This is a genomic window from Streptomyces sp. NBC_01237 (genome assembly GCF_035917275.1).
GTDB lineage: Bacteria > Actinomycetota > Actinomycetes > Streptomycetales > Streptomycetaceae > Streptomyces.
Genome location: NZ_CP108508.1, coordinates 2,642,623 through 2,700,293, shown reverse-complemented (window position 1 = coordinate 2,700,293; position 57,671 = coordinate 2,642,623). Strand labels below are relative to the sequence as shown.

At 70.7% G+C, this 57,671-nt stretch carries 52 protein-coding genes and 3 tRNA genes (2 of these 55 only partly in view); 35 read left to right on the top strand and 20 right to left on the bottom strand.

Going from position 1 to position 57,671, the window contains the following annotated elements; genetic code table 11:
* A protein-coding gene (era, locus tag OG251_RS12010; RefSeq protein WP_198953375.1) for a GTPase Era crosses the window boundary here: on the top strand, positions 1-91 show its 3' end. 884 nt of this gene lie to the left of the window's left edge; the window shows 91 of its 975 coding nt (coding positions 885-975); its start codon lies off the left edge, out of view; the stop codon is at positions 89-91.
* 98 nt (positions 92-189) lie between these two features.
* On the opposite strand, the gene OG251_RS12005 is transcribed toward era, so the two are convergent.
* Positions 190-456 (bottom strand): protealysin inhibitor emfourin, encoded by a 267-nt coding sequence (locus OG251_RS12005; RefSeq protein WP_326677153.1) that lies wholly within the window; start codon positions 454-456, stop codon positions 190-192.
* Between the two features lie 91 nt (positions 457-547).
* Complete coding sequence (locus tag OG251_RS12000) at positions 548-1,624, bottom strand: M4 family metallopeptidase (RefSeq protein ID WP_326677152.1); 1,077 nt, start codon at positions 1,622-1,624, stop codon at positions 548-550.
* A 294-nt stretch (positions 1,625-1,918) separates the two neighbouring features.
* Here OG251_RS12000 and leuA point away from each other — a divergent pair, with 294 nt between their 5' ends.
* From leuA to OG251_RS11980, 4 genes are all read left to right on the top strand, one after another.
* Entirely contained in the window at positions 1,919-3,709 is a 1,791-nt protein-coding gene (leuA, locus tag OG251_RS11995) for a 2-isopropylmalate synthase (RefSeq protein ID WP_326677151.1), read from the top strand.
* Between the two features lie 204 nt (positions 3,710-3,913).
* Positions 3,914-4,618 (top strand): tellurite resistance TerB family protein, encoded by a 705-nt coding sequence (locus OG251_RS11990; protein ID WP_326677150.1) that lies wholly within the window; start codon positions 3,914-3,916, stop codon positions 4,616-4,618.
* Between the two features lie 43 nt (positions 4,619-4,661).
* Positions 4,662-5,408 carry a DNA repair protein RecO gene (gene recO / locus OG251_RS11985; protein ID WP_073724542.1) on the top strand — a complete coding sequence of 249 codons (747 nt, stop codon included), beginning with the start codon at positions 4,662-4,664 and terminating at the stop codon, positions 5,406-5,408.
* A 21-nt stretch (positions 5,409-5,429) separates the two neighbouring features.
* A complete protein-coding gene (locus tag OG251_RS11980; protein WP_326677149.1) occupies positions 5,430-6,248 on the top strand; it encodes an isoprenyl transferase in 819 nt (272 codons plus the stop codon).
* Positions 6,249-6,312: 64 nt separating this feature from the next.
* On the opposite strand, the gene OG251_RS11975 is transcribed toward OG251_RS11980, so the two are convergent.
* From OG251_RS11975 to OG251_RS11960, 4 genes are all read right to left on the bottom strand, one after another.
* On the bottom strand, positions 6,313-6,747 hold the full coding sequence (locus OG251_RS11975) for a Fur family transcriptional regulator (protein WP_326677148.1): 435 nt from the start codon (positions 6,745-6,747) through the stop codon (positions 6,313-6,315).
* Positions 6,748-6,812: 65 nt separating this feature from the next.
* A complete protein-coding gene (locus OG251_RS11970) occupies positions 6,813-7,712 on the bottom strand; it encodes a metal ABC transporter permease (protein WP_326681233.1) in 900 nt (299 codons plus the stop codon).
* Positions 7,712-8,494 carry a metal ABC transporter ATP-binding protein gene (locus OG251_RS11965; protein WP_326677147.1) on the bottom strand — a complete coding sequence of 261 codons (783 nt, stop codon included), beginning with the start codon at positions 8,492-8,494 and terminating at the stop codon, positions 7,712-7,714. The genes OG251_RS11970 and OG251_RS11965 overlap by 1 nt, the downstream gene beginning before the upstream one ends.
* A gap of 44 nt (positions 8,495-8,538) precedes the next feature.
* Positions 8,539-9,501 (bottom strand): metal ABC transporter substrate-binding protein, encoded by a 963-nt coding sequence (locus OG251_RS11960; RefSeq protein ID WP_326677146.1) that lies wholly within the window; start codon positions 9,499-9,501, stop codon positions 8,539-8,541.
* A gap of 219 nt (positions 9,502-9,720) precedes the next feature.
* Here OG251_RS11960 and OG251_RS11955 point away from each other — a divergent pair, with 219 nt between their 5' ends.
* The 3 genes from OG251_RS11955 (at position 9,721) to OG251_RS11945 (ending at position 11,813) form a co-directional block, all read left to right on the top strand.
* Positions 9,721-11,103 carry a glycine--tRNA ligase gene (locus tag OG251_RS11955; RefSeq protein WP_073724554.1) on the top strand — a complete coding sequence of 461 codons (1,383 nt, stop codon included), beginning with the start codon at positions 9,721-9,723 and terminating at the stop codon, positions 11,101-11,103.
* Between the two features lie 98 nt (positions 11,104-11,201).
* Positions 11,202-11,405 (top strand): hypothetical protein, encoded by a 204-nt coding sequence (locus OG251_RS11950; RefSeq protein ID WP_326677145.1) that lies wholly within the window; start codon positions 11,202-11,204, stop codon positions 11,403-11,405.
* Positions 11,406-11,576: 171 nt separating this feature from the next.
* Entirely contained in the window at positions 11,577-11,813 is a 237-nt protein-coding gene (locus OG251_RS11945) for a DUF6243 family protein (RefSeq protein ID WP_326677144.1), read from the top strand.
* A gap of 74 nt (positions 11,814-11,887) precedes the next feature.
* Here the strand turns inward: OG251_RS11945 and OG251_RS11940 are convergent, their stop codons facing one another.
* Complete coding sequence (locus tag OG251_RS11940; RefSeq protein WP_442818325.1) at positions 11,888-13,393, bottom strand: MFS transporter; 1,506 nt, start codon at positions 13,391-13,393, stop codon at positions 11,888-11,890.
* Between the two features lie 101 nt (positions 13,394-13,494).
* Between OG251_RS11940 and OG251_RS11935 the strand changes: the two genes are divergently transcribed.
* From OG251_RS11935 to OG251_RS11915, 5 genes are all read left to right on the top strand, one after another.
* Positions 13,495-14,373 carry an MmyB family transcriptional regulator gene (locus OG251_RS11935; protein WP_326677143.1) on the top strand — a complete coding sequence of 293 codons (879 nt, stop codon included), beginning with the start codon at positions 13,495-13,497 and terminating at the stop codon, positions 14,371-14,373.
* Complete coding sequence (gene dusB, locus OG251_RS11930; protein ID WP_326677142.1) at positions 14,370-15,518, top strand: tRNA dihydrouridine synthase DusB; 1,149 nt, start codon at positions 14,370-14,372, stop codon at positions 15,516-15,518. Before OG251_RS11935 ends, dusB begins: the two co-directional genes overlap by 4 nt.
* A gap of 590 nt (positions 15,519-16,108) precedes the next feature.
* The gene (gene ppdK / locus OG251_RS11925; protein ID WP_326677141.1) at positions 16,109-18,820 is read left to right on the top strand and encodes a pyruvate, phosphate dikinase; all 2,712 of its coding nucleotides are present in this window, start codon (positions 16,109-16,111) and stop codon (positions 18,818-18,820) included.
* A gap of 695 nt (positions 18,821-19,515) precedes the next feature.
* On the top strand, positions 19,516-20,547 hold the full coding sequence (locus tag OG251_RS11920; protein ID WP_326677140.1) for an ArsR/SmtB family transcription factor: 1,032 nt from the start codon (positions 19,516-19,518) through the stop codon (positions 20,545-20,547).
* A gap of 170 nt (positions 20,548-20,717) precedes the next feature.
* Positions 20,718-21,128: a VOC family protein gene (locus tag OG251_RS11915; RefSeq protein ID WP_326677139.1), complete on the top strand. Its 411-nt coding sequence runs from the start codon at positions 20,718-20,720 to the stop codon at positions 21,126-21,128.
* A 120-nt stretch (positions 21,129-21,248) separates the two neighbouring features.
* Here OG251_RS11915 and OG251_RS11910 read toward each other — a convergent pair whose 3' ends face one another.
* Positions 21,249-22,412, bottom strand: a complete 1,164-nt coding sequence (locus OG251_RS11910; protein WP_326677138.1) for an alkaline phosphatase PhoX — start codon at positions 22,410-22,412, stop codon at positions 21,249-21,251.
* Positions 22,413-22,702: 290 nt separating this feature from the next.
* On the opposite strand from OG251_RS11910, the gene OG251_RS11905 reads away from it, so the two are divergent.
* A complete protein-coding gene (locus OG251_RS11905; RefSeq protein ID WP_326677137.1) occupies positions 22,703-23,494 on the top strand; it encodes a sulfite exporter TauE/SafE family protein in 792 nt (263 codons plus the stop codon).
* A 120-nt stretch (positions 23,495-23,614) separates the two neighbouring features.
* Here the strand turns inward: OG251_RS11905 and OG251_RS11900 are convergent, their stop codons facing one another.
* The 4 genes from OG251_RS11900 to OG251_RS11885 all read right to left on the bottom strand — a co-directional run bounded on the left by OG251_RS11900 (position 23,615) and on the right by OG251_RS11885 (position 26,751).
* A complete protein-coding gene (locus OG251_RS11900) occupies positions 23,615-24,247 on the bottom strand; it encodes a class F sortase (protein ID WP_326677136.1) in 633 nt (210 codons plus the stop codon).
* A gap of 116 nt (positions 24,248-24,363) precedes the next feature.
* Positions 24,364-24,951, bottom strand: a complete 588-nt coding sequence (locus OG251_RS11895; RefSeq protein WP_326677135.1) for a hypothetical protein — start codon at positions 24,949-24,951, stop codon at positions 24,364-24,366.
* Between the two features lie 417 nt (positions 24,952-25,368).
* Entirely contained in the window at positions 25,369-25,830 is a 462-nt protein-coding gene (locus tag OG251_RS11890; protein ID WP_326677134.1) for a DUF5990 family protein, read from the bottom strand.
* A gap of 126 nt (positions 25,831-25,956) precedes the next feature.
* The gene (locus tag OG251_RS11885; protein ID WP_326677133.1) at positions 25,957-26,751 is read right to left on the bottom strand and encodes an aminotransferase class IV family protein; all 795 of its coding nucleotides are present in this window, start codon (positions 26,749-26,751) and stop codon (positions 25,957-25,959) included.
* Positions 26,752-26,829: 78 nt separating this feature from the next.
* Between OG251_RS11885 and OG251_RS11880 the strand changes: the two genes are divergently transcribed.
* From OG251_RS11880 to OG251_RS11870, 3 genes are all read left to right on the top strand, one after another.
* Positions 26,830-27,444, top strand: a complete 615-nt coding sequence (locus tag OG251_RS11880; RefSeq protein ID WP_326677132.1) for an NADPH-dependent FMN reductase — start codon at positions 26,830-26,832, stop codon at positions 27,442-27,444.
* 71 nt (positions 27,445-27,515) lie between these two features.
* A complete protein-coding gene (cutA, locus tag OG251_RS11875; RefSeq protein ID WP_073724584.1) occupies positions 27,516-27,854 on the top strand; it encodes a divalent-cation tolerance protein CutA in 339 nt (112 codons plus the stop codon).
* Positions 27,851-28,390: a gamma-glutamylcyclotransferase family protein gene (locus tag OG251_RS11870; RefSeq protein WP_442818324.1), complete on the top strand. Its 540-nt coding sequence runs from the start codon at positions 27,851-27,853 to the stop codon at positions 28,388-28,390. Before cutA ends, OG251_RS11870 begins: the two co-directional genes overlap by 4 nt.
* 351 nt (positions 28,391-28,741) lie before the next feature.
* Here OG251_RS11870 and OG251_RS11865 read toward each other — a convergent pair whose 3' ends face one another.
* The gene (locus OG251_RS11865; RefSeq protein ID WP_442818323.1) at positions 28,742-29,512 is read right to left on the bottom strand and encodes a SanA/YdcF family protein; all 771 of its coding nucleotides are present in this window, start codon (positions 29,510-29,512) and stop codon (positions 28,742-28,744) included.
* Positions 29,513-29,771: 259 nt separating this feature from the next.
* Here OG251_RS11865 and OG251_RS11860 point away from each other — a divergent pair, with 259 nt between their 5' ends.
* The 4 genes from OG251_RS11860 (at position 29,772) to OG251_RS11845 (ending at position 36,130) form a co-directional block, all read left to right on the top strand.
* Positions 29,772-31,109, top strand: coding sequence for a deoxyguanosinetriphosphate triphosphohydrolase (locus OG251_RS11860; protein WP_326677130.1), 1,338 nt, complete (start codon positions 29,772-29,774; stop codon positions 31,107-31,109).
* A 218-nt stretch (positions 31,110-31,327) separates the two neighbouring features.
* Positions 31,328-32,587: an NAD(P)/FAD-dependent oxidoreductase gene (locus OG251_RS11855; RefSeq protein WP_326677129.1), complete on the top strand. Its 1,260-nt coding sequence runs from the start codon at positions 31,328-31,330 to the stop codon at positions 32,585-32,587.
* A gap of 179 nt (positions 32,588-32,766) precedes the next feature.
* Entirely contained in the window at positions 32,767-34,686 is a 1,920-nt protein-coding gene (gene dnaG / locus OG251_RS11850; protein WP_326677128.1) for a DNA primase, read from the top strand.
* A gap of 355 nt (positions 34,687-35,041) precedes the next feature.
* Positions 35,042-36,130, top strand: a complete 1,089-nt coding sequence (locus tag OG251_RS11845; RefSeq protein ID WP_326681230.1) for an RNA polymerase sigma factor — start codon at positions 35,042-35,044, stop codon at positions 36,128-36,130.
* A 124-nt stretch (positions 36,131-36,254) separates the two neighbouring features.
* Here the strand turns inward: OG251_RS11845 and OG251_RS11840 are convergent, their stop codons facing one another.
* From OG251_RS11840 to OG251_RS11825, 4 genes are all read right to left on the bottom strand, one after another.
* A complete protein-coding gene (locus OG251_RS11840; RefSeq protein ID WP_326677127.1) occupies positions 36,255-38,180 on the bottom strand; it encodes an ABC transporter ATP-binding protein in 1,926 nt (641 codons plus the stop codon).
* On the bottom strand, positions 38,180-39,913 hold the full coding sequence (locus OG251_RS11835; protein WP_326677126.1) for an ABC transporter ATP-binding protein: 1,734 nt from the start codon (positions 39,911-39,913) through the stop codon (positions 38,180-38,182). The genes OG251_RS11840 and OG251_RS11835 overlap by 1 nt, the downstream gene beginning before the upstream one ends.
* Positions 39,914-40,113: 200 nt before the next feature.
* Entirely contained in the window at positions 40,114-41,631 is a 1,518-nt protein-coding gene (locus OG251_RS11830; RefSeq protein WP_326677125.1) for an FGGY family carbohydrate kinase, read from the bottom strand.
* Positions 41,632-41,704: 73 nt separating this feature from the next.
* Positions 41,705-42,010, bottom strand: coding sequence for a YtxH domain-containing protein (locus OG251_RS11825; protein WP_326681229.1), 306 nt, complete (start codon positions 42,008-42,010; stop codon positions 41,705-41,707).
* Between the two features lie 181 nt (positions 42,011-42,191).
* On the opposite strand from OG251_RS11825, the gene OG251_RS11820 reads away from it, so the two are divergent.
* The 14 genes from OG251_RS11820 (at position 42,192) to OG251_RS11755 (ending at position 54,197) form a co-directional block, all read left to right on the top strand.
* A tRNA-Asn gene (locus OG251_RS11820) sits at positions 42,192-42,264 on the top strand.
* A 5-nt stretch (positions 42,265-42,269) separates the two neighbouring features.
* Positions 42,270-42,342: transfer RNA gene (locus tag OG251_RS11815), tRNA-Asn, on the top strand.
* A 222-nt stretch (positions 42,343-42,564) separates the two neighbouring features.
* Positions 42,565-42,638, top strand: a tRNA-Ile gene (locus OG251_RS11810).
* A 336-nt stretch (positions 42,639-42,974) separates the two neighbouring features.
* The gene (locus OG251_RS11805; RefSeq protein WP_326677124.1) at positions 42,975-43,262 is read left to right on the top strand and encodes a hypothetical protein; all 288 of its coding nucleotides are present in this window, start codon (positions 42,975-42,977) and stop codon (positions 43,260-43,262) included.
* Between the two features lie 136 nt (positions 43,263-43,398).
* Entirely contained in the window at positions 43,399-44,184 is a 786-nt protein-coding gene (locus tag OG251_RS11800) for a DUF6202 family protein (RefSeq protein WP_326677123.1), read from the top strand.
* A 25-nt stretch (positions 44,185-44,209) separates the two neighbouring features.
* A complete protein-coding gene (locus OG251_RS11795; RefSeq protein ID WP_326677122.1) occupies positions 44,210-45,310 on the top strand; it encodes a DUF6421 family protein in 1,101 nt (366 codons plus the stop codon).
* Positions 45,307-46,146, top strand: coding sequence for a PhzF family phenazine biosynthesis protein (locus tag OG251_RS11790; protein ID WP_326677121.1), 840 nt, complete (start codon positions 45,307-45,309; stop codon positions 46,144-46,146). Before OG251_RS11795 ends, OG251_RS11790 begins: the two co-directional genes overlap by 4 nt.
* A 1-nt stretch (position 46,147) precedes the next feature.
* Positions 46,148-47,149, top strand: a complete 1,002-nt coding sequence (locus OG251_RS11785; RefSeq protein WP_326677120.1) for a proline racemase family protein — start codon at positions 46,148-46,150, stop codon at positions 47,147-47,149.
* 51 nt (positions 47,150-47,200) lie between these two features.
* On the top strand, positions 47,201-48,070 hold the full coding sequence (locus OG251_RS11780) for an aspartyl/asparaginyl beta-hydroxylase domain-containing protein (protein WP_326677119.1): 870 nt from the start codon (positions 47,201-47,203) through the stop codon (positions 48,068-48,070).
* Entirely contained in the window at positions 48,067-48,330 is a 264-nt protein-coding gene (locus tag OG251_RS11775) for a phosphopantetheine-binding protein (RefSeq protein ID WP_326677118.1), read from the top strand. Before OG251_RS11780 ends, OG251_RS11775 begins: the two co-directional genes overlap by 4 nt.
* Positions 48,331-48,335: 5 nt before the next feature.
* Positions 48,336-50,138, top strand: a complete 1,803-nt coding sequence (locus tag OG251_RS11770) for a hypothetical protein (protein ID WP_326677117.1) — start codon at positions 48,336-48,338, stop codon at positions 50,136-50,138.
* The gene (locus OG251_RS11765) at positions 50,139-51,671 is read left to right on the top strand and encodes an AMP-binding protein (RefSeq protein ID WP_326677116.1); all 1,533 of its coding nucleotides are present in this window, start codon (positions 50,139-50,141) and stop codon (positions 51,669-51,671) included. It begins immediately after the preceding gene.
* On the top strand, positions 51,664-52,989 hold the full coding sequence (locus tag OG251_RS11760) for an ATP-grasp domain-containing protein (protein ID WP_326677115.1): 1,326 nt from the start codon (positions 51,664-51,666) through the stop codon (positions 52,987-52,989). The genes OG251_RS11765 and OG251_RS11760 overlap by 8 nt, the downstream gene beginning before the upstream one ends.
* A complete protein-coding gene (locus OG251_RS11755; RefSeq protein ID WP_326681228.1) occupies positions 52,989-54,197 on the top strand; it encodes an MFS transporter in 1,209 nt (402 codons plus the stop codon). The genes OG251_RS11760 and OG251_RS11755 overlap by 1 nt, the downstream gene beginning before the upstream one ends.
* A 116-nt stretch (positions 54,198-54,313) precedes the next feature.
* Here the strand turns inward: OG251_RS11755 and OG251_RS11750 are convergent, their stop codons facing one another.
* The 3 genes from OG251_RS11750 to OG251_RS11740 all read right to left on the bottom strand — a co-directional run.
* Positions 54,314-55,351, bottom strand: a complete 1,038-nt coding sequence (locus OG251_RS11750) for an ABC transporter permease (RefSeq protein WP_326677114.1) — start codon at positions 55,349-55,351, stop codon at positions 54,314-54,316.
* A complete protein-coding gene (locus OG251_RS11745; RefSeq protein ID WP_326677113.1) occupies positions 55,348-56,940 on the bottom strand; it encodes a sugar ABC transporter ATP-binding protein in 1,593 nt (530 codons plus the stop codon). The genes OG251_RS11750 and OG251_RS11745 overlap by 4 nt, the downstream gene beginning before the upstream one ends.
* 92 nt (positions 56,941-57,032) lie before the next feature.
* Positions 57,033-57,671, bottom strand: the 3' portion of a protein-coding gene (locus tag OG251_RS11740; protein WP_326677112.1) for a substrate-binding domain-containing protein. 402 nt of this gene lie beyond the right edge of the window; 639 of the gene's 1,041 nt are visible here — the last part of the coding sequence; the start codon falls outside the window, past its right edge; the stop codon is at positions 57,033-57,035.

The window sequence follows — 57,671 nt, the reverse complement described above, 5'->3', positions numbered from 1 at the left end:
GCTCGGTACGCCGGTCTTCCTGGACCTGCATGTGAAGGTGGCCAAGGACTGGCAGCGCGATCCGAAGCAGCTGCGGAAGCTCGGCTTCTGACCGCTGCGGGAACGGCGCGCCTCCGGCCGTTCCCGCATGTCCTCACCGGGCCCGTCCCACACGACGACAGGCCCGGTCTCCCGCGACGGGCGCCGATCTCACGCACCCTCCTTGAGGATGCGTGAGATCAGCGTGCGCTGCGCCCCGGTCAGATCGGGGTCAGCGCAGTACACGGTCCGGTCGCCGATCGTGAGGCGGTACCGGAACCCGTCCGGCACCCCGGTCGGCGGGCTGTCCCGGCCGGCCGCGAGTGCCTCCTTGGCCAGGGTCTCCCACTCGGCCGTGTCCGGCCGCCCCGAGGTGTCCACCTCGCGGTGGCGTGCGATGCCCGCGAAACCGCCGGTCCGACTCACCTGAATACGCATGGGTCCTGTCTAGCCGGGGCGGGGGAGGGACTCAAGCGATCGAGTCCGCACGGGGGCGGGACATCGGCCGGGGAGTCCCCGTGTGCGGGACTCAAGCGGTCGGTACGCCCACCTCCGACCATGCCTTCAGGACCGCCTCGCGCTCGTCACCCTCCCCGAAGCGTTCGCGTGCGGCGGCCACGGTCAGCCGGGCGAACTCGGCGAAGTCCGCGTTCGCCGTCAGCTCACCGCCGGTCAGCACGTCGAACCAGATCTGGCCCGCCCGCTCCCAGGCGCTGCCGCCGAGCGCGGTGGCCAGCAGGTAGAAGGCGCGGTTGGGGATGCCGGAGTTGAGGTGCACCCCGCCGTTGTCCTCGTCCGTCTCGATGTAGTCGTCCATCGACGCGGGCTGCGGGTCCTTGCCGAGCACATCGTCGTCGTACGCCGTGCCCGGAGCCTTCATCGAGCGCAGCGCCACCCCGCTGACCCGGGGCGCGAGGAGACCCTCGCCGATCAGCCAGTCGGCCTGCTCGGCGGTCTGGCCCAGGGAGTACTGCTTGACCAGCGAGCCGAAGACGTCGGAGACCGACTCGTTGAGCGCGCCGGCCTGGCCCTCGTACGTCAGATTGGCCGTGTACTGGGTCAGCCCGTGGGCCAGCTCGTGGGCGATGACGTCCACGGCGACGGTGAAGTCCAGGAAGATCTCCCCGTCACCGTCCCCGAAGACCATCTGCTCGCCGTCGAAGAACGCGTTGTTGTACTTCTCGTCGTAGTGCACGGAGCCGATCAGCGGCAGGCCCTTGCCGTCGATCGAGCTGCGCCCGTAGGCCGTGAGCAGCAGTTCGAACGTGGCGCCGAGGCCCGCGTACGCGCGGTTGACGCTGGCGTCCGCGGTGGGCTCCTCGCCCTCGGCGCGGACCCGGTGGCCCGGCAGGTCCGTGCGGTGGCGGCAGTCGTACAGGGTGCGGTGCGGCTTGGTGGGCACGGCGCCCGCGGTGGGCGGGGCGGCGGGGGAGCCGGCCAGGGCGGTCATCCGGCGCCTGGTGCGCCGGTTGCCGTCGGCGGCCAGGGTGCGGCGCGCCGGTTCGGCGAGGAGCGGGTCGTCGGACTGCGACAGCTTGTCGAGGAGATGGGGCGGCACGATGGTGCAGAAGACGGGGCGGAACCCGTCGTCGGTTCGGGGCTGCATACATCGACTGTGGCACTCCGTCATCGCCCTGTCACTGGTTGCGACGGTGATTGACGAAATGGAGTGATGAGTCACTGTTTACCCGTCATGGATGCCCGGTCCCGCATACTGATACGGGCCGACGCCCCGGGTGTCTCTCGGTTACTCTCGTCGCATCATGCGTTTCGGGCTGCTTCTCCTTAGCTGCCGCGGCGAGGGCCTGTAGTCGTAGGCCGACCCCCTCCCCGCGGAGTCTGGTGCTGCAGCGACACAGTCGGCCGTTCCCCTTGCCGGACCCCCGAGGAGCCCTACGCCATGACCGCCACGAACATTTCCGGTCCGTCCGATTCCGGTGATTCCGTCGGCCGCCCCACACCGGTCACCAACGCGACGCAGCTGCAGAAGCCGTCCGGGATGCCGGTCCACAAGTACCGCGGCTACGACGCCGTGGACATCCCCGACCGCACCTGGCCCGACAGCCGGATCACCGTGGCGCCGCGCTGGCTGTCCACCGATCTGCGCGACGGCAACCAGGCGCTGATCGACCCGATGTCCCCGGCCCGCAAGCGCGAGATGTTCGATCTGCTCGTGAGCATGGGCTACAAGGAGATCGAGGTCGGCTTCCCGTCCTCCGGCGAGACCGACTTCGCGTTCGTGCGCTCCATCATCGAAGAGGGCGCGATCCCCGAGGACGTGACGATCTCCGTCCTGACGCAGGCCCGCGAAGAGCTGATCGAGCGGACCGTCGAGTCACTGGTCGGTGCCCGTCGCGCCACCGTCCACCTGTACAACGCCACCGCCCCCACCTTCCGCCGCGTGGTCTTCCGCGGCACGAAGGAGCAGGTCAAGCAGATCGCGGTGGACGGCACCCGGCTGGTCATGGAGTACGCCGAGAAGATCCTGGGCCCGGAGACGATCTTCGGCTACCAGTACAGCCCGGAGATCTTCACCGACACCGAGCTGGACTTCGCCCTGGAGGTCTGCGAGGCCGTCTGCGACGTCTGGCAGCCCGAGGAGGGCCGCGAGATCATCCTGAACCTGCCCGCCACCGTGGAGCGTTCGACGCCGTCCACGCACGCGGACCGGTTCGAGTGGATGTCGCGCAACCTGTCGCGCCGCGAGTTCGTCTGTCTGTCGGTCCACCCGCACAACGACCGCGGCACCGCCGTCGCCGCCGCCGAGCTGGCCATCATGGCCGGCGCGGACCGGATCGAGGGCTGTCTGTTCGGCCAGGGCGAGCGCACCGGCAACGTCGACCTGGTCACGCTGGGCATGAACCTCTTCTCGCAGGGCGTCGACCCGCAGATCGACTTCTCGCAGATCGACGAGATCCGCCGCACCAGCGAGTACTGCAACCAGATGGAGGTCCACCCGCGCCACCCCTACGCGGGCGACCTGGTCTACACCGCCTTCTCCGGCTCCCACCAGGACGCCATCAAGAAGGGCTTCGACGCCATGGAGGCCGACGCGGCCGCCCGGGGCAGGACCGTCGACGACATCGAGTGGGCGGTGCCGTACCTGCCGATCGACCCGAAGGACGTCGGCCGCTCGTACGAGGCCGTCATCCGGGTCAACTCGCAGTCCGGCAAGGGCGGAATCGCCTACGTCCTGAAGAACGACCACAAGCTGGACCTGCCGCGCCGGATGCAGATCGAGTTCTCCCGGATCATTCAGGCCAAGACCGATGCCGAGGGCGGCGAGGTCACCCCGGCCCAGATCTGGTCCACCTTCCAGGACGAGTACCTGCCGAACCCGCGGAACGCCTGGGGGCGCGTACAGATCCGCTCCGGTCAGACCACGACCGACACCGACGGCAAGGACACCCTGACCGTCGAGGCCACCGTCGACGGCACGGACACCGTACTGACCGGTACCGGCAACGGCCCGATCTCCGCGTTCTTCGAAGCGCTGCAGGCCATCGGCATCGACGCCCGCCTGCTGGACTACACCGAGCACACGATGAGCGAGGGTGCCAGCGCCCAGGCCGCCTCGTACATCGAGTGCGCGATCGACGGCAAGGTGCTGTGGGGCATCGGCATCGACGCCAACACCACGCGCGCCTCGCTCAAGGCGGTCGTCTCCGCGGTCAACCGCGCGACCCGCTGACACGCGACCGGACCCCTTCGTACGGGAGTCCGGTTGACCCCGGAACGACACGGTCCGAGAACCCCGTCCACCCGCTCGCGGTGGGCGGGGTTCGGCCATATCCGGGGGTTGTGACCTCCGGGATACTGACGTCGCCTCACGCATGTGGCTAACATCACGTCCAACACACGGCAATGTTGCCGGAGCGTTACGGAGGTGCACGACGTGCGGTCAGCCAGGGGACAACGCGCTCTGAAGCCGGTCATCTACGGCATCCGCACCGTCTGGGACGCCGTCGGTGACGGCGAGTTCTTCTGCCCCGGCTGCGGGGGCGACCGCAACTACCGCCGCCTCACCGGGCGTCGGCGCTTCACCGTGCTCGGTGTGCCACTGCTGCGGCGCGGCAGCGCGGGGCCCGTCGTCGAATGCGCCGTCTGCCGGGCGCACTTCGCCACCGACGCCCTCGACCACCCCACCACCACCCGGTTCTCCGCGATGCTCCGGGAGGCCGTGCACACGGTCACACTCGGCGTCCTCGCGGCCGGCGGCACCACCTCCCGCACGGTCCTGGACACCGCGGTCGCCACCGTGCGCGACGCCGGGCTCGACGACTGCACCCGGGAACAGCTCTTCACCATCGTCGAGGTGCTCGCCGCCGACACCGGTCACGGCCCCGGCGCCGACCCCGCGGCCGAGGCGTGCGGGCCGACCCTCGCCATCGAGCTGCACGAGGTCCTGGGCCCCCTCGCGCCCCACCTGGCCACCGCGGGACGCGAGTCGGTGCTGCTCCAGGGCGCCAGGATCGCACTGGCCGACGGCCCGTACAGCCCGGCGGAACGCGAGGTGCTGACCACGGTCGGCAGCGCGCTCCAGCTCTGCGCCGACGACACCGCCCGCCTCCTCGCGGCGGCCGCCCGCACCCCCTCGTAACCGTCACCGACGGCCCGGCCGCCCGGTGGGCGACAATGGGTGCATGAGCTTGTTCCGGGACGATGGCGTCGTGCTGCGTACGCAGAAACTGGGCGAGGCCGACCGGATCATCACGATCCTGACCCGCGGCCACGGCCGGGTGCGCGCCGTCGCCCGCGGGGTGCGCCGCACCAAGTCCAAATTCGGCGCCCGCCTCGAACCGTTCTCCCATGTGGACGTGCAGTTCTTCGCCCGCGGCAGCGAGCTGATCGGCCGCGGCCTTCCGCTGTGCACCCAGAGCGAGACGATCGCTCCGTACGGTGGCGGCATCGTCGCCGACTACGCCCGCTACACCGCGGGCACCGCGATGCTGGAGACCGCCGAGCGGTTCACCGACCACGAGGGCGAGCCCGCGGTCCAGCAGTACCTGCTGCTCGTCGGCGGGCTGCGCACCCTCGCCCGGGGGGAGCACGCGCCGCATCTCATCCTCGACGCGTTCCTGCTGCGTTCCCTCGCGGTCAACGGCTACGCCCCCAGTTTCGAGGACTGCGCGAAGTGCGGAATGCCCGGACCGAACCGGTTCTTCTCCGTCGCGTCGGGCGGGGTCGTATGCGGCGACTGCCGGGTGCCCGGGAGCGTCGTACCCTCGGCGGAGGCCCTCGTACTGCTGAGTGCGCTGCTCACCGGTGACTGGGAGACGGCGGACGGGTGCGAGGCGCGTCATGTCAGGGAGGGGAGCGGACTGGTGTCCGCCTATCTGCACTGGCATCTGGAGCGCGGACTGCGCTCGCTGCGGTACGTAGAGAAGTGACACAGGGAGACTGAGAAGCTCATGGCAGTACGCGGGATCCTCGGCGGCCGTAACCGGCGCACGTACAAGACCCCCGAGCCGCACCCCTCCGGCGCGACGCCTCCGAAGATCCCCGGCGAGCTCGTGCCCCAGCACGTCGCCGTCGTGATGGACGGTAACGGCCGCTGGGCCAAGGAGCGGGGTCTCCCGCGCACGGAGGGCCACAAGGTCGGTGAGGGCGTCGTCATGGACGTTCTCAAGGGCTGTATCGAGATGGGCGTCAAGAACCTCTCGCTGTACGCCTTTTCCACCGAGAACTGGAAGCGCTCGCCGGACGAGGTGAAGTTCCTGATGAACTTCAACCGGGACGTCATCCGCCGCCGCCGCGACGAGATGGACGAGCTGGGCATCCGCATCCGCTGGGTGGGCCGGATGCCGAAGCTGTGGAAGTCCGTCGTCCAGGAACTCCAGGTCGCCCAGGAGCAGACCAAGGACAACGACCGGATGACGCTGTACTTCTGCGTCAACTACGGTGGCCGCGCCGAGATCGCCGACGCCACGCAGCGCATCGCGCGGGATGTGGCGGCCGGGAAGCTCGACCCGTCGAAGGTCAACGAGAAGACGTTCGCGAAGTACCTCTACTACCCGGACATGCCGGACGTGGACCTCTTCGTGCGCCCGAGCGGCGAGCAGCGCACCTCTAACTACCTGATCTGGCAGAGCGCTTACGCCGAGATGGTCTTCCAGGACGTCCTGTGGCCGGACTTCGACCGCCGCGACCTGTGGCGCGCCTGTCTGGAGTACGCACAGCGGGACCGCCGCTTCGGCGGGGCCGAGGAGGCGGCGGTCCAGCAGGGCTGAGCGGGTCGGGGGCCGGTTCTCCGGCCCCCGTTCGCGAGCCCCGGGGCGTTCGCGGGCCCGGGTGTCAGCTCTCGGTCCGCGCGCACTCCGCGCAGGTCCCGAAGATCTCCACGGTGTGCGCGACGTTCACATAGCCGTGCTGTTCGGCGATCGTCTCGGCCCACTGCTCCACCGCGGGTCCTTCGACCTCGACGGCCTTGCCGCAGATCCGGCACACCAGATGGTGGTGGTGGTCGCCGGTGGAGCACCGCCGGTATACCGACTCGCCCTCGGTCGTGCGCAGCACATCGACCTCGCCCGCGTCGGCGAGGGACTGAAGGGTGCGGTAGACCGTGGTCAGTCCCACCGAGTCGCCGCGGTGTTTGAGCACATCGTGCAGCTCCTGTGCGCTGCGGAACTCGTCCACCCCGTCGAGCGCCGCCGCGACCGCCGCGCGCTGCCGGGTGGACCGGCCGCGTACCGGGGCTGCGTTCGTGCCACTGATCGGCGCCGTGGCCACTGGTGCCTCCTCGTGTCGCCCGTTCATCTGTCGGGCCATTGTGCCAGCCCGCCCCGGTGACCCGGTCAGGCCCGCACGTCCTCCGTGACCTGGCGGGCGGCCGGTACCTCAAGGGTGCACCCGTCCCGGTCCGCCGTGTTCGCACGGGCGCGCCGTTTCGCGAGCGGCGTGGCGAGCGCGGTCAGCAGGACGAACGCGGCGATGGCCATCAGCACGATCGTGGCGCCGGGGGGCACGTCCTGGTAGTACGTCGTCACCGTTCCCGCGAGGGTGACGACGGTGCCGATGACGACGGCCAGGACGAACGTCACCTTGAAGGACTTCGAGATCTGCTGCGCCGCCGCGACGGGCACCACCATCAGCGCGCTGACCAGCAGCAGTCCGACGACGCGCATCGCGACGGTGACGGTGACCGCGGCCGTGACCGCGACCAGCAGGTTCAGCGCGCGCACCGGCAGTCCGGTGACACGGGCGAACTCCTCGTCCTGGCTGACCGCGAACAGCTGCCTGCGCAGTCCCACGGTCACCAGCACGACGAAGGCGGCCAGGACGCAGATCGCGGTGACGTCGGACTCGGAGACCGTGGACAGCGAGCCGAAGAGGTACGACATCAGGTTCGCGTTGGAGCCGGTGTCGGACATGTTGATCAGCATGACGCCGCCCGCCATGCCGCCGTAGAAGAGCATGGCCAGGGCGATGTCGCCGCGGGTGTGTCCGTACCAGCGGATCAGCTCCATGACGACCGCACCGGCCACGGCGACGGCCGTGGCCATCCAGACGGGGCTGGTGGAGAGCAGGAAGCCGAGGCCGACCCCGGTCATCGCGATGTGGCCGATGCCGTCGCCCATCAGGGCCTGGCGGCGCTGGACCAGGTAGATACCGATGGCGGGGGCGGTGATGCCGACCAGGACGGCCGCGATCAGGGCCCGCTGCATGAAGGGGGGGTTCAGGAATTCCAGCATGATCAGGTCAGCAGTCCCGTCCGGACGGGCTCGGAAGCCGCGTGGGGGTGTACGTGGTCGTGGCCGGGGAGGGCGTGCTGGCCCAGGGCCTCGGGGGGCGGGCCGTCGTGCGTCACACAGCCGTCGCGCAGCACGATCGCCCGGTCGATCAGGGGCTCCAGCGGGCCGAGTTCGTGCAGGACGAGCAGGACGGAGACGCCGGCGGCCACCTGCTCGCGCAGGGTCGAGGCGAGGATCTCCTGGCTGGCCAGGTCGACCCCGGCCATCGGCTCGTCCATGATCAGCAGTTCCGGTTCGGCGGCGAGGGCGCGGGCGATCAGGACCCGCTGGTGCTGGCCGCCGGACAGGGCGCTCACGGAGTCCTTGGCGCGGTCGGTGAGGCCGACGAGCTCGATGGCCCGGTCGACGGCCGCCCGGTCCGCCCTGCCGGGCAGCCGCAGCTTCGTACGGGACAGCCGCCCGGAGGCCACGACCTCGCGGATCGTGGCGGGGACGCCGCCCGCCGCCGTGGTGCGCTGCGGTACGTAGCCGACGCGCCCCCACTGGCGGAAGCGGCGCAGCTCGGTGCCGAACAGTTCGACGGTGCCGCCGGTGAGCGGGACCTGGCCGATGACGGAGCGGACGGCGGTGGACTTGCCGGAGCCGTTGGCGCCGAGCAGGGCCACGACCTCACCGCGGTGGACGGTCAGGTCGACACCGCGCAGCACGGGGCGTGCGCCGAGGGTGGCCGTGGCGCCGCGCAGGCTGATCACGGCTTCTGGTGCGGTACTCCCGGGCTCAGGCATGAGCGCCTCCGATGCTGCTGCGGGTGGGGCGGGTGTTACGTCGGTCACTTCGCGCCGAGTGCCTTCTGCAGCGCGGCCAGGTTGGACTCCATGACCTCGATGTAGTCAGCGCCCTTGGACGCGCCGGTGATTCCCTCCAGCGGGTCCAGGACATCGGTTTTGAGGCCGGTGTCCTTCGCGAGGGTCCTGGCGGTCCTGTCGCTGGCCAGCGTCTCGAAGAAGACGGTGGTGGCCCTGCTCTTCTCCGCGACGGTGTGGATCTCCTGGATCCGGGCCGGGCTGGGCTCGGCCTCGGGGTCGATCCCGGCGATGCCCTCCTGGGTGAGCCCGTAGCGCTCGGCCAGGTATCCGAAGGCGGAGTGGGTGGTGATGAAGGTCTTGGTGGCGGTGTCCCGCAGACCGGTCTCGAACGACGTGTTCAGCGCGCCCAGCCTGTCGACCAGGGCGGTCGTGTTCTTCGCGTAGTCCGCGGCGTGGTCGGGGTCCGCCTTCTGGAGGGACTTCCCGACGCCCTTGGCGACCTCGGCGTACTTCACCGGGTCCAGCCAGATGTGCGGGTCGGCGCCCGCTTCCCCGCCCTCGTGCTCGTGGCCGTGCTCCTCGCCCTCGTGACCTCCGACCTCGGCGCCGTGGTCCTCCAGCGTGGTGAGCTTCGCCGCGTCGACGCTGTCCTTGACCCCGGACTGGGCGATCGCGTCGTCGACGGCGGGCTGGATGCCCTTGAGGTAGAGGACGTAGTCGGCGTCGCTCAGGCCGCCTATCTGCCGCGGGGTGAGCTCCAGGTCGTGCGGCTCGACACCCGGCTTGGTCAGGGTGGTGACGTCGACGTGCTTCCCGCCGATCTCCTCGGCCAGGAACTGCATGGGGTAGAAGGACGCCACCACCTTCAGCTTGTCACCGCTCCCGCGGTCGGTGGCGTCGGAGCCGGCGCAGCCGGAGAGCGCGGTGAGGCCGAGCGCTACTGATCCGGCGACGACGGCGGTGGGTATGAGGCGGCGTACGTTCATGACAGTCATTTTCAACAAAAGTGGAAACGATTGTCAACAAGGCTGATGAGATGCCCGGAAGGGCGCCCGAAGATCGCTCGACCCCCCACCGATTTGATCCGAGGGGTGCGCCCGCCGGTAATCTGAAGCATTCGCCCGCTCGTCACCCGATCACCACCCCCCATCGAGGCGCTCCGCGCCGCCCCTGTCCCATTTCACCGTCGTAATGAAGAGAGCACCGTGGCCGCCGACAAGATCGACACCATCGTCAGCCTGAGCAAGCGCCGTGGCTTCGTCTACCCCTGCAGTGAGATCTACGGTGGCCAGAAGGCCGCCTGGGACTACGGGCCGCTGGGCGTGGAGATGAAGGAGAACCTCAAGCGTCAGTGGTGGCGTTACATGGTCACCTCGCGCGAGGACGTGGTCGGTCTCGACTCGTCGGTCATCCTGGCCCCCGAGGTCTGGGTCGCCTCCGGCCATGTCGCCACCTTCTCCGACCCGCTCACCGAGTGCACCTCGTGTCACAAGCGCTACCGCGCCGACCACCTGGAAGAGGCGTACGAGGAGAAGCACGGCAAGCCCCCGGTCAACGGGCTCGCCGACCTCAACTGCCCCAACTGCGGCAACAAGGGCACGTTCACCGAGCCCAAGCAGTTCTCGGGCCTCCTCTCCACGCACCTCGGCCCGACCCAGGACTCCGGCTCGGTCGCCTACCTGCGCCCCGAGACCGCGCAGGGCATCTTCACCAACTTCGGCCAGGTCCAGCAGACTTCGCGCAAGAAGCCGCCGTTCGGCATCGCCCAGATGGGCAAGTCCTTCCGGAACGAGATCACGCCGGGCAACTTCATCTTCCGCACCCGCGAGTTCGAGCAGATGGAGATGGAGTTCTTCGTCAAGCCGGGCGAGGACGAGCAGTGGCAGGAATACTGGATGGAGCAGCGCTGGAACTGGTACACCGGCCTGGGCATGCGCGAGGAGAACATGCGCTGGTTCGAGCACCCGGCGGAGAAGCTCTCGCACTACTCCAAGCGCACCGCTGACATCGAGTACCGCTTCCGCTTCGGCGGCAGTGAGTGGGGCGAGCTGGAAGGCGTCGCCAACCGCACGGACTACGACCTCAAGGCGCACTCCAAGGCCTCGGGCACCGACCTGTCGTACTTCGACCAGGAGGCCGGCGAGCGCTGGACTCCGTACGTCATCGAGCCCGCCGCCGGTGTCGGCCGCTCGCTGCTGGCCTTCCTGCTGGACGCGTACATCGAGGACGAGGCGCCCAACGCCAAGGGCGTCATGGAGAAGCGCACCGTGATGCGCCTCGACCCGCGCCTGGCGCCGGTCAAGGTCGCGGTCCTGCCGCTGTCCCGCAACCCGCAGCTCTCGCCGAAGGCCAAGGGCCTGGCCACCGACCTGCGCAAGAACTGGAACATCGAGTTCGACGACGCGGGCGCCATCGGCCGCCGCTACCGTCGCCAGGACGAGATCGGTACGCCGTTCTGCGTCACCGTCGACTTCGACACCCTCGACGACAACGCGGTGACCGTGCGCGAGCGCGACACCATGCAGCAGGAGCGCGTCTCCCTGGACCAGATCCAGGCCTACCTGGGCGCCCGTCTGCTCGGCTGCTGACGCCCCGCACCCGCACAGCGGCGAAGCCCCCGGTTCCGTGTACGGAGCCGGGGGCTTCGTTGCACACTGGGGCCCACGCTCCCCCACAGGAGGCACGCATGCCGTCCACGACCACGAGCAAGGTCACCAGATGGGATCAGCACGGCGGTGAACATACCGTCCAGGTAAGGAAGTCGGGGACGCGGCGGCAACTGACCTGCGACACCTGCGGGTGGCACATCGTGGCGCAGTTCCTGCCCTGGCTGAAGGCCGGGGAACACCTGGCCGAGGCCCATCTGGCGACGGTCGACCCGACGGCCTGAGCGGCCCGGAAATCGGGTACGTGGCTCCACCCCGGTCGCGGTACGGTTCCCCTCATGTATTCGTTCTTCCAGATCTACGAGTGAGAGCGCGGCGGGCTCGACCACCCGCCGCCCACCGGATCGATCCAGATCAGTTCATTCCTCACTTCTCACCACGAATGGGAGAACGCCGTGGCAAAGAGCCGCAACAACCTCCTCGGTGTGGGCGGACAGCGCAAGAAGCTGTCCCGCGCCGAACAGCAGGGCGCGGGTCCCGCGCGCAACGCCGACCGCAAGACGGCCGAGGAGAAGAAGCAGGAGCTGCTGCGCAAGATGCGCGAGCGCGCCGAGGGTGCCCAGGCCGCACCGTCGGACGACGCCGCGGCAGCCGGCCCGGCGGCACAGCAGGACGCCCCCGCCGGCAGCTGACGCCTTCTCGGCTTCCCGTACGACCGTGGGCCCGGATCACCTCAGGTGAACCGGGCCCACTCCCGTCTTCGCCCTCAGCCCACCGTGCGCGGCAGCCGCAGGCTCAGCAGGGTCGTCAACGCCACCGCCGCCAGCTGCACCAGCAGTGTCACGATCAGCGCGTCCCGCATCCCCGAGCCCGGCACCAGCGCGAGGAACAGCGTCCCGAGCGTCGCCACGCCCAGCGCCAGCGCCGCCTGCTGCGCCGTCGTCATCACACCGCCGCCCACGCCCGCCCGTTCGGCCGGTACGTCGGAGAGCACGATGCGCAGCAGGACGGGGAGTTGAAGCCCCTGCCCCAGACCGGCGACCGCGACGCCCGGCAGCAGCCCCGGCAGTCCGAGTGCGGGCCACCGGAGCCACACGGTGAGCGCCAGCACCACCACGCCCAGCCCCTGGATCAGCCCGCCCGCCGTCACGACCCGGCTGCCGAACCTGCGTACCAGCCGCGGACCGGCCAGTGAGGCGGCGAAGAAGGCCACCGCCATCGGCGCCAGGGAGAGCCCCGCGGCCGCCGGGCCCAGCTTCAGGCCCTGCTGGAGCGCCACCGCGATCACGAACATGAAGCCGCCGAAACCGATCGAGAACGGCACCACCAGCGCGAGCCCCCGCCGCAGCGATTCGAGCCGCAGCAGGCTCGGCGGCACCAACGGCGTCCGCCCGAGCCGGTCGGCCCGCCGCTCCACCCGGTAGAAGGCGTACGCGGCGAACGGGAACAGTCCCAGCGACACCCACGTCCACACCGGCCACCCCGCGGCACGCCCCTCCGTCAGCGGCGCCAGCAGCGTCACCAGCGACAGGGCCAGCAGCAGCGTCCCCGGTACGTCGATCGGCGCGGGCCGCTTGGAACGGGTCTCCGGCACGGCACGCGCGGCCAGGACGAGCCCCACCGCGGCCACCGGAACGTTCACCAGGAACACCGACCGCCAGCCCGCGCTCTCGCCGAACACCGAGGACATCGGGGCGGCGGCGACCAGCACCCCGCCCAGGATCTGGCCCGCGACCATGGAGAGCCCGGCAGTCGCCCCGTACAGGCTCATCGCCCGCGCCCGCCGGTGACCGGCCGTCGACGCCTGGATGGTGGCGAGCACCTGCGGCAGCATCAGTGCCGCGGAGGCGCCCTGTGCCACCCGCGCCCCGACGAGAGTCCAGGCGTCCGGGGCCAGCCCGCAGGCGAGCGAGGTCAGCCCGAACGCGGCCATGCCCAGCAGGAAGAGCCTGCGGCGGCCCGCCATGTCGCCGAGCCGTCCGCCGAGCACGAGCAGGACCGCGTAACTGAGTCCGTAGCCCGCGACGACGAGTTCGAGCAGGGCCGGTCCCGCGTCCAGGCTGTGGTCGATCGTGGGCAGCGCGACATTGACGATGAAGAAGTCGATCAGCGGCAGGGCCGCCCCGAGCAGCACGGTGAACAGCCCGAGCGATCCGAGCACCGGGGTGGGGTGATCGTGCCGGGCCACCGGGGTCCCGGCGGCGGCAGGCTTCGCACGGGCCGCCCGGAGGGCCCGTGCGCGGGTGTGCGTTCGTACGGAGGATTCACTCACAGCATCGACTCTCGCCCCGTTCCCAGCCTGGTACCAGAGTCTCCTTATCCTGGTACAACGAGTACCTGGCATCCTGCCGATCGCTTCGGCAGGCTGGAAGGATGACGACCATGGCGCCCGAGTCCGACATCCGGCGGCAGGAACTCGCGGGCTTCCTGCGCAGCCGCCGCGAACGGATCACCCCCGAGCAGGTCGGCCTGGTCCGGGGCCGGCGCAGACGCACCCCCGGGCTGCGCCGGGAGGAGGTCGCCCAGCTCTCCGCGGTCGGCGTCACCTGGTACACGTGGCTGGAGCAGGCACGCGACATCCAGGTCTCGCCCCAGGTCCTCGACGCCCTCGCCCGTGCCCTGCTGCTCGACCGGAGCGAGCGCTCCCACCTGTTCGCGCTCTCCGGCGCCACCGACCCGGCACCGGGCACCGAGTGCCCCAGCGTCACCCCGGCGCTGCGCACCCTGCTGGAGCAGCTGGAACCCATCCCGGCCTGCGTCCAGAACAGCCGGTACGACATCCTCGCGTACAACCGCACCTACGGGCGGCTGCTCTGCGACCTCGACGCCCTGCCGCCCGAGGACCGCAACTGCATGATCCTGGCCTTCACCGACGCCGACTGGCGGGCCTCGGTCGTCGACCTTCCCGAGGTCAACCGCACCATGGCGGCCAAGTTCCGTGCCTCTATGGCCGGTCATCTCGCCGAGCCCGCGTGGAAGGCGCTGCTCAAGCGGCTCGAAACGGAGTCGGCCGAATTCCGCGAGGTCTGGGAGCGGCACGAGGTCGTGAACCAGGGCGGCCGGACCAAGTACATCCGCAACGCGGAGGTGGGGCTGCTCCACGTCGAGCACACCAACCTCTGGCTCGGCCCCGGCAGCGGCCCGCGGCTGGTGAGCTACCCGCCCGCCGACGCCGTCACCCGGGAGCGTCTGGAGCGCCTGTGGTCCCTGGCAGCGGCCGAGCCCCCGTCGTACGGGACAATGGGGGAATGACCACGCTCGCCCCCGCGCTCCCGCAGCTCCGCATCGGCCCGCACACCGTGCAGCCGCCGGTGGTGCTCGCCCCCATGGCCGGTATCACCAACGCCCCGTTCCGGACCCTGTGCCGGGAGTTCTCCGGCGGCAAGGGGCTGTTCGTCAGCGAGATGATCACGACGCGGGCGCTGGTCGAGCGCAACGAGAAGACCATGCAGCTCATCCACTTCGACGCGAGCGAGACCCCGCGCTCCATCCAGCTGTACGGAGTGGACCCGGTCACCGTCGGCAAGGCGGTCCGGATGATCGTCGACGAGGACCTCGCCGATCACATCGACCTGAACTTCGGCTGCCCGGTCCCCAAGGTCACCCGCAAGGGCGGCGGCTCCGCGCTCCCGTACAAGCGGCCCCTGCTGCGGGCCATCCTGCACCAGGCCGTCTCCAACGCGGGCGCGCTTCCGGTCACCATCAAGATGCGCAAGGGCATCGACGACGACCACATCACCTACCTCGACGCGGGTCGCATCGCCGTCGAGGAGGGCGTCACGGCCGTCGCCCTGCACGGCAGGACCGCGGCCCAGCACTACGGCGGCACCGCCGACTGGGACGCCATCGCGCGCCTCAAGGAGCACGTCCCGGAGATCCCGGTCCTCGGCAACGGCGACATCTGGTGCGCGGACGACGCGCGCCGGATGATGCGCGAGACGGGCTGCGACGGGGTGGTCGTCGGCCGGGGCTGCCTGGGGCGTCCCTGGCTCTTCGGCGACCTGGTGAGCTCCTTCGAGGGGACGCCGACGCGGCGGGCGCCGGGGCTGCGCGAGGTCGCGGACGTCATGCTGCGTCACGCGACGCTGCTGGGGGAGTGGATCGGCGACGAGACCCGTGGCGTGATCGACTTCCGCAAGCACGTGGCCTGGTACCTCAAGGGCTTCTCCGTCGGCTCCGAGATGCGCAAGAAGCTGGCGGTCACCTCCTCGCTGGAGGAACTGGGCGGTCAGCTGCGCGAACTGGACCTGGACCAGCCCTGGCCGGACGGCGCCGACGGGCCGCGCGGGCGCACTTCGGGCAACAACCGGGTCGTCCTGCCGGACGGCTGGCTGAAGGACCCCTACGACTGCGCGGGCGTGAGCGCCGACGCGGAGCTGGACACCTCGGGCGGCTGAGCCCGTCACACGCTGTGCCCGGAGGGCAGGCGGCAGGCACCGGGTGCCTGCTTCCTGCCCTTGCTCGTTTGAGCGCCAGATGCGGCGAGGTTCGGCAAGGTTCGGCGGGAAATCGCCGGTGCCCGACCGCCCTGGGGCGCCGCTCGGCCCCGATGTCGCCCCGCAGGTCGCTCTTGGTGCTTCCGGCGTGACCCAGTGACGTCATCGGGGCGTCCGGATGGTGACATCTGAGCATCACCGGTAGCGTGATTCGCGCCACTCCTGAGGGGGTGGTGGCTCAGATGAGCATCGTATGGGGAGGTGTACTTCTCAAATGATGGCACTCGGTGCCAGGTGGCTTTGGTTTGATCGGCTGAAGTCTTCGCCACGCACCGTGGATGAGCCGAGTGGTATCTGTTGCTGTGCGTGCCTGTTCATTCAAGAAGTGAAGGCAGTGGTCCGGTCGGCGGATCGGCGTCGTCACTTTCGATCTGCTGGCGGACGGGTGGTTGAGACCGCATGACGCGCAAGTGGACGTACCCAGACACCTTCGATCTGGGTATGTTCCTCGCCGTCAGGGCAGCCACCGCGTCCTCGAGGAGTCGAGACCCGTGTCGGAAAACAAAGATCCCCAGAAGTTCGTCTACGACTTCACCGAGGGCAACAAGGATCTGAAGGACCTCCTGGGCGGCAAGGGCGCCAACCTCGCCGAGATGACCAACCTCGGGCTGCCCGTCCCTCCGGGCTTCACCATCACCACCGAGGCGTGCAAGGTCTACCTCGACAGCGGCGAGGCGCCCGCGGCGCTGCGCGAAGAGGTGAGCGCGCACCTCGCGGCGCTCGAAGCGCGGATGGGCAAGAGGCTCGGCCAGGCCGACGACCCGCTGCTGGTCTCCGTCCGCTCCGGCGCCAAGTTCTCGATGCCCGGCATGATGGACACCGTCCTCAACATCGGCCTCTCCGACGCCTCCGTCGTCGGTCTCGCCGCCCAGGCGGGCGACGAGCGCTTCGCGTGGGACTCCTACCGCCGCCTCATCCAGATGTTCGGCAAGACCGTCCTCGGGGTCGACGGCGACCTCTTCGAGGAGGCGCTGGAGGCCGCGAAGACCGCCAAGAAGGTCAGCGTCGACACGGACCTCGCCGCCGCCGACCTGAAGAAGCTCGTCGCGAAGTTCAAGAAGATCGTCGGGGCGGAGGCCGGACGCGACTTCCCGCAGGACCCGCGGGAGCAGATGGACCTCGCCATAAACGCGGTCTTCGACTCGTGGAACACCGACCGGGCCAAGCTCTACCGCCGCCAGGAGCGCATCCCCGGCGACCTCGGCACGGCCGTCAACGTGTGCTCGATGGTCTTCGGCAACCTCGGTCCCGACTCCGGTACGGGGGTGGCCTTCACCCGTGACCCGGCCAGCGGCCACCAGGGCGTCTACGGCGACTACCTGCAGAACGCGCAGGGCGAGGACGTCGTCGCCGGTATCCGCAACACCGTGGCGCTCGCCGAGCTGGAGTCGATCGACAAGAAGTCGTACGACCAGCTGATGCAGATCATGGAGAAGCTGGAGACCCACTACAAGGATCTCTGCGACATCGAGTTCACCATCGAGCGCGGTCAGTTGTGGATGCTCCAGACCCGGGTCGGCAAGCGCACCGCGGGTGCCGCCTTCCGGATCGCCACCCAGCTCGTCGACCAGGGCCTGATCGACGAGGCGGAGGCGCTCCAGCGCGTCAACGGGGCGCAGCTCGCGCAGCTGATGTTCCCCCGCTTCGACCACGAGGCCACGACCGAGCTGCTCGGCCGCGGGATCGCCGCGTCCCCGGGCGCCGCCGTCGGCAAGGCGGTCTTCGACTCGTACACGGCCGTCAAGTGGTCCCGCTCCGGCGAGAAGGTCATCCTCATCCGCCGCGAGACCAACCCGGACGACCTCGACGGCATGATCGCCGCCGAGGGCATCCTGACCTCCCGCGGCGGCAAGACCTCGCACGCCGCGGTCGTCGCCCGGGGCATGGGCAAGACCTGTGTCTGCGGCGCCGAGGACCTGGAGGTCGACACCAAGCGGCGCCGGATGACGGTGGGCGGCCGGGTGATCGAGGAGGGCGACGTCGTCTCCATCGACGGCTCCAACGGCAAGGTGTACCTCGGTGAGGTACCCGTCGTGCCGTCCCCGGTCGTCGAGTACTTCGAGGGCCGGATGCACGCGGGCGCCGACGACGCCGACGAACTGGTCGCCGCCGTGCACCGGATCATGGCGTACGCGGACCGGGTGCGCCGGCTGCGCGTACGGGCCAACGCGGACAACGCCGAGGACGCCCTGCGGGCCCGGCGCTTCGGGGCCCAGGGCATCGGCCTGTGCCGCACCGAGCACATGTTCCTCGGCGAGCGCCGCGAGATGGTCGAGAAGCTGATCCTCGCGGACACCGACGCCGAGCGCGAGGCCGCCCTGGCCACGCTGCTGCCGTTGCAGAAGGCCGACTTCATCGAGCTGTTCGAGTCGATGGACGGGCTGCCCGTCACCGTACGGCTGCTCGATCCGCCGCTGCACGAGTTCCTGCCCGACATCACCGAGCTCTCGGTACGGGTCGCGCTCGCCGAGTCCCGCAACGACGCCAACGAGAACGATCTGCGCCTGCTCCAGGCGGTCCACAAGCTGCACGAGCAGAACCCGATGCTGGGCCTGCGCGGGGTACGTCTGGGCCTGGTCATCCCAGGTCTGTTCGCGATGCAGGTGCGCGCCATCGCCGAGGCGGCCGCCCAGCGCAAGAACGCCAAGGGCGACCCGCGCCCCGAGATCATGATTCCGCTCGTCGGCACGGTCCAGGAGCTGGAGATCGTCCGCGAGGAGGCCGACCGGGTCATCGCCGAGGTCCAGGCGGCCACCGGCACCAACCTGAAGCTGACCATCGGCACGATGATCGAGCTGCCGCGCGCCGCGCTGACCGCGGGCCAGATCGCCGAGGCGGCCCAGTTCTTCTCGTTCGGCACGAACGACCTGACCCAGACGGTGTGGGGCTTCTCCCGTGACGACGTGGAGGCATCGTTCTTCACCGCGTACCTGGAGAAGGGCATCTTCGGGGTGTCGCCGTTCGAGACGATCGACAAGGACGGCGTGGGCGCGCTGGTGCGCAGCGCCGTCGAGGCGGGCCGGGCGACCCGCCCCGACCTCAAGCTCGGCGTCTGCGGCGAGCACGGCGGGGACCCGGAGTCGGTGCACTTCTTCCACGAGGTGGGCCTGGACTACGTCTCCTGCTCGCCGTTCCGTATCCCGGTGGCACGCCTGGAGGCGGGCAGGGCCGCCGCGGATCCGCGGGGCAGCGACAGCCGCTGACGCGGGGGCCGCCCGAGCGGCGGGGGCCGCTGACACGGCGCCGAGGACCACCACCGAGAGACGGCGGCACCCTGTGCGGGGGTGCCGCCGTTTCGCTCGTGCGGCGTGCGGCGTGCGGTGTGCGGTGTGGCGGCGGTGTCTGCGGGGTGGTGCCGTGCGGTGTCTGCGGCGGGGTGCCGCGCGGGGTGGCGGCGGTGTCTGCGGGGTGGTGAGGCGTGGGTTCCGCGGTCCCCGTCCGCCGGGGTACGGCTGCGTCCGGACGAAGGGGGGCTCGCGCCGTTTCGCGCCGCAGACCTCCTATGTCTATTCGCTCCGGCGCTTCGGGGCGCCCGGCCGAATCCGCCCCCGGCCCTCTCCGCCCCGTTCCGCTTCCCCTGCTCCGTTTAGTGCGCAAAGAAAGAAGACGTAAGGACCGGGGTGCGGCCCATGGATCCCCACCCATGGACCGCACCCGGCTTACCCCCGCCGGGCACGGAGCCGCACCGTCGCCGACCGCCGCCGAACACACAAAGCCCCCCACGGCCTTCACGCGTTCTTCCGGTGGCGCCGGATTCGTACCCGACGCCGTACAGCCTTTCGGGTGAAGCGGAACGGGGCGAGACGTTTCAACTGTGGCCGAAACCCCGTGGTGACCTCCTGTGACTGCCCGCATACCCTTTGGTGGGGGCGATTGCGGTGCAACAGGTGGGGGAACGGTGCTGCGTATCCATGTGTCCGGGTCGGACCTTTCCAAGGTGCGGATGGCCACCAGGCCCGACGCATTGTGGGAAACCATTCTCAGTTTCCATCGATTGAGAGACCGACGCGCTTCCACGGTGTTCGGGAAATGGCGAACGGAATCCCGGGCCCGGTTGAATGGTGAAGCACACCTGCTGGCCGCGGTAGTTCCACCGCGCGGTTATTTCCCGGATTTCCTGACGCCTTCCCGGGAAGGCAGCGAGCCCTTCGGCCTCGATGTCGGAATAGAAGCCCTCCGTGACACCCCCGCCGACCGGCTCCACCAGGAACTGGCCCTGCTGGCCGCCGGGCGGCAACGAGGTGGACGGCCGCCGGGCGAGCGGGCCCACGGTGCGCCCGGCCGCTCGCCCGAAGCCCTGCTGGAGGCGCTCTCGGGCCGCACCGAACCGCTCGGCCGTCTCATAGGCGCCCTGCGCAGCTACCACCGCGCCGCCGTCGAACCGTACTGGCCGCACATCCGGGCGAGCATCGAGGCCGACCGGGCCATCCGGGGCCGCGCCCTGCTGGACGGGGGCGCGGACGGGCTGCTGGCCACCCTGCCGCCCATGATCCGGTGGCGCTCACCCGTGCTGGAGGCGGACTATCCCGTCGACCGCGAACTGCACCTGAACGGGCGGGGGTTGCTGCTCCAGCCGTCGTTCTTCTGCCGGGGCACCCCGGTCGTCTACCGCGACCCCAGCCTCCCGCCCGTCCTCGTCTACCCGGTGACCCATCACGGCGCCCCGTTCTTCGCCGAACCCGGTCCGTGGCTCGGCCGGCTCGTCGGGCACACCCGCTCCGCCGTCCTCCAGGCCATCGGCAACGGCTGTACGACGAGCGAGCTCGCCCGCAGGGCCGGGGTGTCCCTGGCATCGGCCAGCCAGCACGCCTCCGTGCTGCGCGAGGCGGGCCTGGTCCTCACCCTGCGCCACGGCAGCTCGGTCCTGCACACGCTCACCCCGCTGGGCGGCTCGCTGCTCAGGGGCGGCGCTCCGCTCGCCCTCTCCTGACCCGCCGGGCGGCAGGCGCCCTCGGGCGCGCGGCCCCGCAGGCCGAGGCCCTCCATGAAGCGCCGGCGAAGCCCGATGAAGCCCTACTGGGTAACGTGGAACGGGACAAAAGGTCATATAGCGCATGGTTCGGGGGCCATGGCGCCACCGAAACGAGAAGCGAGACAGTCATGCCTCAGATGATCTTCGTGAACCTGCCGGTGAAGGACCTGGAGACGTCGAAGAACTTCTTCGGAAAGCTCGGGTACGACGTCAACCCGCAGTTCACCGACGAAACAGCGGCCTGCCTGGTCATCAGCGACACGATCTTCTTCATGCTCATCACCGAGTCGCGCTTCAAGGAGTTCACCAAGAAGGACATCGCCGACTCCGCGAAGTCGACGGAGGTCATCCTCTGTCTGAGCGCCGAAAGCCGCGCCAAGGTCGACGAAGTCGCCGACGCCGCGCTCGCCGCCGGAGGGTTCCCGGCCAACGACCCCATGGACGAGGGCTATATGTACGGCCGTTCCTTCCAGGACCCCGACCACCACCTCTGGGAAGTCATGTGGATGGACCCGGAGGCCGTCGTGGGCGAGGGCTGATCCTCCGGCGCTCCCGCCGCGGTGCTCCGGGCGTCTCACCCCGGAACACCGCGGCAGCCGTGTCGGGCGCGTCTCCGGCCGTACCGGGCGCCTCGGCCGACCCCGCGCGCCCCAGCCGTATCAGGTGCGGAACGGGCCCTTCACCTCGTACGTGATGCCGCCCGACGAACTCCCGCTGGTGCCGCGCTGCGAGGAGAAGTAGAGCCGGGTGCCGTCCGGGGAGAACGCGGGTCCGGTGATCTCCGAGCCGGACTGGCCGGTGATCCGCAGGAACGGGGCGACGGTGTCGTCCGGGGTGATCAGGCAGATCTCCATGTTGCCGCCGTCCTCCGCGACATAGAGGTCGCCCGAGGCGGACCGCGTCACGTTGTCCACGCCGGTCAGCGGAGCGCCGCCGCTGACCAGGGAGTCGTCGTAGGCGAGCGACAGGGATGAGGCGCCGGCGTCGTACGCCCACACCCGGTTGTCGCCCTTGGTGGTGAACCAGCAGGTGCCCGCGGCGTAGAAGCAGCCCTCGCCGCCGTTGAAGACTTTGGCGCCGGAGACCTGGTAGCGGGTCTGGGTGGGGGAGCCGTCCGGGTCGGGGACGGTCGCCCAGGTCACCGGGCCCGAGGTGCCGGTGCCGGCCACCAGCACCTGGAGCGTGCCGCTCGCGAGGTTGCCCCACGTCGTGGGCCGGAACCGGTAGAAGCGCCCGTCGGACTCGTCCTCGGTGAGGTAGACGTACCCGTGGTCCGGGTCGGACGCCGCGGCCTCGTGCTTGAAACGGCCCAGCGCGGGCCGCTGTACCGCCGCTTTCACGCCCCACGGGTCGGTCTCGTGGACGTACCCCCGGGTCACCTCCTCGCAGGACAGCCAGGTGTTCCACGGGGTCTTCCCGCCCGCGCAGTTGTTGTTGGTGCCGGACAGGATCCGGTACGCGGAGGTGACGGTGCCCGAGGAGTCGAAGCGCACGGCGCTCGCCCCGCCGCCGCTGCCCGAGGACACCTCGGCGTTGGACACATAGATCCAGCCGGTGCCGTCGGCGTACGTCGCCCCGCCGTCGGGAGCGCTGTGCCAGCTGTACGAGGTCCCGGTCACGGTCTGCCCCGAACGGGCGACGATCCGGCTGCTGAAGCCGCTCGGCAGCTGGATGCCGTTGCCGTTGGCCGCCTGCAGCGCGCCGTACGGGCCGGTGCCCGGCTGGGCCGGGTCGGCGAAGGCGGCACCCCGCCACAGGGTGCCGCCGAAGGCCGCCGCCGAGCTGCCGATCACGGCTGTGCGCAAGAAGGTCCGACGTTCCACGATCACTCCACGAATGACGGGAGGGCCCGCCGGTCCGGTCGGTCCGGCGAGTCGCGCGTCAGGACAGTAGAGCGAGGGGGTTGACGGTGCGTCAACAACCGGTGAAGGGCGCGTGGATACGGTTCGTCCGTTCGGGCTCCAGGCGTACGGCGCGGAGCGCTCGGGCTCCCCGCGCACACGGAGAACCGTACGCGGACCTCGTCGTCGGACCGGTCCGGGGCGAGCGGGTCCGCGTGCGGGCGACCGGGCCGTGTGAGGGCGGCGCGGAGGTGTCGCCTAGTGTCGAGTACATGCCCGAGATCACCCTGACCACCCTGATACTGCTCTGCCTCGCCGCCGCCGTGGCGGGCTGGATCGACGCGGTGGTCGGCGGCGGTGGGCTGCTGCTCCTGCCCGCGTTGCTGCTCGGCCTGCCGCAGGTCCCGGCCGCCCAGATCCTCGGCACCAACAAGGCGGTCGCGATCGTCGGCACCTCGGGCGCCGCCGTGACGTATGTGCGCAAGGCGCCGGTCCAGGTGGGGACGGCCGTCCGGATCGGGCTGATGGCCCTGGCCGGGTCGATGACCGGGGCGTTCTTCGCCGCCGGGATCAGCAGCGACGTGCTGCGCCCGGTGATCATGGTGGTGCTGCTGGGGGTCGCGGCCTTCGTGATGCTGCGGCCGGCGTTCGGTACGGCGGCGGCGGGCGACGGTACGGACAGGAAGGTCACCCGGGCCCGTACGGTCACCGCGATCGTGCTGGTCGGCGGAGGCATCGGCTTCTACGACGGACTGTTCGGGCCGGGTACGGGCACCTTCCTGGTGCTGGCGCTGACCGCGGTGCTCCATCTGGATCTGGTGACCGCCTCCGCCACCGCCAAGATCGTCAATGTGTGCACGAACGGCGGGGCGCTGGCGATGTTCGCCTACCAGGGCACCGTGCTGTGGCAACTGGCCGCCGTGATGGCTGTGTTCAATCTGGCGGGCGGCATGATCGGCGCGCGCATGGCCCTGCGCAAGGGCAGCGACTTCGTCCGCGGGGTGCTGCTGGTGGTGGTGTTCGGGCTGGTCGCCAAGCTCGGCTTCGACCAGTGGACGGCCTAGCTCCGTTCCGTGGCGCACCCCGGTACTCCGGCGCCCCGGTACGCGGGTGTCCCGGTACTCCGGCGCCCCGGTACGCGGGTGTCCCGGTACTCCGGTGTCCCGGTACTCAGGTCCCTCGGTTCAGCGCACCTCGGTGAGGTGTGCGTACGCCACCACGTTGCCCCGGTAGCCGGTCTCCTTGTTGAAGCCGCCGCCGCAGGTGATCAGCCGCAGCGAGGCGTGCGGCGAGTCGCCGTAGACCCGCTGGTCCGGGAAGTCCTCGCTCTCGTACACCTCGATCGCGTCGATCGAGAAGACCGCCGTGCGGCCGTCCTCGCGGACGACCTCGACCGCGGTGCCCTTCTTCAGGGCCCCCAGCGCGTAGAAGACGGAGGGGCCCCGCTCGTTGTCCACATGCCCGGCGACGATCGCGGTGCCCTTGGCGCCGGGCGGGACGCCGTCCTTGTACCAGCCGGCGATGTTGCGGTTCCCGGCCGGCGGCACGTCGAGGCTCCCGTCGGCACCCAGGCCCAGCCGCATCATCGGCGCGTCCACGTCGATGCCCGGGATGCGGATGCGGACCGGCGCGGAGGGCCGCAGCGGTTCGGCGACCGGGGAGCCGGGCTGGAGCTGCGGCCCGGCGGCGAAGGCCTGGGCGGTGGACGGCTGGGGCGGGATCAGCTGGGTGGCGGAGCCGTTCTGGATGAGCCAGATTCCGCTCAGTACGGCGATGCCCACCAGCCAGCCCTTGGCCTTCTGCGCCTTCTGGGACACGTCGTCGTCCTTGGTCGTGTCATGCCGTTGTCGTGTCGTGTCGTGCCGTTGAGGAGGGGCGGGCCCGGCCCTCGGGCCGTTTCGGCGCGGCCCGGGGGCCGGGCCCGCTCCCCGGATCAGCCGCCCTGGGTGCCGTCGGAGCGGCGGCGCATCAGCCACACCCCGCCGACGGTCGCCGCGCCGAGGACGCCGATGCCCGCCGTGATCTGCGTGGTGTCGGGCCCCACGCTGCCGCCGACCCCGGTCTTCACGTGCCCGGAGGGCCGGTCGTGCTCGGAGGACTGGTCGTGCTCGGAGGGCTGCTCGGGCTTGGATTCCGGCGGGGTGTGCTTGCCCCCGGCGATCACTTCGAGGTCGCCCGCGGCCTCCTTGCCGTTGTCGCAGGAGACGCCGATCTCGTACGTTCCGGGCTCCGTGCCGTGCGGGACCGTGAACTGGCCGACCGCGGACTCCTTGTGGGTGCCGGGGCGCACCTCGAAGTCCCCGGCGTCCAGGGAGTTCGCGTCGCCGATGCCCGATCCCTTGGGGCCGCAGGCGGTGGTGTTCACGGTGACCGTGGCGCCCGGCGCGGCGGACGCCGGGGTGATCTCCAGCCGGCCGAGGTCTCCCGCGTACGCGGGAGCGGCGGCGGCGGTGAGACCGAGCGCCATGACGGTGAGCGCGGCGGAAGCGGTGCCGGTCACGAGGCGGGCAGGACTGCGCATGGGGATCCTCCGTGCAGACGGCGCGAGCGGGTGTGTCCTGCTTCCGAGATAACGGGCGCCCCGCCGTCCCTGCCTTCTGACGTCCGATCAGCTTTCACCCGTACGGCCTGGTGCGGCACCCGTGCCGGAGGGTGTCCGCGCAGGTCGTGGCGGTGCGGCCGGTCCGTACGGTCCGCCCGCCGCTGTGTGGTGCCGATCGAGTGAGACGTACATCTGGAATGTGACGTACGTCACAGGAATGGCTCCAGTGGTGCCGGGCACATGTGTGACACCCCCCCACGGGACGGATTACCACCGCCGCCCCCACGGCAACCGCCCCCACCGGCCCACCCCCCCTGGGCCCGGTGGGGGCGGTTTCTTGCCGTCCGGGAGTCGCACGGCCCCTCCGCCGGGCCCGGTGGCTGCGGCGTTCCGGCGTCACAGGCCGTTCGTGGCGGTCCAGGTGATGAGCGGCGGGCGCACCCGGGCGCACAGCGGCTGTCCCTTGGCGTCGGTGAGCGGCAGTCGCGCGGTGAGGTGACCGGTCCGGGCGGCGGCTTCGAGGACGGCCGGATCGATGTCGCTGAACATCAGTTTGGCGCGCCGGAACATGCTGAACAGGCCGGTGTCGTCCACCGTCCCCCATGACAGATAGACGAAGCGCCCGCCCAGCCGGTTCTGGACGTACGGCCCGGTGACCTCGATGCCGTCCGCCGTGGCCGTCGCCGCGCAGTCCAGCGTCCAGGTGGCGGACGGGGCGTCGCCCGGGTGCGGGTCGAGCAGCTCGTCGGGCCTGTCCTTGCGCTGCACGCCGACGTGGATGTTGTCGAAACCGGGGAAGTCGGTGTCGGGGCCGCAGGTGCGGCCCGGGAGATCGGAGGCTTCGATATGGATCTGCATGCCCCCATGCTCCTGCACCGGCCCGGCGGCCGGACGGCCCCGGTGGCCCCGTCCCTCATGTCCCGTCGCCCCGGCGTGCACCCCGGCGTCCTCGGGTCCGGCCGCCCCGGCGCCGTGCGCCTCGGCTCAGACGGTGTCCCAGGGCGCGTCCTCGTACACCTTCGTCAGCTGCCCCATCAGCTCCTCGTCGACCGCGAACTCCGTGTCGTCGATCCGCCGGACCGGAGCGATGCCCTGCGAGTTGGTGACGAAGGCCGCCCGGTACGCACCGAGGCCGTCCAGGGTCACCGGGCGCCGTACCGACGGCCGGTCCGTTCGGGCCAGCCCGCTCTCCAGGAGCGCCATGGTGATGCCGGTCAGCGCGGGTGCCTGCGGCCACACCACCGAAGTGCCGTCCCAGAAACCGATGTTGGTGATCGCGCCCTCGGTCACCACACCGCCGGGCGCGGTCAGCAGTGCCTCGTCGAAACCCGCCCGCTCGGCCTGCCGGCCGTAATAGGTCTGCCCGAATTCGCCGGGGCGCTTGATGTGCGGAACCACCCGTGCGTACGGCACCGACATCAGGCTCTTCGCGGTGGTGGCCATTCGCGCGGGCGCGCGCACCGTGACCATGAGCGTCGTCTCCGTGTCGCCCGGCGGCAGGAAGCCGTGGACCCGGGTGGAGGCGTCCCGGACCCCGGCCCCGTCCAGGGCGTGCCGGATCAGCTCCCGTACCCGCTCCCCGTCCAGCGCGAGCGCGAACAGTTCGCGGCTCGCACGGTCCAGGCGGTCGAGGTGGAGGGCGAGGCCGCGCACCCTTCCGTCCCTGATCTGCATGGCCGTGAAGTGGCCGTAGTCGAAGAAGGCCGGGATCCGCAGATCCTCCTCGGTGGCCGGGTGCCCATTGACCTCGACGTACGGCGCCGGTGCGGGAGTTGTCATGCGGTCCACCGTATGCCGCGGCACTTCCCGGCGGCGAGGCTTGACCTCAACCCTGGTTGAGGCGCGAGTCTCTCCGGCATGGACCTCAACACGCCTGTGTCACCCGTCACGACCGCCGCCCCGCTGAAGGTGGCCGTCATCCTCGCCAGCACCCGCGACGGGCGCTTCGGCCCGGTCGTCGCCGACTGGTTCCTCGCCCACACGGCGGACCACCCGGACATCGAGACCGACCTGATCGATGTCGCCGAAGTCGACCTGCCGTACACCCTCTCCTACAGCCCGGACGCCGCGACGCTCGCCCGACTCGCCGAGGTCACACCCCGGTTGGCGCAGGCCGATGCCTTCGTCGTCCTCACCCCCGAGTACAACCACTCCTTCCCCGCCTCGCTGAAGAACCTCATCGACTGGCACTACACCGAATGGCAGGCCAAACCCGTCGCCTTCGTCTCGTACGGCGGGGTCTCCGGAGGGCTGCGGGCCGTCGAACACCTCCGTCAGGTCTTCGCCGAACTGCACGCGGTCTCCGTACGCGACACCATCTCGTTCCACAACGCGGGCGCCCTCTTCGACGACGAGGGACGGCACAAGGACCCCGCGGTCCCCGACGCGGCGGCGAAGACGCTGCTCGACCAGCTGGTCTGGTGGGGACACGCCCTGCGCGAGGCCAAGGTGAGGCGCCCGTACGGCGCCTGAGCCGGTTCGGGCCGACAATCGGGGGGAGGCCGAGAGGGGGCAGGAGCCCCCGTACCCCGAGGAGACCGACGATGACAGCGCCGGCATGGCTGACCGTACTGACCACGACGGACAGCGAGGACAAGGCCCACGCCCTGGCGCGGGGCGCGGTGGAGGCGCGGCTCGCCGCCTGCGCCCAGATCTCCGCGCCCGTCTCCTCGGTCTACCGGTGGCAGAACGCCATCGAGACCAATGAGGAGTGGCAGGTCCTCCTGAAGACGACGGCCGAGCGCTACGACGAACTGGAGGACCACATCCGGGCGGCGCACGACTACGACATCCCGGAGATCATCGCGATTCCGGTGGTCCGCGGCAGCGCCCGTTACCTCGGTTGGGTGACGGCGGAGACGGCGCCCGAAACCGCTCTGTGACGGCGGGCGTGAGCGCCGCCCCGCCGGAGTCCGGATCCGCCGCCGAGCTGCCGTTCTTCGTGTACGGCACGCTGCTCCCCGGTGAACCCAACCACGACCTCTTCCTGCGGGGGCGTACGGCCGGGGAGCGGCCGGCCGTGCTGCCGGGCGCCCTGCTCTACGACGGCCCCGGATACCCGTACGCCATCGAGGGCGACGGCACGGTCCACGGCACCCTCATCAGGGCGGTGCCGGGGGTGTACGGGGAGCTGCTGGGGCTGCTCGACCATCTGGAGGAGTACCTGGGGCCGGGGCACCCGCGCAACCTGTACGAGCGGGTGATCCGGGAGGTCGAGGTCCCGGCGCCCGAAGAGCCGGTGCACGGTCCGGAGCCCGAGGCACTGGAGTCGGTCGGCCGGGCGCCCGACGGGCCGGTGCACGCCTGGGTCTATCTGGCGGCGGCGGCCGTCACCCGCTCGCTGCACACCGGCGGCACTCTCATCCCCGACGGGCGGTGGACCACCGGGCGGCCGCCACCCGGAGCGCCCACACCCTGAACTCCGCCACCCGTGACAACCGGGCCGAGGGCCGGGGCGGCCGGAGGGCCGGCCCGGCCCGGCCCACGGGTGCGGTCCGGCCCTTGCGGCCGACGCCCCCGCACACCGCTGTCCGTTTCACGCCGGTCCGCGCTCACCGCGCCCGTGCTCACCGCGCCCGTGCTCACCGCGCCCGTGCTCACCGCGCCCGTGCTCACCGCGCCCGTGCTCACCGTGCCCGCGCTCACCGTGCCCGCGCTCACCGTGCCCGCGCTCACCGTGCCCGCGCTCACCGTGCCCGCGCTCACCGCGCCCGCGCTCACCGCGCCCGTGCTCACTCCGGTCCGCGCTCACCCCCGCCGCCCCCCCGGCTCACCGCTTTCCGGCGGCGAGGGCCTCCGTCACTCCCGGTTCCTCGGGCCCCAGGAAGCGCGGATCGGGTGTGAACACCGCGTCCACGGCCGCCTTCCCCGCCGCGAAGATCTCCCGCGCCCCGCCGTAGTACCAGGTCGCATCGCGCTTCGCGTCGACCCCGACCCCGTACGCGTCGATACCGGCGGACCGGCACAGGGCGATCGCCCGCCGGATGTGGAAGCCCTGGCTCACCAGGACGGCCCGGTCGACCCCGAAGATCTTCTTGGCCCGTACACACGAGTCCCAGGTGTCGAACCCGGCGAAGTCGCTCACGATCCGCGCGTCCGGCACCCCGCGCCCGGCGAGATACGTGCGCATCGCGTCCGGCTCGTCGTACTCCTCCCGGCTGTTGTCCCCGGTGACCAGCACGACCTTCACCTTGCCGGTCCGGTACAGCTCGGCGGCGGCGTCCAGCCGGTGCGCGAGATAGGGCGAGGGTCTCCCCTTCCACAGCCCGGCCCCGAACACCACGGCGACGTCCCGGGCCGGAGCGTCGGCCGTGGTCCGGACCCGGGCGTCGGCGGTGGTGTGCATCCAGGTCGCGGGCGCGATCCCCACCACGCAGGCGAGCATCAGACCCTGCGCCACTCGCCGCTGCGCGCGCCGGGTGCGGGGCAGTGGCAGCCGGGGCGCCGTCCCGGACCGCCCGAGCGCTTCCGGCCGCCGTGATCCTCGCAGCCGTCGCAGCGGCCTCGGCCACGTCGGCCACGCCGGTCGAGTGAGTCGCATGGGAGCCCCCCCTGTCGATCTGCTGTGCGGTCCCACCTGATCGGACGAGCAAAACGGCCAAAAGGTTCGCCGACCCGGGAAACCGGCACTCCACCGCCCTGGAACCGATCCCCGTCATCGCCGCAGCCCGGCCGCGGCCATCACCTCGGGCACGACCTGACCCGGCGGCGCCCCGGCGGGCGCACGGACGCGGGCCTCCGTCCGGCTCCGGGGACCCGTGCCCGGCGCGTTGTCCGCCCCGGTCGCTACTGTCGGGACCATGGACGGGACACAGGGCGCACGCGGGGCATACGGCGCACACGCCGCACAGGACACCGGAACCGGCCCTTACGGGCCGGGCGACACCGAGCGCTGGGACACCGAGCAGGACAAACGGCCCGGCCGTACCGCCTTCCAGCGCGACCGGGCCCGGGTGCTGCACTCCGCCGCTCTGCGCAGGCTCGCCGGGAAGACCCAGGTGGTGACGCCCGGTACCCGCTCCAGCGCCTGGGACGCCAGCCCCCGGACCCGGCTCACGCACTCCCTGGAGTGCGCCCAGGTCGGCCGGGAGCTCGGCGCCGTGCTCGGCTGTGATCCCGATCTCGTGGAAACCGCCTGCCTCGCCCACGACATGGGCCACCCCCCGTTCGGCCACAACGGCGAACAGGCGCTCAACGACTTCGCGTCCGACTGCGGCGGTTTCGAGGGCAACGCCCAGTCGCTGCGCCTGCTGACCCGCCTCGAACCGAAGCGTTTCGTCCGCGACACCCGGACCGGGGAACTGGCCAGCGTCGGGCTCAATCTGACCCGCGCCGCCCTGGACGCCGCCACCAAGTACCCCTGGCCGCGCGGCGCCCACCCCACCGACCCCGGCTCACCGAAGTTCGGGGTCTACGAGGACGACCTGCCGGTCTTCGAGTGGGCCCGCAAGGGCGCCCCGCAGGACCGCAAGTGCTTCGAGGCCCAGGTCATGGACTGGTCCGACGACGTCGCGTACTCCGTGCACGACTTCGAGGACGGGCTGCACGCCGGGCACATCGATCCCAACTGCCTGCACGCGGAGCCGGAGCGGCGCGAGATCCGGGCCGTCGCCATCGGGCGCTACGTACCTGCGGACACCGACCCGCAGGAACTCTCCGACGCCCTGGACCGGCTGCTCGAACAGGACTGGTGGCCGCACGGCTACGACGGCTCCGCCGTGGCCCAGGCCCGGCTGAAGGACGCCACGAGCCAGCTCATCGGCCGCTTCTGCCAGGCGGCCGAGACCGCGACGCGCGAGGTGTACGGGCCGGGGCGGCTCGGCCGGTACGGGGCGGAACTGGTGCTCCCGCGCGAGGTCCGCAACGAGTGCGCGGTGCTCAAGGCGGTCGCCGACCGCTATGTGATGCAGCGCGCCGAGCAGGAGGTCATCCGCGCCGGCCAGCGGGTCGTCATCGCGGAGCTGGCCGCCGCTCTCACCGCCCGCGCCCCGGAGGGCCTGGAGCCGCAGTTCCGGTCCCTGTACGACGAGGCGCCCGACGACCGGGCCCGCAAGCGGGTCCTGGTCGACCAGATCGCCGCCCTCACCGACGCATCGGCCCGCTCCCTGCACGCCGCCCTCACGGTCCGCCACCACTGAACGTGGTGTGCTGGGAACACGTACCGCGCCGGGCGCGGGACTCCGGCTCCCCGCGGGGACCGGGGCCCCACGCCCGTACGGAGCCGGCACGGGTCGGCAGACCGGCCCATGACCACTGGGTGTGACCTGATCGGGGTACACCCTCTTTCGTCATCACGCTGCGTGCGGGACGCTCGCAGGTGGTGGCGCCGCGCAGCACTGCACTGAGGAGGCATCAAGTGGTCGACGCACATCGGACGTTCGTCATCATCGGCGGAGGACTCGCGGGAGCGAAGGCGGCCGAAACACTCCGGGCGGAGGGTTTCAGCGGCCGGGTGATCCTCATCGGCGATGAGCGCGACCATCCGTACGAACGGCCTCCCCTGTCCAAGGGGTACCTGGCGGGCAAGGAGGAGCGCGACAGCGTCTTCGTCCAGGACGCGGCCTGGTACGCGGGCGCCGACGTCGAGCTGCACCTCGGCCAGCCCGTCACCGCCGTCGACCGCTACGCCCGCTCCGTACAGCTCGGTGACAACACCGTCATCCACTACGACAAGCTGCTGCTCGCCACCGGTGCCGAACCGCGCCGCCTCGACATCCCGGGCACGGACCTGGCCGGCGTCCACCATCTGCGCCGCCTCGCCCACGCCGACCGGCTGCGCAACGTCCTGTCCGCGCTCGGCCGCGACAACGGCCATCTGGTGATCGCCGGAGCCGGCTGGATCGGCCTGGAGGTCGCGGCGGCGGCCCGGAGCTACGGCGCCGAGGTCACCGTCGTCGAGCCGGAGGCGACCCCGCTGTACCAGGTCATCGGCCCCGAACTGGGCCAGATCTTCACCGAGCTGCACAGTGAGCACGGGGTCCGCTTCCACTTCGGCGCCCGCCTCACCGAGATCACCGGCCAGGACGGCCTGGTCTTCGCCGCCCGCACCGACGACGGGGAGGAGCACCCGGCCCACGACGTGCTGGCCGCGATCGGCGCCGCCCCGCGCACCGCGCTCGCCGAGGCCGCCGGACTCGAACTCGCCGACCGCTCGCGCGGCGGCGGTATCGCCGTCGACGCCTCCCTGCGCACCTCCGACCCGCACATCTACGCCGCCGGGGACGTCGCCGCGGTGGACCATCCGCTGCTCGGTACCCGGCTGCGGGTCGAGCACTGGGCGAACGCGCTCAACGGCGGACCGGCCGCGGCGCGGGCCATGCTCGGCCAGGAAGTCAGCTACGACCGGGTGCCGTACTTCTTCTCCGACCAGTACGACCTCGGTCTCGAATACTCGGGCTGGGCGCCGCCGGGCAGCTACGACCAGGTCGTCATCCGGGGGGACGCGGGCAAGCGGGAGTTCATCGCCTTCTGGCTGAAGGACCGCCGGGTGCTGGCCGGGATGAACGTCAACGTGTGGGATGTCACCGACACCGTCCAGGAGCTGATCCGGGCCGGACAGCAGATCGACCCGGAGGTGCTGGGCGACCCCTCGGTCCCGCTGGGATCCCTCCTCTGAGCGCCGCGCGTCCGCCCGGAGCCCCGCTCCGGGCGGACGCGATCCGGGGTGCCGGACCCACCACGGACGTCCGGCACCCCGGTACCTGCCCGTGGGACATCCCCCCGGGACGTCCCCCGGACCGGTCCGCCGGGTCCGGCCCGCGTCCGGTTGTCCGAGCCCACCCGTAGACTTCACCCGTGGCTGGCAGGATCAATGACGACGACGTGAAGGCGGTACGGGACGCGGTCCCGATCGACTCCGTCGTGTCCGAATACCTCCAGCTCCGTAACGCGGGCGGCGGAAACCTCAAGGGGCTCTGCCCCTTCCACGACGAGAAGTCACCCTCCTTCCAGGTCAGCCCCAGCAAGGGGCTCTTCCACTGCTTCGGCTGCCAGGAGGGCGGCGACACCCTCGCCTTCGTGATGAAGATCGACCACCTCACGTTCTCGGAGACGGTCGAGCGCCTCGCCGCCAAGGCGGGCATCACCCTGCGGTACGAGGAGGGCGGCTACAACCCCTCCCACCAGCGCGGCGAACGCATCAGGCTGATCGAGGCGCACAAGGCCGCCGCCCAGTTCTACGTGGAGCAGCTGGACGGCCCCGAAGCCGAGATCGGCCGCAAGTTCCTCGCCGGGCGCGGCTTCGACCAGGCGGCCGCCGCCCACTTCGGCGTCGGCTACAGCCCCGCGGGCTGGGACCACCTCACCCGCTATCTGCGCGGCAAGGGCTTCAGCGACAAGGAGCTGATCACCTCCGGTCTGTCCCAGGACGGCCGCCGCGGCCCCATCGACCGCTTCCGCGGCCGCCTGATGTGGCCGATCAGCGACACCTCGGGCGAGATCGTCGGCTTCGGTGCCCGCAAGCTGCGCGACGACGACAACGGGCCGAAGTACCTCAACACCCCCGAGACCTCGATCTACAAGAAGTCGCAGGTGCTGTACGGCATCGACCTGGCAAAGAAGGACATCGCCAAGGCCAGCCGCGCCGTCGTCGTCGAGGGCTACACCGACGTCATGGCCTGCCATCTGGCCGGGGTCACCACCGCCATCGCCACCTGTGGCACCGCCTTCGGCAACGACCACATCAAGATCCTGCGCCGCCTCCTGATGGACAACGGCAGCGCCCGGGTGATCTTCACCTTCGACGGCGACGCGGCCGGTCAGAAGGCCGCCCTGCGGGCCTTCGAGGACGACCAGAAGTTCGCCGCGGAGACCTACATCGCGATCGCCCCGGACAACATGGACCCCTGCGACCTGCGCCTGGCCAAGGGCGACGAGTCCGTCCGCGACCTGGTCGAACCCCGCACCCCGCTCTTCGAGTTCGCCCTGCGCCAGATCGTCCGGCGCTACGACCTGGAGACACCCGCGGGCCGGGCCGCGGCGCTCGACGAGGCCGCTGCCGTCGTCGCCAAGATCAAGACGAGCAGTGTGCAGCGCGAGGTGGCCGTCCAGCTCGCCGGTTTCGTGGGCATCCTCGACCAGGAATTCGTCGTGCACCGGGTCGCGCAGCTCGCCCGCTGGGCCCGCAACGACCGGGGCGAGCGGGGCGACCGGGGCTCCGCGCCGGGCGGTCCCTCACGGGGCTCCGCCGCGCAGCAGTCCGTCCAGGCGCCCACCGCGCCCGCGGGCCCCGCGCTCAACCTCCGCAGCCCCGCCCACCGCACCGAGCGCGAGCTGCTCAAGCTCGCCCTCCAGAAGCCCGCCCTGGTGTCCCCGGCGTTCGACGCCTACGGCATCGACGAGTTCACGGCCCCGCCGTACGCCGCCGTACGTCAGTGCATCGCGGACGCGGGCGGCGCCGAACAGGGCCTGGCCGAGACCCGCGAGTATCTGGTCGCCGTCCTGGACGCCGCGCCCAACGACACCGTGCGCAACCTCGTCACCGAGCTCGCCGTCGAGGTCTTCCACGGCAAGTCCATCGACGAGACCTACGCGGGCATGCAGCTCGTCCACGTCCGGCTGCGCGCCGTGGACCGCCGGATCAACGACGTCCAGGGCAGCCTCGCCCGCCTCGGGAGCAATGTGGCGCCGGAGGACCTGGCGGCCGCGCAGAACGAGGTCTGGGTGCTCCAGCAGTACGCCCAGTCCCTCCGCGCCAACGGCGCCGACGCGCTCTGACCCGCGCCCCCACGCGCCGACGGCCCACGCACCGGAGCCCCCCCCGGCCCACGCACCCGAGCCCCCGACGACCCTCACCCCCGCGTGCGCCCCGCACCCCCGCGCGCGCGCCCCCGGCCCCACGCGCCCGCTCCGGCCCCGGGACCGCAGCGGCGTCCCGGAACGGGCCGCCCCCAGCATCCCGTAATCGCCCGGTCACGCACCGGACCCAGAAAGTGGTCGCACGCCCCTCGTGGGAGCCATGTGTCGTGCCCCACACTGGGTGGCGGTGCCTGAGTCATCGGAGCGCGAACGGTCCACGAAGGCGGACCCCCACCCCCGCGATCCGCGCAGCGATCACCTGGAGGTCGCCCCCGTGCAGACCCGGACCGTGACGACGACGACCGAGCATGTGCCGGCCATTCCGGCGCAGAACCGGGCCGTGCACCACCCGGAGACCGCGGTGGACCCGCCGTCGGAACCCGACGCGGTCATGGAGGAGTCGTCGGAGGTGCCCGACCTCCCGGAGCCGCGGAGCAGACCGGACGCCGGTGGTCCGTCCTCCGACCTCTTCCGGCAGTATCTGCGGGAGATCGGCCGGATACCGCTGCTCACCGCGGCCGACGAGGTGGACCTCGCCCGCCGCGTCGAGGCCGGGCTCTTCGCCGAGGAACGGCTCGCGAGCACCCCCGACCCCGACTCCCGGCTCGCCGTCGACCTGGACCGTCTCGTCGTCATGGGGCGGATGGCGAAGCGCCGACTGATCGAGGCCAACCTGCGCCTCGTCGTCTCCGTCGCCAAGCGGTACGTGGGCCGCGGCCTGACGATGCTCGACCTCGTCCAGGAGGGGAACCTCGGACTGATCAGGGCGGTCGAGAAGTTCGACTACGCCCGGGGCTACAAGTTCTCCACGTACGCGACCTGGTGGATACGCCAGGCCATGTCCCGCGCGCTCGCGGACCAGGCGCGGACCATCCGGGTCCCGGTCCATGTCGTCGAGCTGATCAACCGCGTCGTACGGGTCCAGCGCCGCATGCTCCAGGAACGCGGCTACGAGCCGACCGCCGAAGAGGTGGCCGCCCAGCTCGACCTGACCCCGGAACGGGTCGTCGAGGTCCGGCGCCTGGCCCAGGAACCCGTCTCGCTCCACGCACCCGTCGGCGAGGAGGACGACGTGTCCTTCGGTGACCTCATCGAGGACGGCGACGCGGCCTCACCGGTCGAGTCCGCCGCGTTCCTGCTGCTGCGCGAACACCTGGAGGCGGTGCTCTCCACGCTGGGCGAGCGCGAACGCAAGGTGGTCCAGCTGCGCTACGGGCTGGCCGACGGGCGGCCCCGCACCCTTGAGGAGATCGGCCGCATCTTCGGCGTGACCCGCGAACGCATCCGCCAGATCGAGTCCAAGACCCTCAGCAAGCTGCGGGACCACGCCTTCGCCGACCAGCTCCGCGGCTACCTCGACTGAGGAAGCCACCCGGACGGGCCCGAGACCCCGGCCCGTCCGGCAACCTGTCCGGCCACGGCGCCGGCCGGTCGCGGACCGACCGGCACCCGGGGGCGGCGTCGCGCCCCCGAGCGCCGGTCCGGTCTCAGTCCACCTCGGCGAGCGCCTCGGCGAACTGCGCCGCGTACAGCCGGGCGTAGGCGCCCTTGGCCGCCAGCAGCCCGTCGTGCGAGCCCTGCTCGACGATCGACCCGTTCTCCATCACGAGGATGACATCGGCGTCCCGGATCGTGGAGAGCCGGTGCGCGATCACGAAGCTGGTCCGGCCGTGCGCGAGGCGCGCCATCGCCTTCTGGATCAGGACCTCGGTACGGGTGTCCACCGAGCTGGTCGCCTCGTCGAGCACCAGGATCACCGGGTCGGACAGGAACGCCCGCGCGATGGTGATCAGCTGCTTCTCGCCCGCGCTGACCCCGGAACCCTCGTCGTCGATCACCGTGTCGTAGCCGTCCGGCAGGGTACGGATGAAGCGGTCGGCGTGGGCCGCCCTCGCCGCCTCCTCGATCTCCTCCCGGCCGACCTCGCGCGAGGCGCCGTACGCGATGTTGTCCGCTATCGATCCGCCGAACAGCCAGGTGTCCTGGAGGACCATGCCGATCCCGGACCGCAGGTCGTCGCGCGACATCTTCGCCACATCGACGCCGTCCAGGGCGATCCGGCCGCCCGTCACCTCGTAGAACCGCATCAGTAGATTGACCAGCGTCGTCTTGCCGGCCCCCGTCGGGCCGACGATCGCGACCGTCTGGCCCGGCTCGACGCTCAGCGACAGATCCTCGATGAGCGGCTTCTCCGGGTCGTAGCGGAACGACACCTTCTCCAGCGAGACCCTGCCGAGCAGCTCCTCGGGACGCTCCCCGTTCTCCGGGTCCGCGCCCTGCTCCTCCGCGTCCAGCAGCTCGAAGATCCGCTCGGCCGACGCGACGCCCGACTGCACCAGGTTCGCCATCGAGGCGACCTGGGTCAGCGGCATCGAGAACTGCCGCGAGTACTGGATGAACGCCTGCACATCACCGATCGACAGCGCACCGGAGGCGACCCGCAGCCCGCCGACGACGGCGACGAGCACATAGTTCAGGTTCGACACGAACATCATCAGCGGCTGCATGATCCCGCTGTTGAACTGGGCCTTGAAGCCCGCCTCGTACAGCGCCTCGTTCTGCTCGGCGAAGTCCCGCGCGGACTCCTCCTGACGCCCGAAGACCTTCACCAGGGTGTGCCCGGTGTACATCTCCTCGATGTGGGCGTTGAGCTTGCCCGTCACCTTCCACTGCTGCACGAACTGCGGCTGCGAGCGCTTGCCCACCCGGGCCGCCACCACCACCGACAGCGGGATCGTCACCAGCGCGACCAGCGCCAGCAGCGGCGAGATCCAGAACATCATGATCATGACGCCGACGATGGTCAGCAGGGAGTTGATGAGCTGGCCCATCGTCTGCTGCATCGTCTGCGAGATGTTGTCGATGTCGTTCGTCGCCCGGCTGAGCACCTCACCGCGCTTGGCCCGGTCGAAGTACGACAGCGGCAGCCGCGCCATCTTCGTCTGGATGTCCTCGCGCAGCTGGAACACGATCCGGTTGATCACCCGGATCGAGATCCGGGTCGACACGAACATCAGCAGCCCGGCGCCGATGTAGACCACCAGCGCCATCAGCAGGACGTTCCCCACGGCACCGAAGTCGATGCCGTCGCCCGGAGTGAAGTCCACCCCCGACAGCATGTCGGCCAGTCCGCCGCTGCCCTTCGCGCGCAGCCCCTCGATGGCCTGCGCCTTGGTGGTGCCCTCCGGCATCCCCCGGCCGATCACACCCGCGAAGATCAGGTCGGTCGCCCGGCCGAGGATCTTCGGGCCGACCACCGAGAAGGCCACACTCAGCACCCCGGCGGCCAGCATCAGATACAGCGAGGACTTCTCCCGGCTGAACCTCTTCAGCAGCCGCTTCCCGGACCCCTTGAAGTCCATGGACCGCTCGGTGGGCCCTCCGGCCATCATCCGTCCGCCCGGCCCGGCCATTACGCGGCCTCCGCTTCCGTCAGCTGGGAGAGCACGATCTCCCGGTACGTTTCATTGCCGTCCATCAGTTCGCGATGGGTGCCGCTCCCGACGACCCGCCCCTCGTCCAGCACCAGAATCCGGTCGGCGTCACGGATGGTGGACACCCGCTGCGCCACGATCACCACGGTCGCCTCGGCCGTCTCCCGGGACAGCGCCGCGCGCAGTGCCGCGTCCGTCGCGTAGTCCAGCGCCGAGAACGAGTCGTCGAAGAGATAGATCTCCGGCTGCTGCACGAGCGTCCTGGCGATCGCCAGACGCTGCCGCTGCCCACCGGAGACATTGGTGCCGCCCTGCGCGATCGGCGCGTTCAGCCCGTGCTCCAGCCGCTCCACGAACTCCTTGGCCTGGGCGACCTCCAGCGCGTGCCACAGCTCCTCGTCGCTCGCGTCCGGATTCCCGTACCGCAGATTCGTCGCGACCGTCCCCGAGAACAGATACGGCTTCTGCGGCACCAGGCTCACGGTCTTCGCCAGCAGGACCGGGTCCAGCGTCCGTACGTCCGTACCGTCGACCAGCACCTCGCCGTCCGTCACGTCGAACAGCCGCGGTACGAGGCCGAGCAGCGTCGACTTCCCGCTGCCCGTCGACCCGATGATCGCGGTCGTCTCACCGGGGCGCGCCACCAGATCCACGGTCCGCAGCACCGGCTCCTCGGCACCCGGGTACCGGAACTCCGCGCCCCGCACCTCCAGATGCCCGTGCCTGGTCAGCTCCGTGACCGGGGCGAGCGGCGGCACGACGCTCGAATCGGTCTCCAGGACCTCCTGGACGCGTTCGGCACAGACCTCGGCGCGCGGCACCATCATGAACATGAAGGTGGCCATCATCACCGACATCACGATCTGCATCAGATAGGCGAGGAACGCGGTCAGCGCGCCGATCTGCATCCCGCCGCTGTCGATGCGGTGCGCACCGAACCAGACCACCGCGATGGACGACAGGTTCACCACCGTCATCACGGTCGGGAACATGAACGCCATGAGCCGGCCGGTCGAAAGCGACACATCGGTCAGGTCGTTGTTCGCCCCCCGGAACCGCTCCTCCTCGTACCCGTCGCGCACGAAGGCGCGGATGACGCGGTTGCCGGTGATCTGCTCGCGCAGCACCCGGTTCACCGTGTCGAGCCGCTCCTGCATCGTGCGGAACAGCGGCCGCATCTTCTTCACGATGAGGCTCACCGCGATACCGAGGATCGGCACCACCGCCAGCAGGACCGCGGACAGCGGCACGTCCTGGCCGAGCGCCATGATGATGCCGCCGACACACATGATCGGCGCCGACACCATCAGCGTGAACGCCATCAGCACCAGCATCTGGATCTGCTGGACGTCATTGGTCGTCCGGGTGATCAGCGAGGGCGCGCCGAAGCGCCCCAACTCACGTGCCGAGAAAGCCTGCACCCGGTCGAAGACCGAGGCCCGGACGTCGCGCCCGAGAGCGGACGCGGTGCGCGCGCCGTAGTAGACGGCGCCGATGTTGCAGAGCACCTGCAGGACGCTGACGGCGATCATGACGCCGCCGAACTCCAGGATGTAGCCCGTGTCCCCCTTCACGACACCGTTGTCGATGATGTCGGCGTTGAGGCTGGGCAGATAGAGGGTGGCGCAGGTCTGCAACAGCTGGAGGAACACCAGCAGCGCGATGGGTTTTCTGTACGGGCCGAGATAGGCCCGCAGGAGTTTTATGAGCACGCGTATCTCTCGGAGTCGGCGAACGGCAGGGGTCGACCCATTTTCCGGTACGCCGTACGCAGACCGCGAACGCTTTTCCTCAAGGCCGGGTCAAAATCCTGCCGCGCCCGACGGGGCCCGGTTCGCCGCGGAACCGGGCGGAACCAGGCGGCTGGGACGCGGCCCGACCCCGTACGCAGGGGCTCTGCCCGCGCCCTGCCTCAGGCCCCCGCGCCCACATCGACTCCGGACGCTCCGGCTCCGGATGCTCCGGCCCCGAAGGCCCCGGTCCCGGAAGCTCCGGTTCCGAACGCTCCGGGATGAATCTGGTCGCGCGTCGCCGCGTACTGCTGACGTACCGCCCGGCCCTCCGCCAGCTCCTCGCCCGGCTCCAGCACCTGCGCCGCCGCACCCTGCCAGGCCGGGGGAGTGCGCGGATCGAGGGTCCCCTGGGAGACCCCGAGCGCCCAGGCCGCCTGCCGTGCCGCACCGAGTGCCGCGTACTCGGCGGGCTGCGGGACGACCACCTGGGTACCGAACACCGCGGGTGCCAGTGCCCGCACGGCGGGCAGCTCGGCGGCGGCTCCCAGCAGGAACACCCGCCGCACCTCCACACCGCGCCCGCGCAGTACGTCCAGCGCGTCGGCCAGCGAGCACAGCATCCCCTCGAACGCCGCCCGCGCCAGATGCTCCGGCTTCATCGCCTCGCGCCGCAGCCCGGACAGCGTCCCCGCGGTGTGCGGCAGCCGCGGGGTGCGCTCGCCCTCCAGATACGGCAGCAGCACCAGCCCCGAGGCTCCCGGAGTCGACTTCAGCGCCAGCGCCGACAACTCCTCCAGTCCCTCCACGCCCAGCATCTCCGCGGTCCCGCGCAGCGCGCGTACCGCGTTCGAGGTGTGGACCACCGGCAGATGCATCCCGGTGGCGTCGGCGAACGAGGTGATCATCCCGGTCGGGTCGGCCAGCGCCTCGTGGTGCACCGCCATCACGGACCCGGAGGCCCCCAGCGACACCACCGCATCGCCCACCGCGACCCCGAGCCCGAAGGCCGCGGCCATCGTCTCGCCGGTCCCCGCCGAGATCAGCAGCCCCTCCGGCGTCGTCCCGGCGCAGTCGGCGGGGCCGAGCACCTCGGGCAGCGCCGCCTGATGTCCCAGCGCCAGCTCGACCAGATCGGGCCGGTACGAACCGGTCCCCGCCGACCAGTAGCCGGTCCCGGACGCGGCGCCCCGGTCGGTGGTCCGCCGGGCCGGCCGGCCCAACAGCTGCCACACCAGCCAGTCGTGCGGCTGTGCGACGGCGGCGACGCGCTGGGCGTTCTCCGGCTCGGCCCGCGCCAGCCAGCGCAGCTTCGCCACCGGCTGGGCGGCCTGCGGTACGGACCCGACCGCCTCGGCCCAGGCCTGCCGCCCGCCGAGCCCGTCGATCAGGTCGGCCGCGGCCACCTGCGCCCGCCGGTCGTTGCCGAGCAGCGCCGGACGGACGAGATTGCCCTGGTGGTCCAGGGGGACGAGCCCGTGCTGCTGCGCGGACACACCGATGGCCTGCACTCCTTCGAGCAGACCGCCGGAGGCCGCCTCACCGAGTGAGAGCAGCCATGCCTGCGGGTCGACCTCGGAGGCTTTCGCCTCGACCGGATGCGCGGCATACCCCTGCCGCAGCACGGCGCCCGTGTCCGTGTCGCAGACGACGATGTGAGTGAAGGCGGAAGAACTGTCCAAGCCGGCGACTATGCCCATACACAGATTCTGCCGCACCCCGGGACCTTTCCCGCAACCGGCGCCGACCGGCACCGGTCCCGGACCCGGATCCTCAGGTGTTGGTGGTGCCCCAGTCGTCCTCCGCGCCGTTCAGGCTGCTGCGCTCCCGCAGCGACCTGACCCGCTCGGCCACCGACGCGGGCACCTTGTCCCCGACCTTCTCGCTCACCGAGTGGTACGCCTTGCCCGCGAAGTCCCGGCCGCTGCTCGCCGCGGACTCGGCGGCGTTGCGTACCGCGGGGTTCTCGGCGAACTGACGTGCTGACTTCTTCAACTGCTCATAACGCTCGCGCCCGGCTCGCGTGCCGAGCACGTAACCGAGGGCCAGTCCGGCGATGAACGTGAGCCGGTACCGCATGGCTGCCACCCTTCCTTCGCTCCGTGCGACGTGTGCAGGCCGCCTACCCGCGCGCACCCGAGATCACCCGGGGCGATACCGATTGGCGGAGCACCCCCCTGCTTGCGCTAATGTATGTGTCGCAGCGAACGCGCGCCGCCCGGCAGCCGCCAGGTAGGTACGATTCGAGGCAACGCAGCAATCCCCTGTAGCTCAATTGGCAGAGCAGCCGGCTGTTAACCGGCAGGTTACTGGTTCGAGTCCAGTCGGGGGAGCGCGATCCCCTGTAGCTCAATTGGCAGAGCATTCGGCTGTTAACCGGAGGGTTACTGGTTCGAGTCCAGTCGGGGGAGCGGAACGGAAGAGGACCCCTCGGGGTCCTTTTTCGTGTGCCCGCACCTGGTGCCGCGGGGTCCGGAAGTGACACTTTCGGGTCTCCTTCGCGTCACCTGGAACCGGGCAGCACAAAGCGCGGTCCTCATGATCAGGCGAAGTCGACCATCCGAAGCGAGAGATCGTATGACCGGCTATGCTGCGGCAGACGGTGCGCACACATGTACGCGCCACGCCGAAACGGGGCGGTAGCTCAGCCGGTTAGAGCAGCGGACTCATAATCCGTCGGCCGTGGGTTCGAGTCCCACCCGCCCCACCGAGCGTCCCCAGGCAGAATCGTTCTGACCTGGGGAAACGCGACTGGAGAGGCGTTTCGCGTGGGGTGCGCGCCTCTCCTTTGCGAGGCGGGGCGGGCGCCCCTGGCCCGCACCACCCGGCCCTCGCCTTCTTGACCTGCGATTTCAGGTGGGACCCGGGTGTGGGGCCACGACGATGATCCCGCGGCCCCTGTGTGTGACGCGTCCCACGTCGGGCCGGATATCGGCGCCCTTGTCGGCACCCCCTCGTCAGTACGTCAACGACCGGGACGGCATGGGCGACATCGCGGGCGCGCCCCGCAGCACCTCGGCCGGCACTCCTGGAAGCCCGTCGCGTGACCCGCGACGCCCGGGTCGCCCGTCTGCCCGCACGGGGGCGGCGCACGGTCCAACTGATTCCGGTGGAACGACGGGACGGCGCCGGGATCGCCGTAAGGCGCACCGGTGGGACGACCGCGTACCCCGACGCGTCATGCCGCGCCGAGGGCAACCGCGAGGCCGCACCGGTCGGAATGGGCTGCGACAGGCAGGGGCGGACCCTCATCGATCCCGATACGGGTACCCGCGTCGAGGTCCTGGCGGGCGGCGGGGGCGGGGATACGGTGCGGATCGGCTGGGGGTGACCGGTGGCGGCTTCGTCGAAGTCCGGTCGGGGCGAAGGGGATTGAGGGTGTCCCGGCTTCCCGAAAGCCGTTGACGGTCCGCCTGAGTCATACATAGCCTGTGACATGTGAAATTGCACTACTGAGGGGGCGTGTCGTGGCTATTGATGAACAGCTTGACGAGCGGGTGACCGCGGTGGTGCAAGCGGCGGGGCTGGTAAGGCCGGTGAACCGGTTCTTCGCGGCAGCGGGGGCTGTTGACGCGGTCGCGGTCGAGGACGCGCTGGCCGTGGCTCGGCAGTGGGAGGTGATGACCAGGACCTTCATGTTCACGACGATCTCGGGGCTCGGCGCGGCGGCGCGGCACTTCGCGTCGCAGGAGGCTCCGGGGCGGGAGGCGCTGGCGGCCTTCCAGACGGCCTACCGCGTCATCGGCGACGACCTGGACAACCTGGCCGACGACTTCAGTGCGGTGGCGCCCGCCGGAGCGGCAGGGGTCCACTACCTGTGGTGGGCGGACTCGATCGTCGGGCCGCTGGCGGAAGCGGCCGGCGAGGGAGTGACGCGGGAACTTCCCGCGGGCGTCGCCAAGCTGCTGCGGGCGATGGAGTCGCTGGCCGATCACCGACTGGGCGCGGCGGTACAGCTACGGGTCGTGGAGGCCACGGCGTTGGACATCGCCGTCGCGTTCCGGCGCATGTACGGCAAGGTGCGGGTCGACGGGCAGAAGCTCTTCGCGGCATCCGACGCCCTGGTGTGGATCGACGCGCACATCAAGGCCGAGACGAGTCATGCCAAGTCCGTCAGCGACGAGGAGACGGGCATGACCGCCCTGGTCGAGAGCGAAGAGGACGCCGAAGAGTTGATGCTGCTCGCCACGGACTACGCGGCCCACTGGGCCCATGCGCTCGACGACTTCGCCGATCAGATATGCGCGGGCTGATCCGGGGGAAGGAGGCACAGAGCCAGTGAACGACGTCATTGACGCGGTCAACGTACTGCGCGGCTCGGTCCGGCGCGACGAACGGCGGGACGAAGCGTCCCTCAAGCGACTGGCCCGGGGACTGCTCGCATCGCCCGTGCTCCGGAAGGTGCCCATCGTCCAGGTGTTCGCGGAGGACGTCCTGACGTTCGCCGAGGATCCCCGGCTGCTGCGGACCAAGGCACACATCAACACCCGGGTGGACAACCACATCTTCTCGCTGTTCGACGCGTCCTACTTCCCGACGCTGTCCCTGGACTTCCTGTCCTACCGGACGTCGCCCACCGACACGCATCTGGACACCGGATACCCAAGCCCGACCATGCCGGTGACGATCGAGCGGATGTCGAAAGGCTTCGAGGCCAGGCCCGTCGTGGCGCTCTTCCCCGAGAACCACATCGACGGCCGCCAGGAGAGCGGGGACCTGGTCTTCTATTTCATCGACAAGTTCGTCGAACGGCATCTGCGCCTGACCCGGCTCCTGGTGCACAACGTCATGGCGGAGGGATCGTTCCCGCTGGTCGAAGCCGCAGGGCCGGAAGACATCGCGCAGGCGTCGTCCTGGTGGGTACGGCTGCACGAGTACCACCACCGGCAGGGCGACATGCCGATTCCCGACTTCCTCCCGGTGAAGAAGCTGAAGCCACTGGCCGGACTGGAGGAGCTGCGGGTCGACGTGTCCGCGATGCTCGCCTGCCTCCATGACTCCGCGCTGCCCGAGCGTGGCGCGCGGCTCACGTATGAGTACGTCCTCTCCGAACGGCTGCTCCGCTACGCGGTCGAGGGGATACCCAGGCCCAACTACGACGCGGTCGCGTCCCAATTGCTCTTCAACTACCTGATCGCCGCGGACGGCATCCGGCTGCACAACGGGCTGATCCACCTCCGCCCGGGTCTGCCGGCCGTGCTCGCCGAATTCCTGGGCGAGATCCAGGCGATCGAAGGACGCATCCACAGCGAACCCGCGGAACAGGTCCAGGAGCGGCTGCTGCGATTCACCAACCAGTACACCGACTACGACGAGAAGGCGAAGGACTACCAGCACATCCTCTTCTTCGCCGAGGCCAAGCGGAAGTTGGGCGTGTGAACCCGATCAGTATTCCGATCTTCCAGGTCGACGCCTTCACCGACCGTGTTCTGTGGGGAAACCCGGCGGCCGTCTGCCCGCTCGAAGCGTGGCTTCCCGAGCCCGTCATGCAGGCCATCGCCCTGGAGAACAACCTTCCGGAAACGGCCTTCATCGTCAGGAACGGGGACGCCTACGACCTGCGCTGGTTCACCCCGGCCACCGAGGTGGACCTGTGCGGACACGCCACCTTGGGCGCGGCGTACGTCGTACTGACGCATCTGGAGCCGGGCTGGGACGAGGTGACGTTCCACTCGGCCAGTGGACCGCTCGTGGTCGCCCGGCACGGGGACGTGTTCGGCCTGACGTTCCCCGCCCTCGAACTCTCGCCGGTGGAACCGCCGGTGGACCTGCTGCGGGGGCTGGGCGCGGTCGCGCCCTCGGCGGTCTACCGGTCCATGGACTATGTCGCGGTCTACGACAGCGAGGCACAGGTCCGCTCGGTGGTCCCGGACCTCGTCGCACTCGCCGCGCTGGACCTGCGTGGCGTGGTCATCACCGCGCCGGGCGCCGAGGCGGACTTCTGCTCGCGGTTCTTCGGGCCGAAGCTGTCCATCCCGGAAGACCCGATCACCGGGTCGGCGCACTGCGCGCTCGTCCCGTACTGGGCACAGCGGCTGGGGAAGCCCCGGATGCGCGCCCACCAGTTCTCGCCGCGGCTGGGCCGGACGCTCACGATCAGCCTCGACTGCGGCCTCGACGGCGACCGGGTCGCCCTGTCCGGCGCCGCCAGACCGTACATGAACGGGACGATCCACCTGTCCGACGACGACCTTGACCAGAGCCGAGAGGGATGACGTGCGTACCAATCGAATCTTCCATGCGGTGGACTCCCACACCGAAGGCATGCCCACCCGTGTGATCACTGGGGGGATCGGGGTGATCCCCGGAGCGACGATGGCGGAACGCCGGATCCACTTCCGTGAGAACCTCGACCACATCAGGACCCTGCTGGTGACCGAGCCCAGGGGCCACGCGTCGATGAGCGGAGCGATTCTCCAGCCGCCGACCCGGCCCGACGCGGACTGGGGTGTGCTGTTCATCGAGGTGTCCGGCTATCTCCCGATGTGCGGGCACGGCACGATCGGGGTCGCGACCGTTCTGGTGGAGACGGGCATGGTCACCGTGACCGAGCCGGTCACGACCGTGCGCCTGGAGACCCCGGCCGGTCTGGTCGTCGTCGATGTGGCGGTATCGGACGGGGTCGCACGGCACGTCACCTTCAGGAACGTGCCGGCGTTCTCCGAGAGACTGGACGCCGAGCTTGAGGTCCCCGGGTTCGGTACCGTCCGCTACGACCTGGCCTACGGCGGCAACTTCTACGCGATTGTGCAACTCGACGACTACGGGCTGCCGTTCGACCGGAAGGCCAAGGAGCAGATCACGGCCGCGGGGCTGGCCACGATGCAGGCGATCAACGACGCCGATGAGCCGGTGCACCCCGAGGACTCCCGGATCCGGGGCGTTCGGCACGTGTACTTCGCCGCGCCGGGGTCCGATGCGGAGCACTCACGCCACGCCATGTCCATCTACCCCGGATGGTTCGACCGCTCACCGTGCGGCACCGGCACCAGCGCGAGGATGGCGCAGCTGCACGCCCGCGGCGAGCTGGAGATCGGGGCGGATTTCGTCAACGAGTCCTTCATCGGATCGAAGTTCACCGGCCGTCTCGTCGAGGAGGCGACCGTCGCGGGCCGCAGTGCCGTCGTGCCGACGGTCACCGGACGGGCCTGGATCACCGGCACCGCACAGTACTTCCTGTCTCCCGACGACCCCTTCCCCGCGGGTTTCGAGCTCTGAACCCCCGCCCGGCATTCGGACGACATTCGCCAGGAAGGACACGTCCCACCCATGGCCTCAGTGATACTCGGCCGCATCCCGTTCGACGACGAGCGCCTCGCCAAGGACATCGCCCGGCTCTCGGCCATGTCGGCTCTGCAGGAGCCGTACCAGGCCTTCACCACGGGCACCTGGCTGAACCTCAACCTGTGGAACGCCTCCGGGGACCAGCACGACGGTTTCTGGTACGGGCACGAGCAGCGCCCCGGGCAGGCCACCGCGCTCCTCGACGAGGTTCCGTATCTGCGTGAGGTGCTGACCAGCCGGTTCAATCCGGAGCGCATGACGATGGTGCGAGGGCGCAACGTCGTCGAGTTCTCGATCATTCCGCACCGGGACTTCATCGAGGCCGGTGACGTGCAGGAGTTCTTCCGGGTGATCCTCTTCCTGGAGGACAACGAGCACGCGGTCAACTCCGACGAGGACATGGTCTTCCACATGCGCAAGGGCGAGGTGTGGTTCCTGGACGCCGCCCAGATCCATGCGGGCATGAACATGTCCTCGCGCAGCCGTTGGTCGCTCTGTCTCGACTTCGCGGCGGGGCCCGGCTTCAAGCCGTCCGACATCTTCGCCCGCCCCGAGTCGTACGAGCCCGGCCTGCGGGCCACGCCGGTGGAGCGCAAGCCGTCCTCCCCGGAGTTGCCGGAGCGGCTGCGCGCCCTGAGCACCGTGGTCTCCCGGCACAACATCAAGGACATCGCCTTCCTGCTGGGCCGGATCCACTTCACCGAGGAAGTGCCGATCGGGGCTTCCTGGGACTGGCTCATCGACATCACCCGGGAGTCCGGCGATCCGGAACTGCTCGACATCGCCGAGCGTGCCAAGAAGTTCTTCGTCCTCTCCCGTGAAGTCGGCGAGGACTTCACCTTCCTGCCGGGGTGAGCGTCATCGAGAAGGACCGGTTCTCGCGTCCGGAGTTGATCGAGCACATCACGGGGGTCTGGGAGGACGTTCTGGGGCTTGATCGGGTCGAGTCCGATCAGGACTTCTTCGAACTCGGCGGCCATTCGCTGGGGGCGGTGCGCGCCGCGTCGAGGATCGGGGACGAGGCCGGGTGCGACCTGCCCCTCCGGGCGATCTTCGAGCACCGTACGGTCGACGCCCTTGCCGCCGCGATGCTGAAGATCGGGGCGGCGGGGTGACGGGCGTGCGCGGTGTGTTCCGTGCGGTGGTCGGCGCCGCGGACTTCGAGGTCTCGGTCACCGAGTTCCAGGCGGCCCGGGGGCGGGGCGAGCGGGGGACCGCCGTGCCGGTGTGGATCGGCGAGCGCGTCGACCTCAAGGCTTCGCTCGCCCTCGCGGAGGGGCTCTACGCCGCTCTGCGGGAGCCGCCCGTGTGTGCGGCGGGCGTGGTCCTGGGGGACCTTCCGGAGGCGGTCCGGGCGTTCGCCCGCCCGCTGGCCGGGGAGTGGACGGACGGGGAACCGCCCCTGGGCGATGGCTCGTTGATCGTCCTCGGCCGCTACGAGGACCTGCGTATGGAGGTCATCGGACCGGTCCTGGTGGACGCCTACCGGCGGGGCAGGGATGTCTTCCTGTTGACCGGCCGCGACCTCCACTCGATCACCTGGATGATCGCCAAGCAGTACGGGGACGTGGCCGGCGAGGGCGGGACGGGTCTTTTCACCGATCTCGACATCGAGCCGGTGGCCACTTCGGCGACGTACTACGACTCGCGGTCGCTGGGCGGCGTGCAGCTCGGCCGCATCGCGGAGGAGCGGGTCTGGCAGCGCGTGATGGTCAGCGGTCACGGCACCGAGGACAGCATCAACCTCGGCGCCCACACCGTGTGCGGGCTCAGCCCGGCCGCCGGCCCCGAACGGCCCGGCCCCACCTGCTCGTACGGGCGGGGCTGCTACAAGCCCGAGGACAAGCTGATCCCCGCCCACCGGGTCCGCACCGCGGAGCTCGTACTCAGCGGCTGTGACAGCGGCGCCCTGGCGGATCTCGCCTCCTACGCCCCCCGCTACCAACTGCTCCTGAACGGCGTCGACGGCCCGGCCCAGGCGGTGGTCGCCGGGCTGTCCATGCACCAGTCGGCCCGGGTGGAGAACCTCGTCTGGCTGGACTCGGCGGGGAGCGGGGGGAGCACCGCCCGGGTGCTGAACGCGAGCCTGGGGAGCATGCACCCCTACCCCTCGTTCATCCAGGTGGGGTTGGGGAGTTCGGCCTATCGCGATGCGCGACGGCCGGCGCCGGACCGGGACATATCGGCGGGGCTCGTGCGTGATCTCGGCTCGCGGGCCCGCGGCTTCCTCATGACCGGCATGCTGCCCGCAGCGCACCCCTTGCGGGCACCGCTGGAGCGGCTGGCGGAACGGATCGAGACGACGGCCGTCCGGCCGGTCATGGGGCTGGGGGAGGAGCGGGCGAAGTTCCTCGACTCGCTCATCGACGAGGCTCGTTCACTGGATCGGGCGATGGCCGTACGGATAGCCGAGCGCCCCGACGACGGGCTCGCGGAGTTCCCCCGCTTCTTCGGTGACCGGAGCACGGTCTCGCCGTCGGACGCGACGGCCACCCCCTGCGTGCTGTGCGGGCGGACCGCTTGGGAATACCCGCGCCGGGGGTTCACCGCCCGGGTCCCCCTCACGACCGCGCACGTGTGTCTGAGCTGCGGACCGGTCGGCTACGCGATGGAGGGCGGGGCACGGCTCGGCGCGCACGCGGAGGCGACGGTGTGCGCCGGAGCGGTGCTCCGGATCGAGGTCACGGTCGCGTCGTCGCGGCCGGAGCCCGTGCAGGTGGGCGTGTTCGTCCCCTGGGGGCTCGCCGCCACCGTGTCCCCACCGGTGCACCGGGTCGAGCCCGGCCGGAGCGTCGTCTTCGAGGTGCGGCTCGATGGGACGGCCGCACCGCAGGAACACCACTTCACCGTCTTCGGCGTCCAGGACCTCGCGCTGTCCCTGCTGCGTTGTCCATTCGCCGTCCTGCCGCCCGAGGGGGCCTGAGTGGACAGCACCCTGCATGCGGCGGTGACCCGTCGCGCACGGGAGAGGCCCGACCATCCGGCGCTCGTCGAGGACGGCGTGGCCATCAGCTACCGCACCCTCGACCGGGCGGCCGACCACTTCGCCTCGGTCCTCTCCGGCCACGGCATCGGCCCCGGGAGCCTGGTTCCCGTCGTCCTCCCCCGGTCGGCGCGCCTGGCCGTCACCCAGCTCGCACTGCTCAAGTGCGGGGCGGCGTACTCCGTACTCGATCCGGACTGGCCCGACCAGCGGCTGGAATCGCTGGTCGGGCGGCTGCGGGCGCCGCTGGCCGTCGCGGATTCGCCGGCGTACGGATTCCCCGTCCTGACCCCGCCCGATGAGCCGCTGCGGGAGTCCGCCGACCGGGCGGCCGCGCCCGTGGAGCGGGGCGCCGACGGCGCCTCGCCCGCGATGGTCATCTTCACCTCGGGAACCACCGGTGTGCCCAAGGCGGTGGTCCTGCCGCACCGGGCGGCGCTCCGTCTGTTCCGCGGGGAGGGGCCGGTGTCCTTCGGTGCCGACCACGTCATGCCGCAGGTGTCGAACGCGGCCTGGGACATGTACGCCCTGGAGGTGTGGGGAACCCTGGTGGCGGGCGGGACCTGCCTCCTCCAGGGCGACCGGATGTTCCTCCCGGAGTCCCTGCGCAGGGCCGTCGACGAGGACGGCGCGAACGCGGTGCATCTGCCCACCGCCCTGTTCAACCTGTTCGTCGATGTGGATCCGGGCTGCTTCGCCGGCCTGCGGTCGGTCTTCGTCAGCGGCGAGGCGATGTCCCGGGCCCACGCGGCCAGGTTCGTCCTGGCCCATCCGCAGACCCCACTGGTGAACTGCTACGGACCCGTCGAGTGCTGCATGTTCGTCTCCGCCCACCGGGTCCGCCCGCAGGACTGCGACGAGCCCGAGGGCGTTCCGCTCGGCACGGCCGCGCCGGGAACACGGATCCACGTGATGGCCGACGACAAGGTGTGCCTCCCCGGCCAGGAGGGCGAGATCTGCGTGGCGGGCGAGGCGCTGGCCGCAGGCTACCTGGGGCAGGACGAGCTGACCGGGGAGAGGTTCCGTACCGTCACGATCGACGGCGTCCCCTCCCGGGTGTACGGGACCGGGGACCAGGGGCGCGTGGACGGCGAAGGGCTGCTGCGCTACCTCGGCCGCAGGGACCGGCAGTTGAAGGTCCGGGGGTACCGCGTCGAACCCGCCGAGGTGGAGCACGCGGGCCGCTCGGTGCCGGGTGTCCTCAACTGCGCCGCGGTCCCGGTCCGCGAGGCGGACGGCGGCTGCCAGTCGATGGTGCTCGCCTACACGACGCGGCCGGACAGTGCGGCCGCGGTCGCGTCCGGGGATCCGCTCGCCGTGCGCCAGGCGCTGGCCGCGGCGCTCCCCGAGTACCTGGTGCCCGCCCGCGCGGTGGTGGTCGACGCCCTGCCGCTGACGCCGAACGGAAAGTTGGACCGTGCCGCCCTGGAGGACTGGGGACGCACGCACGACAGGAGGAACAACCATGGCTGAGACCCGACCGCGCCTGCTGATCGTGGGTCTGGACCGGTACACCCTGGACGCGTGCGTCCGGCTGGGCGTGGACGCCGTGGTCGTCTGTGGCGCGAGCGGTTGGGACGACGGGCTCATGAACGTCCCGCCCGAGCTCACCGTTCTCAGGGTCGACGACCAGTCCAGTGCCGAGGCCGTGCTGATGGGGCTGCGCCGGGCCGGTCTCGGCGCCGGCGACTTCGACGCCGTACACACCTCCGACGAGTACTCCGTGGTCACCGCGGGCATGGTGGCCCGTCAGCTGGGTGTGCCGGGGCTCGATCCGGAGACGGCGGTACGTTTCCGGGACAAGTCCCTTCAGAAGGCCGCGGTGCACGGGGCCGGGCTGCCGGCCGCCCGGTGCGTGGTGATCGAGGACGTCTACTCGGTCTCCGGCCTTCCGGAACTGCCCTTCGCGCCCGCCGTGCTGAAGCCGGTGGCCGGTGCCGCCACGGCCCTCACCACGTCGGTCAGGAGCATCGGGGAGCTCCGGGCGAGGAGCGAGGAGTACCGCAGGAACAGGACAGGACAGCGCACCTTCGTCCTGGAGGAACACGTCGTGGGGGACGAGTGGTTCGTCGACGGCCTGGTCTTCGAGGGTGAGTTGCTCTTCCTCGCCGTGGGCGCCTACGGCGATCCCTGCCTCACCGCCATCGAGAGCGGGCGGCCCCTGTGGCTGCGGCACTTCGACCCGAGCGAGGAGAGCCGGGTCTACGAGAAGGCGCGGGGCCTGGTGGGGCCCGCGCTCGACGCGCTCGGCCTGCGGGACGGGGCGTTCCACATGGAGCTCTTCCACGACGGCCCCTCGGGCACGCTGACGTTCGGCGAGTGCGCCGCCCGTCGCGGGGGCGCCCTGGTCCATGAGCAGGTCCAGGCGAAGTTCGGGGTGAACATCGCCGAGTGCGCCGTCCAGATCGCGCTCGGGCGCCGCCCCGAGATCGATGCCAAGGTCAGCCCGGACGTCTTCGGGGGCTGCTACCTGCCGGGGCGTGCGGGGACGCTGCTCGGCTGCCCGACGCCGGAGGAACTGGTGGCACTGGAGCAGGTGCGGTTCGCCCGGATCGAGCACCCCGTCGGCACGCACTTCGCGGCCGGTGCGGTCCACACCAGCCAGCGGATCGGACAGGTCATGGTCGTGGCGGCGTCGGTCGAGCAGCTCACCGGGCGCTTCGAGGAGGTCAGGCGGTGGTTCGACGAGCGCCTGTGGGTGCTCCCCGACGGCCTGACCACCCGGGGAAGGCGTGAATTCCAGCGGGACTGGCGTCCCGACGCCGATTTCGGAGACACCTTGTGGCGGTGATGACCGCCCTGCTGCCGGTCGGCAGGGGCCAGCGCGTGGTCGCCCTGACGTCCTTCGTGCACAGCTTCGGTACGGGGCTGTCCTTGGCGGCAGGTGCGCTCTTCTTCACGCGGATCGTCGGTCTGCCCGCCTCCCAGGTCGCCGCCGGTCTGTTCGCCGGGGCCCTGGCGGGTCTCGGCGCGGGGGTGTACGTCGGCCGCTCGGCGGACCGCTGGGGGGCGAAGCGGGTCCAGATGGCGGTCGCGGCCTGCGGGACCGTGGTGAACACCGGGCTGTTGCTGGTGCACACCTTCTGGGCCTACTTCCTGGTCTCCCTGCTGTCCGGCGCGGTGATCGCGGCGAGCTGGGCCACCCTGGCCCCGCTCGTCCGCGGCTTCGGCGGGCCCACGCCCGCCGTCTTCCGCGGCTATCTGCGGTCGGTGGGCAACCTCGCGATCGCACTCGGCGCCGTGGCAGCGGGCTTCGCCATCCAACTGGACACCAGGGAGGCCTTCCTCACCGTCATGATCGGCCGGTCCCTGACGTACCTGGTCTCCGGTCTGATCCTCTTCTGGCTGCCGCCCTTCACCGTCGACGACGGCGGCAGCCCGAGCCGTGGCTGGGCCGCTCTGCGCGATCGCACCTACCTGACCGCGACGGCGATCAACGCGGTGATGTCCCTGCACTTCACGGTGCCCACCTTCCTGCTTCCACTGTGGATCGCGGACCACACCTCGGCCCCCCGGTGGACGATCTCCGCGATGCTCGTCCTCAACACGATCCTGGTGGTCGTCCTCCAGGTCCGTTTCAGCCGGAGCGTCGGCGACGTACGGTCCGCGGGAACCGCGATGCGCTGGGCGGGCATGGCGCTCGCCGCGGGCCTCGTCCTGATGGCGCTGGCCGAGAAGCCCCCGAGCGGGCCGGCCGTCCTCCTCCTCGCGGCAGGAACGATCGCCTACACCCTCGGTGAGATCTGGCACAGCGCCGCCTCGGCCGAGTACTCCTTCGGCCTCGCCCCCGCCGCCGCGCAAGGCCAGTACGCCGGAGTCTTCGGCCTGGGCCACGGACTGGCCGAGGGAGCGTCACCAGCCGTCATGAGCGCGCTCCCGCTGGCCCTGGGCCTCCCCGGCTGGCTGCTCCTCGCCGCCCTCCTCCTTGCCACCGGCCTGACCTGCCGGCCCTTCATGGCGCGCAGCTCGATCGTCCAAGAGCTGCCCCGCCAGGGATGACGGGACAGCCCCCAGGACCGCTGGGACCGCCCTGCTGACAGAGGGTCACCGGAGGCGGACCACGCACGAGGACGTGCCGCGGCGGACGCCGTCCCCGGTGGCGCGGGCGGAGCCGGTCAGTGGGGCAGTCCGACGGCCCGGGCGCCGCTGCGGCGCTGTTGGATGACGACGGCCACCACGAGCAGGGCGCCCTGGGCGACGTTCTGCCAGAACGTGTTGATGCCCTCGACGGTGAGGCCGTTCTCCAGGGCGCCGAGCAGGGCCACCGCCAGCAGGGTGCCGCCGATGCCGCCCTTGCCGCCCTTCAGGGCGCAGCCGCCCAGTGCTGCGGCGGTGATGGCCTTGAGTTCCAGGCCCTCGCTGCCGGAGGTGGGCTGACCGGAGCCGGTGCGGGCGGTGAGCAGGATGCCGGCGACGGCGGCGACCACGCCGATGAGGACGTAGACGGAGACGAGGTACTTGTTGATGTTGATGCCCGCGAGGCGGGCCGCGGTGTCGTTGCCGCCGATGGCGTAGATGTTGCGGCCGATGTCCGTGTACGTGAGGAGCACGTGCACGGTGAGGGCGACGACGATCAGGATCCAGACCATGACCGGCAGGCCGGCGATCTTGCCGCGGCCCAGGAAGACGAACACCTCGTTGTTGAGGACGTAGCCCTGGGCCCGGCCGTTGGACAGCAGTTGGGCGAGGCCCTTGTAGGCGGCGAGTCCCGCCAGGGTGGCGATGGTGGGGTTGACCCGGCCGTAGACGATGATCAGACCGTTGAGCAGCCCGACCAGGACGCCGACGCCCACCGCGGCGGCCATGCCGAGGTACGCGTTGGACCCGAGACCGGTGAAGGCCATCGCGCTCACCACGGAGGCGACACCGACCTGCGAGCCCACGGATATGTCCAGTCCGCCGCAGATGATGACCACGGTCTGGACGATCGCGAGCAGCCCGGTGATGGTCGCCGCCTCGGCGATCACCTGCATGTTGGACAGGCTCAGATAGTTCTCGTTCAGGGCACCGAACAGGGCCAGCACGGCGACGAGGGCGCCGATGAGGCTGATGTTCTGGCCACCGAGGCCCGCGAGGAGCCGTGGCCCGGCGGACTTGCGGCCGTCCCCGGCGGGTTCCTGTACGGCGGGGGACGGAGTGCTGGTGACGGTCATGACGTGGCTCCCGGGGCGGCGCCGACGATGTCGTCGGCCATGGCGAGGGTGAGGACGGACTCTTCGTCGGCGTCGTCGTGGCTGAGTTCGCCGGTGATCCGGCCGCCCTGCATGACGACGACTCGGTCCGCGAGGCCGAGCAGTTCGGGGAGTTCGGAGGAGATCACCAGCAGGGCGACGCCGTCCTCGGCCAGTTCGGCGATGATCCGGTAGATCTCCGACTTGGCACCGACATCGACACCGCGCGTCGGTTCGTCCAGGATCAGCACCTTCGGTCGACGGGCCAGCCACCGTGCCAGTACGACCTTCTGCTGGTTGCCGCCCGACAGCGTGCCCACGGCGTGGCCGGTCGACGGCGTGCGCACCCGGAGCCGGTCCGTGTACCGCTGGGCCAGCTCACGCTCGGCGGACCGCCGAACGAAACGGAAGCGACGCAACCGGTTCAGCACCACGAGGGAGATGTTGTCCCTGACGGACCGCTGGAGGAAGAGCGCCTGGGCCTTGCGCTCCTCGGGCGCGAGTCCGAGACCGGCCCGGATCACCTCGCCGGGACGTCCACCGCGCAGGAGCGTGCCGTCCAGTGTGATGCTGCCGCTGCGGACCGGACGGTCACCGGCGAGGGCGAGGGCGAGTTCGGAGCGCCCGGCCCCGATGAGCCCTGCGAGCCCGACGATCTCCCCGGCGTGGACCTTCAGCGAGATGTCCCGCACGTCGTCGGTCGTGACGTCCCTGATGTCCAGCACCAGCCGGTCGGTGGCCACCCGTTCGCGGACGAACATGCTGGACAGGTCCCGGCCGACCATGAGACGGACGAGTTCGCCCTCGCTCGTCGCGTGCGCCGCCTGGACCCCGACCAGTACACCGTCGCGCAACACGGCGATCCGGTCGGCCAGTTGGAAGATCTCCCGCATGCGGTGGGAGACGTAGACGATGGCGATGCCCTCGGCGCGAAGGCGCCGGATGAGGGCGAAGAGCGCTTCCGTCTCGTGCTCGGCGAGGGACGAGGTGGGTTCGTCGAACGCGATCACCTTCGCCCGTACCTCACCGGTCAGGGCCCGCATGATCTCCACCAGTTGGCGCTGCGCGGGGGTGAGCTGGGAGCCGAGGAGGCGGGGGTCGAGGATGTCGGCGAAGCCGAGCCGCTCCAGGTCCGCCTCGATCCGGCGCTCCAGCTCCGCCCGGTCCAGCACCCGGCCGCGCTTGCGCGGGAGGGCTCCCGCGTAGACGTTCTCGGCGACGGAGACATGCGGAATGACCTCCGGCTCCTGCGGGATGATCCGGATGCCCGCCGAGCGCGCGGCGGCGGGTGAACCGAACCCGGTGCGTTCGCCGTCGATGGATATGTACCCCTCGGTCGGCGGATGGTCGCCGGTGAGGATCTTCAGCAGCGTGGACTTTCCCGCGCCGTTCTCGCCCATCAGGGCGGTTACCCGGCCCGCGGGGAAGTCGAGGGTGACTCCACCGAGAGCCCGTACCGCGCCGAATCGCTTGGTGATTCCGTGTACGCCGACGGAGCCGGTCGGGGCCGTGGGTTCGTGGTGCTCGCCCGAGGGTGCTGGCTCGGCGGCGGGGCTGGGCACGTGGGGCATGGGTCGCTTCACCTCGAAGGCGTGGGGTAGGGGGCCGGCGGTTCGCGAGGCGGGTGGGCGCCGACTGCGCGGCGCCCACCGGCCGGAGCGCGTCAGCCGCAGGTGACGCCGGACGACTTCCAGGTGGCGCGGTCGACCATGGTGGTCGGGGCGAATCCCTCGGCGGGGAAGTCCTTGCCCTTCCTGAGCTTGTCGTACATGGTCTGCACGGCCAGTGCGCCGACGTCCTTGCCGTTGATGAACAGGGCGGCCCGCATGCCGGTGGGCTCGTCCGTGCTCCACTCCTTGCACGCCAGATAGGCGCCGAGTCCGACACCGATGACGTTCCGCGGCTTCACTCCGGCGTTCTCCAGCGCGGTCACGCCGCCCATGACGTTCTCGTCGTTGCAGCCCCACACCACCCAGTTCTTCACCTTCGGGTGGGCGGTGATCGTCGCGGCCACCTTGTCCTGGGCGCCCGTCGGTGTGTTGTCGGTGGGCACGTCGATCAGCTCGACGCCGGGGGCTTCGGCGGCGAAGGACTTCCCGGCGGCCTCGACCCGGTCGCCGCAGACGGTGACGTCCTGCTTCCAGGCGGAGATGATCCGGGTGTCCGCCGCCTTCCAGCCCGCCGTCACGAACTCCTCGGCCGCGCGCTTGCCGACCTCCGTGCCCATCTGCTCCCCGCTGAAGCCGATCCGGGGCACGAGGTCGCCCTTGGCGCAGTCGTCCACGTCAGGACCGGTGGTGCA

Coding starts and splice junctions, on each gene's coding strand:
- OG251_RS12005 (WP_326677153.1), bottom strand. CDS start 456: ATGCGTATTCAGGTGAGTCGGACCGGCGGTTTCGCGGGCATCGCACGC.
- OG251_RS12000 (WP_326677152.1), bottom strand. CDS start 1,624: ATGCAGCCCCGAACCGACGACGGGTTCCGCCCCGTCTTCTGCACCATC.
- leuA (WP_326677151.1), top strand. CDS start 1,919: ATGACCGCCACGAACATTTCCGGTCCGTCCGATTCCGGTGATTCCGTC.
- recO (WP_073724542.1), top strand. CDS start 4,662: ATGAGCTTGTTCCGGGACGATGGCGTCGTGCTGCGTACGCAGAAACTG.
- OG251_RS11980 (WP_326677149.1), top strand. CDS start 5,430: ATGGCAGTACGCGGGATCCTCGGCGGCCGTAACCGGCGCACGTACAAG.
- OG251_RS11965 (WP_326677147.1), bottom strand. CDS start 8,494: ATGCCTGAGCCCGGGAGTACCGCACCAGAAGCCGTGATCAGCCTGCGC.
- OG251_RS11960 (WP_326677146.1), bottom strand. CDS start 9,501: ATGAACGTACGCCGCCTCATACCCACCGCCGTCGTCGCCGGATCAGTA.
- OG251_RS11950 (WP_326677145.1), top strand. CDS start 11,202: ATGCCGTCCACGACCACGAGCAAGGTCACCAGATGGGATCAGCACGGC.
- OG251_RS11935 (WP_326677143.1), top strand. CDS start 13,495: ATGACGACCATGGCGCCCGAGTCCGACATCCGGCGGCAGGAACTCGCG.
- dusB (WP_326677142.1), top strand. CDS start 14,370: ATGACCACGCTCGCCCCCGCGCTCCCGCAGCTCCGCATCGGCCCGCAC.
- OG251_RS11915 (WP_326677139.1), top strand. CDS start 20,718: ATGCCTCAGATGATCTTCGTGAACCTGCCGGTGAAGGACCTGGAGACG.
- OG251_RS11905 (WP_326677137.1), top strand. CDS start 22,703: ATGCCCGAGATCACCCTGACCACCCTGATACTGCTCTGCCTCGCCGCC.
- OG251_RS11895 (WP_326677135.1), bottom strand. CDS start 24,951: ATGCGCAGTCCTGCCCGCCTCGTGACCGGCACCGCTTCCGCCGCGCTC.
- OG251_RS11890 (WP_326677134.1), bottom strand. CDS start 25,830: ATGCAGATCCATATCGAAGCCTCCGATCTCCCGGGCCGCACCTGCGGC.
- OG251_RS11885 (WP_326677133.1), bottom strand. CDS start 26,751: ATGACAACTCCCGCACCGGCGCCGTACGTCGAGGTCAATGGGCACCCG.
- OG251_RS11880 (WP_326677132.1), top strand. CDS start 26,830: ATGGACCTCAACACGCCTGTGTCACCCGTCACGACCGCCGCCCCGCTG.
- cutA (WP_073724584.1), top strand. CDS start 27,516: ATGACAGCGCCGGCATGGCTGACCGTACTGACCACGACGGACAGCGAG.
- OG251_RS11865 (WP_442818323.1), bottom strand. CDS start 29,512: ATGCGACTCACTCGACCGGCGTGGCCGACGTGGCCGAGGCCGCTGCGA.
- OG251_RS11860 (WP_326677130.1), top strand. CDS start 29,772: ATGGACGGGACACAGGGCGCACGCGGGGCATACGGCGCACACGCCGCA.
- OG251_RS11840 (WP_326677127.1), bottom strand. CDS start 38,180: ATGGCCGGGCCGGGCGGACGGATGATGGCCGGAGGGCCCACCGAGCGG.
- OG251_RS11830 (WP_326677125.1), bottom strand. CDS start 41,631: ATGGGCATAGTCGCCGGCTTGGACAGTTCTTCCGCCTTCACTCACATC.
- OG251_RS11825 (WP_326681229.1), bottom strand. CDS start 42,010: ATGCGGTACCGGCTCACGTTCATCGCCGGACTGGCCCTCGGTTACGTG.
- OG251_RS11780 (WP_326677119.1), top strand. CDS start 47,201: ATGGCCTCAGTGATACTCGGCCGCATCCCGTTCGACGACGAGCGCCTC.
- OG251_RS11760 (WP_326677115.1), top strand. CDS start 51,664: ATGGCTGAGACCCGACCGCGCCTGCTGATCGTGGGTCTGGACCGGTAC.
- OG251_RS11755 (WP_326681228.1), top strand. CDS start 52,989: ATGACCGCCCTGCTGCCGGTCGGCAGGGGCCAGCGCGTGGTCGCCCTG.
- OG251_RS11750 (WP_326677114.1), bottom strand. CDS start 55,351: ATGACCGTCACCAGCACTCCGTCCCCCGCCGTACAGGAACCCGCCGGG.
- OG251_RS11745 (WP_326677113.1), bottom strand. CDS start 56,940: ATGCCCCACGTGCCCAGCCCCGCCGCCGAGCCAGCACCCTCGGGCGAG.